This window comes from Eubacterium segne (assembly GCF_014287775.1).
Classification (GTDB): Bacteria; Bacillota; Clostridia; order Lachnospirales; family Lachnospiraceae; genus Eubacterium_G; species Eubacterium_G segne.
In genome coordinates, this window is record NZ_JACOOZ010000002.1 from 230,686 (window position 1) to 288,356 (window position 57,671).

Here is a 57,671-nt window from a genome sequence, read left to right on the forward strand (position 1 = left end):
AAGTTTTAAATCTGTGTTTTGGCATAGATTCATCTCCTTCCTTCCCGTTTTTATTATATTATGTAAGTTTCAAAAGTATAAATTACAATTGCGTATAAATCGGGCTTTGTTTATAAGTAAAATTATAAACGAAAGAAGTTTTTCTGCCATCGTACGTTTTTAAGGAAAAATGGACATTTCCCCGGGATTCTACCTTTGTGCATCGGCTCTTAAGTGATGTGCAAAGGTGATATATACGTTTTTTGGGGTTCTATCTTTGTGCACCAACTTTTAAGTGATATGCAAAGGTGGTATATACGTTTTTCCGGGGAGATTATCTGGGAATGAAGTCATTTTGTTGTTGGACTTTATCTAAGTATGAAGTCTTTTGGCTGTTGTTCGGGCTGTTATGGTAGTATAGAGTTATTTGGCTATAAGCTGTTATTCGGGCTATTATGCAGTATAGAGTTATTCGGCTTGTTATTGTAGCATGGAGTCCTTTAGCTATAAGCTATTATCGCAGCATAAAATCCTTTAGTTGTTTTCTGTTGGTTATATTTAGTTTATTAAATACGCAGGTTAAATGTTGTTTTACCGTTCTTTGGGTAATATCCATATATTCTGCTATTTCCTTATTTGTCCATCCTCTGTTGGCAAGCATGGCAATGGTAAATTCCGTGGTGGTTAGGTTATCCGCCACATCCTCGTTAGTATCAGGATTGTGGATTCGTCTCCAACCGGCGCTGAATCTATATGTAATATCAATTATTCTGGCATAATCCTTTGGATATTCTTTTCTCATACAGGTTTCTATCAACCCCTGCAAAAGCCCATGATGCTCTCCTATTCCTTCTATTAAATCGTCAGGCTTTGCAATTCTCCATGCCTCCATAAAGTATTTTTTTGCCTCGTCCTTTTTCATCATATTCATGGCATCCATTGCTGCCACAAGATTTAAATATATCATAGCTATTGGGTATGTTTTGTCACAGGTCATAATGCATGCCTGAACAATTCCTAATGAACGCTCATATTCCTTATTAAGATACGCCTTGTGAGCCAAAACATATACTCCCCACAACTGCATTCCTTTGGTAAATTCCGTAAGGTATTCAGACAATGGTGGTATATGACCTACCGGAAGATGAAGCAGCGTGTGAGCCGCCGAAGCAACAAATACGCAACATGCCCTTGTTTTTTTGTCGGTGTTTTCAGCCATGGCTTTTTCAAGATATTCTTTTAGCCTCTCAAGACCAAGTCTTGCCGAATTGATTCTGTCTAATGACAGATTTGCAAAGGTATATATAAGACTTGCCGACAATTTAAGCATTATATCCTCATGATTTAAGTACATTTCAGCGTATGTAACTGCCTTTTCATGGTGACCGCTAAAGTAATAATACTCAGCGTATGCCATTTCCTTTTGTGGAATATCTTCTATGTTCTCAATAAATTCAAGACATTTTCCAAGAGGAAATGCCGAGCTCATAAGTAACATGGCAGTTCTGGTGATGTTAGGCGTTGTGGTTCTGGCAGGCGTTGTGATAACGGATGTTTTTTTGGTGTCCACACTGTTGTTATTTTCCGTAAAATCATCTGTACTAATGTTTTTCATTGTGCCATGGAATATCACCGGGTTATCCACACTATTGTTACCTGCTTTTTTGTCTGTCAATCCTAAAATATAGTCTGCCGACACTCCAAATTCCTTTGTCATTGCAATTAATATCTCACTGCTTATAGTTTTAGTTTCTTCATTTACTATTCGGCTGATTTGAGACGGAGTAACTCCTAATCTTCTGGCAAGCTCACTTCTGGATATGCCCGCCTCCTGACATAATGACATAATTATCTGACCTGATGTTTTGTCCAAATTCATTTTATTCCTGCTCCCTTCATATTTAAACTATAGCACACATTAAAAGCCATTGCAAATTTGCAAAAGTGGGTGATGGAGGAATTGTGGTAAGTGTGGGGCTTGTAAATACTTGCGGGAGATTCTTGTGGGAATTGTTGTGATTCCGGGATGTGGTGATATTCCCGGATGGATGCTGCGTGGGGTGGATGGTGAATGTTACGTGGGGTGGATGGTGAATGCTACGTGGGGTGGGATTCTGTGAGGTCCCGAGGGGGTGGGACGTTGTGATGTTTCTGTGGGGACGTTACATTAATATGAGTATTTTTGTAGATTTTTAATGTAGATAATTCAAATTTTTATAGCTTGGTGGAAGATAATTAGGCTTGTTTTTAGGAAATTACATTAATATATCAATTCTTGTATTTTTTTATTGTAAATATATGCATTTTGATTTCTAAATGAATTTTAAATTACAATAAAATATTTGTTTCACTTGATTTTTATTGTAATTTTTTTATCTGATGTTGACTTAGCTAACAATATGGGCGAGTTGTAATTAAAATTTACAATAAAATATGATTATTTTCCAATTATTAATGTAAAAACCCGAGATTAAGTTTCCTTGGGTATTAAAATTTACAACAGAATTTCAGATATTGTGTTTTTTTATGTAATTAATAAGGTGCCGGGGATTTTTCACAACATTTTCTCATAACATTCACTATTGCTTTTATGTATTATTTCTGATATTATCTGTAAGGATTATATAAGTTCATAATACGGATGAACGTTTCTACTAACTGCCGCAAATAGTTATCTATAACCGCTTTTATAGATATACTTTATTTAGCGGTATTTTTTTGCGTTTTTGGCAATTTCACACCGACTAAATAAGTTGGCATTACATATTAAATTAGGAGGATTTTTATGAAGCATTACGACGTTATTATTATTGGAGCCGGTCCTGGAGGTATTTTTGCAGCTTACGAGCTAACCAGAAAAAAGCCTGAACTTTCAATTGCCGTTTTTGAGGAGGGTCACAAGCTTTCCATGAGAAAATGTCCTATTGACGGCAATAAAGTTCCTAATTGCATCAACTGTAAAAGCTGTTCTATTATGAGTGGCTTTGGTGGCGCCGGAGCTTTTTCTGATGGAAAATACAATATTACAAATGATTTTGGTGGAACATTATACGAACACATTGGAAAAACAAAGGCTCTTGATTTAATGAGATATGTGGACGATATTAATATGTCCCACGGTGGAGAAGGGACCCATTTGTACTCTACCGCCGGAACTAAATTTAAGAAAATATGTATGCAAAACAAGTTAAAACTTTTAGATGCATCGGTTCGACATTTAGGAACGGATATTAACTACGTTGTTTTGGAAAATTTATATAATGAATTAAAAGAAACTATTGATTTTTACTTTGATACACCTGTGGTTTCAATCGAGAAAACAGACGACGGCTATGTTATTCATACGGCGGATGGCTCCTTTGAAAGCCCTAAATGTATTGTTTCTGTTGGTCGAAGCGGAAGCAAATGGATGGAAAAAGTTTGTCACGAAATGGATATCCCAACCAAATCAAATCGTGTGGATATTGGTGTCCGTGTGGAACTCCCTGCTGTTATTTTTTCCCATCTTACAGACGAACTCTATGAAAGCAAAATTGTTTACCGTACACAACAATTCGAGGATAACGTCCGTACTTTCTGTATGAATCCTCACGGTATTGTGGTAAACGAAAATACAAACGGCATTGTAACGGTCAATGGACACAGTTACGAAAGCGAAGAAATGCAGACTAAAAATACTAACTTTGCCCTTCTTGTGGCTAAGCATTTTTCAGAACCTTTCAAAGATAGTAACGGCTACGGCGAAAGCATTGCCAGACTTTCAAATATGTTAGGGGGTGGCGTTATTGTTCAGCGTTTTGGCGATTTGGTAAGAGGTCGACGCAGCACTGAGAACCGTATCGAGGAAGGACTTGTTACTCCTACTCTCTCAGCAACTCCGGGAGATTTAAGTCTTGTGCTTCCTAAACGTATTTTAGACGGCATTATTGAAATGATTTATGCATTAGATAAAATCGCTCCGGGAACAGCTAATGACGATACTTTGCTCTACGGAGTAGAGGTTAAATTCTACAATATGGAAGTGGAACTTAATGACAATCTTGAATGTAAATACAATGGATTATATATTATCGGGGACGGCAGTGGCGTAACCCACTCACTGTCTCATGCATCCGCAAGCGGTGTATATGTTGCAAGGGATATCTGTGAGAAGATGTAGCGATGTGTTGGGAGTAAAAGTTGGAATCTTTGGAGGTTGTCTTGCAGATTCAGATTGATGATTAGCTGAGAAATTGTTATGATAGTTGGAAACGGCAAAATTACATTAATAAATTTGTTTTAATATAATTTTGCCGTATTTTTCCTTATTGAAACTAATGTAGAGTATAAAAAGTACATTTTTTTCCTGATTTTTTCAATATTTACTGTAAATAATTGAATTTAATGGCTGGTATGACTAATTTTTTCATGATATTTACATTAAATAAAGTATTAAATAAGAATATTATTGTACCGGACTTAAATTGACTAATTTTCACTTTCTAAAAATACAATAATATTCTTGTATTTTTAGCTTTTTCCTGTAATTAACGTTTATAGCAAATGATATGAGAACTATGTGCCTGAAAATAAATGCGCTATATACTAAAATTAATTTTTCAATACAAAACTACTTAGCATATGTTGTAAGCAAGCAGAAATTTTTACTTTATAAACTTGTTAAGACTTCTGTTGTAAATATTCCAGAAAGCCTCTGCATCCCCGCACCACATCAGAATATGTGATATCAAAATTTCCTGTGTACCACGGATCCGCTATGTCTGCCGAATCGTTGGCGAAAGTCAACAGTTTGTACACCTTGTTGTCCTTATCTCTTCCAATAATTCTCATAATATTTTTTTTATTTGCAGTGTCCATTCCTATGATGTAGTCAAAATATTCGTAATCCTGTTTTGTCATCCTTCTTGCACGATGATTTCCGCAGTAAATTCCTTCAAGATTTAGCTTGTTTCTAGTTCCTGGATGGACGGGATTTCCAATTTCTTCGTAGCTTGTAGCTGCTGAGTCGATGTAAAACTGCCAGGCTATGCCTTCCTGTTCAACCATATGTTGAAGGACGTATTGTGCCATGGTGGAACGGCAGATATTGCCGTGGCAGATAAATAAAATCTTGATTTTTCTCATATTTCCAGTATTTTCGGGCTTTTCAAGCCTTTTTACCTTTCTTCATTTTTCACTTATTCTAGCATATTTTGGCATATCTTTGCATATTTTTTGTCATCAATTTTGGTAAAAACTTTGGTAAATTTCAAGTCTGCACCAAAGGCAAATCTGCCATTGGGAATCGACAGGTAAGAAATTGGGGATTAATATATATACTGGCATTCAGCCATTTTTCTCTCATTTTCATCAGGTCATTATGAATTAATTGCTTTTTAAAAATCTTCCTGTGCATCCTGAAATTTAACATGAGTATAGGTATTCATCGTAACACTGATATCCGAGTGTCCCATAATATACTGAAGTATCTTCGGATTCATTCCCGACTTAGCCATATTAGAACAAAACGTATGACGACACATATGCGGTGTGATTGGCGGCATCTGAACCTTATATATGCTATTGTACTTTTCCCGAATATGCTGAAAATACTTTTCCCAATGTAATGCCACCATAGGCATATCATTCTTATCAAGGAATAAAAATCCTGTCATTCCATCAACCATCGGTTCAACTTTGGGATTGACCCTGCCCTTAAGTATTCTCTTGAAACAAGCCGCCACCTCACCAGACATTGGAACATATCTCTCGCCACTTTCTGTCTTAGGCTTTTCAATGATATATTGCATCTGACTTGTTCTCTGTAATTGGAGAACTAAGTATTATGTACGAAGGACGCCTTCCAGAATAGGCAATATTCCATCGCAAAGCAGGCGGCAGAAACGCCTGCTCTTGACATGCGTTTTAGTAACTGTTATATATAAACAAAGGGCGAAAAGCTGATTTTTCAAGCCTTTCGCCTATCATTATCATAAAAGAATCTAATTTACAGACTTTTCTTCATAGTCTCCGATTTTTAAGTTCTCACCTTACATCATTCCTCTCTTTCCTATGTAATTTCATCAGTTCCACATCTCACCCCCTTATCCGCTGTCTCACTCTTCCCTCCTAATTTTCCCAAGCATTCATAATCAATCCAATTAATATACAAATAACAAAGGTAATCACAGCACTTGCACCAACTATTAAAACTTTCTGATATGGACGCTTACCTATCTCCCGTTGCTTTTGTATATCATCCAGCAATTTTCCTTCGGAAAATGCAACAATTTCCTTATATGTTTTGACGTCATTGTTTTTCTTCACTTTTTCCACCTTTATCCCCCAATATAAAGCAACCGCATAAATAATTCCCCATGGAATAAATGCCCATATGCCAAGCCATATAAATAATGGTACCGCTGATACAACAGTAATGCCCAGGGCCACCGTATAGATGACTCCATACCGATTCATTTTTTCAACTTCTTCTTTTTTGATTACTTCTTTCATAATATCAACATCTCCTTTAATTAATTTATCAAGAGATACATGGAAAATTTCCCCCAATAAGATTAAACTCTTAACATCCGGGTAGCATTTATCATTTTCCCAGTTTGAAATTGTCTGTCTGGAAACATAAACACGATAAGCTAATTCTTCCTGAGACATATTTGCTTCCTGACGATATGTTTTTATTTGCTTTCCCAATTCCATTTCTTTACCTCCCTTGCGTACTTAATATTAACCCCCAAGCCTGTTTTTGGCTATCAAAAATACTTTACATACGATAGATTTACCATGTCAAATGTATTTTACATAGCAAAAAAATGATGCATCCTCTCCCTCCGGCAATCCATAATAACGTATTCCGAACTCACTGGCCTGCTTAAAGCCGCTTTTGCCGTAAAAATCAATATTCCCTTCAAAACATAATGCCCCGCAGCCAAAATTTGCTGCTTTTTCCAAGGAATAATCAAGCAACATTTTTCCATATCCTTTACCTTTAAATTCATTTTTTATGCAAATTGGTCCCATAGTCATAATTGGGATTTTTCTTCCATCATCTGCTGCTATAGTTGCCTTCATAAACATATTCTGTCCTATTAACTCCCCATCCTTATACATAACAAAGTCAAGTTCCGGCACAAATGCCGAATTTATTGCTTAATTTCAATTTCCTTCGCCATACTGCATATAGCTGATTCAAATTCTTTTTTTATCTTTTTCTTATCTTTTGCGCCATCATAAGCACTGTAATAAAAATACATGGTTCCATAGAATCTAACTGCCTTTTCATTAGCATTCTCAATATTCATGACAGCAAACAAATCCTTTACATATGAGACAGGCCCTGACGCAAGGTACTGTTGATACAATTTCTGCATTTCTTCGCTTCTAAACTGCTCTATTGTCAGCATCTTTCTAAAAGATGAAGGGAAATCATCCTCCGTCCAATACTCAAACATAGATTTACTATATTGAATAAAATCCTCCAAAGAAATAGTCTCGTATTTCTCCGGCATACTTTCTTTATTATCTTCAGGCATATTGTTGTCTGCCGCCTGCTCACTATCTTCCTGTTCCATACGCTGTACAATGCAATCAAAAATATCTCTTTTACTTTTAAAATGGCGATACAACGCTCCCTTTGTTATGCCCAATGCTCCGGCTATCTGACTTACAGAAACTGCCTCATAACCATCTCTCGCAAACAAATGAAGTGCCACAATTAATATTTCTTCTTTTCTGTTCCTCATTTTCAGTTACCTCCATATGTAAATAAACGACCGTTCACTTTTATTCTAGTAAACGGTCGTTTATTTGTCAAGTTTATGTATTTATTAGTTTAATATTATTTTATCTTTAATTTGTCATCCTTAATAATTTTTCTATATGAAAGTCATTTACTTTCCCGGCAGCTCCTTAATCAAAGGTTGTACCACTTTATAGATATGGGAAACCACTTCTCCGTCCGTATATAACTTAGACAAACCATTGTTCACCTGTTGCTTTGATTCCGCATTCAGGATAGTTTGTATAATTTCCTCTTTACAATCTGTATATACTTTTTTCTTAAAATGCTGCCCGAAAAAAGAACGAACCCGCGACTCCCTTTTTGTATCTTTGTTTTTGGATTGCACAAAATCTTCAAGAATTGACTTTATATCTCCATACACATCTGAATAGTTTTCAAAATCTTTCTTTATATCATTGTGTATTCCACTTAACATTCTTTCATCATTGCAATGAGTTACTACATACTTGCAAATCCGATTTGCTGAGCTGTGATCGTATCCCCTATTAACAAGATTGTGTTGTATAAAAATATTTAACTCACATCTATCCTTTCCATCAAGCCTATATGCCATACCGGCACTAATTCTGCCATTGGCAGTTTGGGAATTACTTTTAGGCTGTGAACCTGCCTGTTTTGTTTTCTTCTGAACAGGTTCATTTCCAGGCAACTTCTCCTTACGGGAAATATTCTGATAACCTTCCTCTTTCCAGAATTTCACTATATTATCATAATCCTTATCTTTACTAATAATCACATAACAACAATCTTTCCCATGAATACCTAACAAATATCCCAAATAAGATACCAAATGCATATCTAATGATTGCTTTTTAGCAGGTACTAAATGAGATTTAATATCTCCATTAATCCAAAATACATCTTTATTTATATTTGTAGCATTTTGTGTTGAAAAAATATGCATGTGATCCGTTTTAGTCATACTTTTAATATTGGCAATGCCCTCATTATGAACATTTTCAAAATCAATTAAATAATATGTTTCCATTTATTCACTTCCTCCAATGGCAAAATAAACCATAATATACTGTATTTTAATATAGTCTGCAAATTATGTCTACAAAATATCTTATTCATCATTAATATTCAGACCTGTATTTCAGATGCACTCTTATCCCCTACCTTGTTGTCCATCTGATGAGTATTATAATTTTTAATAATACTATATGTATCTCTAACAACATCACTGCCCAAATCCAAATATAATCTTTTGTCACCAATAATATAAAATTCTTCTTTTGAACGGGTTACTGCAACATTCATCATATTAGGTTCTTCCACTGCCCATCTTGCAGCTCCTCTACTGTTTTTATCAGCACCTAATACTAGGAATACGATAGGTGCTTCTTTTCCCTGAAAAGTGTGAATCGTTCCAACATTTGTAGGCTTATTCTTCTCATCATACCTGGTAAACTCTATATTCTTTAATAGTTTTGCCAGTTGATATGCAACATTTGCAAACGGAGTAATTACATATATCGTATCTTTTTCATTCCTGTCTATTATTTTTTTGTCATTTTGAATCATTGCCTCTATTTTTCGCAACAGAAATCTTCCCTGTTCTTCAACATATTTGTCACTTGCCGTTCCACCAATGTCAAACCAATCCACCTTTCCCTTTCCTTCAACACCTTGAACCATATAGCCATTATAGGAAATTTTATTGGAGATTTTAAACATCGGACTTTTACATCTTCTATGAACCCACAACGGTATTCCAACCCATGACTCCCATGCTTCATCCTGCTCTTTATAAAATCCATATTTACTTATTTCGTCTGCAAGGGTTTGTGTCGATGCTGTGCCTGATAAATATTTTTCACTCACATTAAAATGTTCACCAAGCATTGCTAATACATTAGAATCTAATGTTAATACCGGCTTTATTTGTTCTGGATCTCCTAACACCATAATGTGCTTGCTGCGATTTATGGCTCCTACACTTGCCTGTGGCAATGCCTGTCCTCCCTCATCTATAAATAAATGTCCCAATGTTGATGTTCCAAGATTTTCACACATCCGTGAAAAACTGGCAAATGTTGAGCTTATTACAGGTATCGCCATATTTATCCAGTTCCATGCTGACAAAACCAAGGTCTTTTCATATATTCCCTCTTTCTGCCTATTCCATACCATTATGGCTTTTTTTATACTCTTCAAATTATCATACAAAAATTGCTTTCTTACTTTTAGCGCCGCAATAAATAATTTGGATTGAGCAATTCTGTATATTTCCTCAAACCATGGATTAGACAATTGTAATTCTTCATATTCTAAGCCCATATCAAGCTTCTTGAAATTTTTATCACTTATTCTATTTTTATAATTTTTGCATTTTTCTTCAACCTTTGTTATTTCACCCTCTCGCTTTATTATCCACTCATCAAATATACATTTTTCTTGTTTTTCCTTTGAAAGCAATTCATCTAATTCATTTTGACGTTCCTGAATTTTTGAATTTATCTTTCTTCTCTCACATTCAATCTCTTCGCTTTGACTTATGCACTCTTCAAGTCGCTGACCGACCTCTCCTGTTTTTTTCTTATATTCCTTTTTAGTTTTCGGTAATGAAAAAAATCGTGGTTTCCGGTTTAATAATAATTGTATGCACCATTCTATACTTTGTCTGTTTTTATCAACCATCTCCTTGCTCTGTTCTATATCTTCGTACTGTTTTTTTAAATCATCAATGTCCAGACTTTTTTCCTTGTTCATCTCCCTATATTGAGCCAATTTACATTCTAATTCAACTCTCTTTGTTTCTTTAGTCTTTTTATAATTCTCCTGTAATTTTTTTAATAAAATACAGCATTTTTCATATTCTTGTATATTTTTATAATATCTTTGTGCTTTTCGCCTAATATTTTCTACCTGATTATAGTAAGTTAAAAATTTCTCATATACTCCTTTGTCTGAAATATATTCTTTTTCCAAATGATTAAGCATGTGCTTAATATTCATGATAATATTTGCCATATTACTCTTCTTTCCCCCTTCAAGAGAAAAAGTCCCCCAACACATATCTTCACCCGGATTTCTTTTCATTATAAGTTTCTCTTGCTTTTTTCCGCTTTCCTTATCCTCTATCCATTCTGACGACAATTCTGAATTTGCAATCTCCCAAAAATAATCGGCTTCTTTTAATTCCTCTACAAATTTATCGTCTATTCCTTGTATAAGTGGAAGCTCATTAACAATATTTTGGACGGCACTATTATTAGAACTTGCAACAATAATATTATTTTCAGCAATATTTTCAGGCATTTTCCCAATACATATATTTTCATAATATCCCTTTGTTGGATTTGCCTTTATAACTTTATCAGATAAATTAGCTATTTCGTATGCCTGTCTTACCAGCAATTCCGCAAAGATATCCTTTAACAGGGTTGTTTTTCCAGTTCCCGGTGGTCCATTAACGCTTCTTATTTGACTGTTGTCATAGCCAATTGCAAGATTAACAGCAACCTGTTGCATAAAACTAAGAGAATATTTTGTTTTACTCGGGAATCTGGCAATGGGATAATTTTTAGGTTGTAGAATTTTTTCAAAAATATCAGGATTAAAGTTAACTGACGTATTTTTACTATCCAAATTGATTCTTTTATTTACTTTTCCCAGAAGATACCTATCCAAATTGGAAGAACAATCTTTCTTTGCCCTTTCCAAATCTTCCACAAAAAATGAATGCATATTTGCTGCATCGGTGTCTAAATTATTTACTAACTGGAATCTACAATTTTTCAAATTGACTTCATACTTATTTATAATGTAGTTCATTGCATCATTGAATTTTACTTTCTTGTTAATAAAATCTATATTTTCTTCATTCTCATCTTCCATAAATAATTGTGAAATCTGTGTTTTAAACTCACGCTCATATTCATTAAATGTATTTTTTATTGGAATTTCTTTAAAATTACGAATATAGGTGCTTATGGTAACAAATGTAAGGTCCTCCCGTAATGCTAAATTCTTATCGAATCCTAATGCAAAACTAAATTTTTCTCCAACTCTAATTTCCTCATCCGTAGGTTCTAAATTATATTTTTTGCGAATTATCTCTACCACTTCGTTAAACCCAAAGATTTCAAAGTAAACAACTATTCCTGCATCTTTTTGATTTTTATCGAATTTTCTTTCCTGTATTTTTTGAGCAAACATACTATAAAAATCTGTTTTTCCGTCAAATGATTTAATTGATTTATCTCTTATATTTATATTTCCTTCAGTTAAATGTTCCACCATAATCCATGCATTTAGAATATTTTCTTTTCTGCTCATTTTCATTTTCCTCTCTTGTCATGTCAAGCTAATTATTCATACTTTTTTCAAGACTCATTTTTTAATACTTTCAAATTATACCATATATTACCATATTTCGTCTTCTACTTTTTATGTAGGATGGGGCTCAATTTATACCTTTTAATTGAAAATCTTTTGTAAAAAAATAGACAGTCACCCCCAACTGTCTATCCATAAATGAAACCTGCAATACAAATAATTGTTCTATTCACCAGCTTCATTAATAATTCTATCCACTAAGCGTTTTAAATCATCAATTGTAATTAGTTCACATATATGCGACCATCCTAATTTGTCAGATATTGTCTGACAAATTAGTGCTTATATCCCAAAACAATTCTTTCATAATCTATTTTCCCTCAAAAAACCTCCATATTCCTTACGCACAGCTTTGGTGGTCTATAAGATGTTTCCCTTTCCCACTCATCGGTTTCAACAATATAGTTACCTATCTTTCTTCTAAAATTAGGAACCTTTCCGTCAATATTAAATATCGCCTTGTATGTGGCCTCTAGCTGTCCCACAGTAAATGTTTCCGGAACAAACTCAAACAATAATCTTATATCACTAAGAATACCATTCTTTAGTTTCTGAAACAGCTCCGTAATAATTAATGCATGGTCAAATCCAAGATTCTCTGATTTGCAAATACTCCATTTATGCTTTACCCTGCCCATTTCCATGGTTTTATCACACTTTACCACTATGTTTATGCTACAGGAATCATCCTCAGCAGTTAAATTCAAATTGTACACTGTACAGTTTTCTCCTGCCTCTTTTTCTTCAGATAAATTAAACCACTTTGCCTCCCATGCATCAGAATCTGCCCTTAAATTGCAGTCACTTTTATTTATTGCCCCAATAAAAGCATTTGACACAATCCATCCACGGGGATCTCTCCCTGTTTCACTAAAGGTTTTAGTATTTTCAAGATACGCATTTCTTACATTAGTTTCTTCGTAAAGTTCACGTGCTGCCGCCTCCTCCAATGTTTCACCCTTCTCATAAAATCCACCGGGCAATGCCCACTGACCTTTAAAGGGATTAGAAGCTCTTTTTATCAATAATATCTGTAACGGTCCGACATTGACTTTTTTGGCATTTTTAATTGAATTATCCAGTGTAAACAATACAATATCCGTGGCAATTGATGGTCTGTCGTACTTTGTTATGTCATATTCCTTCAAAAAATCTTTCTCAGTCATTTTGCATTCTCCAATCTATGCATCTTGTTAAATAATGTTCGTATTTTGGATTTCTGCACATACCTTTTCCCGGAGTATCACTTATTTTTGCCACATCCATTCCATTGCACTTTGTGGTTTTCATTACAATATTAAGTGCCGGTACATCAGTATCATTACTTATATATGTGCCAATGCCAAATGCAACATTAATCTTTTTACTAAAATATTTGTATAATTTATCAGCTCTTTCAAAATCAAGAGAATCACTAAACAACAAAGTTTTGTTTTGCGGATTAATTCCAAGGTTCTTGTAATGTTTAATCATTTTTTCTCCCCATTCAAAAGGGTCTCCGCTGTCGTGTCTTACACCACTAAATAAAGTTGCATAAGTCAGCTGGAAGTCCTTTAAGAAGCAATCCGTTGTAATTGTATCCGTTAAAGCAGTACCGTTTAATATACCGTACTCCTTAACCCATGCATCCAAAGCATACCAGTTTGAATATGCCGGATTGTGTTTATGATTTCCCTGTCCTACACACATAATCCATTCATGAGCCATAGTTCCTACAGGAGTAAGATTGTACTTCTTTGCCAGATATACATTACTTGTTCCAATAAACTTAGTAGTTCCGTGCATTTTACCACTTAAATCAGCCAGTTTCTCAATTGCTATTTCCTGAGCTTTAGCAGACAATCTTCTTCTCAGACCGAATTCTGAGAAATTGCCTAATTCCAACTTTCCGTCTTTCAGTTTTTCACATTTTTCATCAAGTCTTTTCTTAAAGCTTTCAAATAATTCATCATAATCATAAGCCATTCTAAAATAAACTTCATTTACAATAGCCAATGCAGGAATTTCATACATTGATGTATTAAGCCATGTTCCCTTTGTTTCAATGGTCAATCCGCAATCTGCATCTGTTGTTATCTCAAAATCTTCATATCTTGGCTGCCACAATCTGAGAAAATCAACGTATGAACCCTTTAACCATTTAATGCTGTGAAGATATTCCAGCTCATTTTCCGTAAATCTAAGATTGCAATATAACTTAATCTGCTCCTTTATTTCCTCCACCATTTCAGATGTAAAATACACATCCTTATTTCTGCATTTAAAATCCCATGTTGTTTTGTAATCACTAAACTGGTGGTAAATTACCTGACCCATTGAAAATTTATATAAATCATTTTCCAATAAACTATTAATAATCTGTTCCATAATACTAACCTCTTTCTTTTAATTCATTTAAATATTTCTTATTTGTTCCCATTAAATTATGTTAATCTGACACATTTTCATTGCCTCAATTGCATTTTTATGGGAAGCTAACGTTACACAGGCGCATGCCTTTTCAATAACATTTATTTTAGTTTCAGGCAACGTGGCTTTAATAAGCATTGCATTACTAATAACACATATTCCCGTGCATACCCCCACAAGAGTAACTTCAACCTTTTCCATTTCATTAAAATATTTATTTTTAAGCTCCTCTGCAAGGAGAAGAGAACCAAAAGACGGCTTGTTGACAATTTCAACTTTTTCATCTTTAACAGCTTCCATAATTTCCTGACGAATTTCCCATCCATCTGAAAATTCAATACAATGCTCCACCGGCAGATTTTTACCCTCCTGAGTTTCCAGATAATCTTTATGATGAGTATCTCTTGTAAGATATATTTCGTCGTATTGGTTTGAATTAATTACCTTTACCACTTCCTGCACAGCAGCCTCACATTCAGCATTTCCCAGCACTCCCGATGTGAAGTCCTTTTGCATATCCACCACAATTAATATTTTTTTCTTATTTTTTTCCATAATACTCATATCTCCTTTTCTTTGTATCAAATCGATATTATGTTCATGTACAACTTATCATCTTTTTGATACTAAGTCAAGTGTTTTTTTATATAAAGAAAAAAGTTGCGAATATATAAGATTCACAACTTTTCTGACTGCCAATAAATTTACCACTCTTTACTTTCAATCCAATTAATAATCTGCTTTGTTAATGATTTATCCCCCAAAGATGAAATCCGGGAATATAATTCATTTATTTCAGAAATCAGTTCATTTATTAATGGTGCTGATGATTTTTCAGAAATATAAACAACATTTGTAACTATCTTTTCGCTAGAGTGTTTTTCCTTATAATAAGTATAATTTACTATTTTGTTCTCGTTATCAAACCTAAAACATCTTAATGTAATTTCCATAACAGGCACTTTTTCTAACCGATCACAGTTTTCACCCACACTCTGATACGCATCCCTAATCATTGTTTCTAACTTTTTAAGTGTTTCCTTATTATGTTTTAATGATCTTCTAATTAACAACTCTACTTCTTTTCTGTTAGTTTTAAGCATTATATCAATCAGTTCCCCCATATACGGGTAAATAAATGTATTCTCATTGTTATATATATCTTTAATTTCAAATTCTCTTGAGAAATAATCCAAAACCTTTTGGTCGGATTCAGAAACCGCTTTCATTAAATCCGCATTATAGTACCGCTCCAAACCATAGGCAAACCCCAAAGTACCAGCAACATGTAAAAATGGATTATCCCTTGCCAAAAGGGTATCGAGTATGTCCAAATCATTATTTTCTATTGCCAGTGCAATTGTCTGAGTCCGTATTCTATCCTGAGTATAAATCAAAAATGGTACACTTGTGTCATAATCTCTAAAGTCACGCTTCTTCACACTTGTACCTGCACCATATGAATATCCAAAATTTTTCCATTCACTGTTATCCACAAGCCATATATATCCCTCGTCCATAAGATATTTCATAAACTTATAATTTTTAAATTCTAAAGCGTATTCAATAACTGTTTTTCCATATTCATCACTATTTAAAAATATCTTATCTTCCCGCTCCATATATTTTTTCCAAACACGAGGATTATCTGTAAAGGCAATTTCATAGTTTGTCATATGACTAGCCACCGGTACAAAGTAATTGCCCCCGGTAATAATCTCTTCACAAGATACCCCCAGCAAATCTGTAAATACCATAAGGTCTTCAAGCTGTATACCCTTTTTCCCATTAATTATTTGTGAAAGTTTATTACTTATTTTCCTTAATTCTTCATCATTTACCTGAACATCTATTGCCTCAAGATATGCCTTCCCAAATTTCCTATGTGATGGATATCGTTCCTCTATAAGTTTCTTTAAATAAGCCCCCATCTTTTCTTTATCAGCACTCTTCATAACTTTTCTCCTTTTTCCTTTGTTATGTTAAGTATAACTGATTTTGTTTCACCTTAATATCCTTTATTTGTGTACAGAAAAAAGCTAAAAAAATTTTTGTCGAATTAATGTATGCTTTTAGTGTACATTCAAGATACGCCCTTCCCTATTACCACTGAATCATTTCCAAAAATAAATCATTAAGTGGTTTCCACTCCACTGATTCATTCTCCATATTTCCTGCAATTTTCTCGGTTTCTAATACGGATTTTTCAATATATTCATCAATAATTTTATTCTTTTTTACCATCCCCATTTCCGTCAAATCCCTTTTTATTTTCAATAATTTTTCTACCTCTGGTTTTAAAATTTCCTCTAACTCTGCCTCCATTAGCTCTTCAAACAACATTGGTGGCGCACATTTTTTATCTAATATCCATTTTGCAGCAAGTAACGGTCTCATGGAATAGAAATATTTCTTTGCCTTTACCTCTTCTCCCTGCAAATGCTCAATATATGTACGCTCCGCCATGCTCCGGTAGTGATAAAGGCTTTTCTTCATTGAAAAATACCGGGGAAGTAATTTTTTTAATTTCTTAAAATCCTCTGTTTCCCAATATACAATAGGCGATGCACTCCACTCGAATATTGTGGGATTTGATTTATATAGCAACCGTAACGCTTTTCTTAAATCCCATCCATTAATATCTAATACCTCATCTAATTTCCACTCTATTACATCCCTGTTTCCCTCTAACTTTAAGTAGTCCTCCAGTTTTCGTACATATATAAACCTAACGTCGTAATCGCTATCCGGTGAGGCAAATCCCCACGCCCTGCTACCGGATTCCACCGCCATTATAATTTTCACTTTTTCTACTTCTTCTATTTTCCGTAATTCCTCTAATATAATTTCCCTCATATTCTTCTCCTACGCCTTAAAATTATACACCGGTTTCATTACCTCCATAATTTCCACCGACTCCTTTATTACATCTATAATATCATCTAATGATTTGTACGCCATTGGTGCTTCGTCTAATGTTGCCTCTGACACTGATGTTGTATATACATCCGTCATAGATGCAGCATATTCCTCCATAGACAATTTTTCCTTTGCCACTGTTCTTGACATAATTCTTCCTGCTCCGTGAGGTGCTGAATAATTCCATTCCGGATTTCCCTTTCCCACAGCTAAAACCGAGCCATCTCTCATGTTAATAGGTATCAATACCTTTTCCCCTTTGTGGGCAGCTATTGAACCTTTTCGTAAAATCATTTCTTCAGTATTTATATAATTATGAACTGTATGAAAAGCATCATTTCCCGCCATACCTGTTCTCTCTAATATAATTTCAGCCATTTTTTCCCTGTTTCTTTTGGCAAAATTCTGACATATTTCCACATCAAAAAGATAATCCTCCATATGCTTTCCATATAGATAACATAAATCTTCAGGATTTTGTGGCTCATTTTCATAACGTGTTTTCTCCAGCTCCTTTAAAGCCTGCTGAATTTCTTTTCTCCTTCCCTGCTCTTTATATGTTTTAATCAATTCCTCTCTTGCCACAAAATAAGTTTCTAATCCCTTGTCTAAATCTATCGCCAGATTCTGATAATAGTCAGCCACCTGTTTTCCCAGATTTCTACTTCCTGAATGTATTATCAGATATTTATTTCCATCTGATGCCTCATCAATTTCAATAAAATGATTTCCCCCTCCTAATGTGCCTAATGACCTTTCAAGTCTTCTTGTATCCTTTAATTTTCTGTAACATTTTAATTTGGTAAGGTCAAATCTCTCTATTCTTCCCTCCCACACATTACCTCCTGACGGAATAAAATGTGCTGCTTCGTCAACTTTTGCAAAGTCAATTTCACCCTTTCCTAAGCACACTGTATACATTCCACAGCCGATATCAACACCAACCACATTAGGAACTACCCTGTCTTTTATGGTCATGGTAGTTCCTATGGTACATCCTTTTCCGGAATGAACATCAGGCATAATTCTTATTTTTGCCCCTTCCGTCATTGGGTAATCACACATTCTTCTTATCTGCTCAATTGCTTCATTCTCAACTACCTTTGCGTAACAAATTGCTGTATTGACTTTTCCCTTGATTTCAATTCTATCCATATTTATCTCTTCCTTTCCTTTGATAAATACATAATACATTTCATTTATCAGGTTATCATTGAAAAAAAGTTGCGAACTCAAAAGAATTCACAACTTTCTCTGTCTTAAAAGTCTTTCTTTTATTTTGTCTCTAAAATCATCAGGCCCCATTACCTCAATCAATGGGCCAAATGCCAGTATTCTTATAAGTATTTCCGTTTCATCATCCACACAATACTTCAGTTTAATTTGATATGTATTATTATCTAACTTAATTGTTTCTTTTTCCAAATCCGAAAAACTTAGCATAGCCCTTTCAAGAGCCTTCCTATAATCCTTCAACCGCAAAATAACTTCACCAAACGCCAGTTTCCTTTTTCTTACACTATCTTTTCCAAAACCCTCCATCACCTGACATTTCGTAATTTTTTGCATATTAATGATATACTGAGTGCCTTTTAAGCTTTCTGCAACAAGCCTGAATTTGTCATCCTTAGACGAATACTCCAGCCCTTTCGGAATTAAGGTATGGATGTGCTTTCCTTTCCTGCCTTTATAAACAATTCTTACAATCCTTCTTTCCTTTATTGCCACAAGTATAAGTCTGAAATGCTCCCTGTACTCAATATCATCATAAGGATCTCCATCTGAATATCTGTCAAAATACACAAAGGTATCCTTGTCATAAAGCGGCTCCACATCCTCAAGTCCGTCAAAAGAAGGTTCAAACAAACTAATTCTTTTGTCAGATAAAATAGCCTTAAGCCACATTTTCTCTATTGTTGTAAGAGGCATATCCGGATTATTCTTTAAAGGCGTCTCAAAATTATCATCCATTAAAGGCCACTGCTTTTTTAATAATTTATCAGGAATCACCGTTATACTTTCGCCAAATGCCTCTTTTCCCGTTATTTCCTTAATTTTATCAAGGCTAATTTCACCTTTCACAGCTTCCTTCAATATTTTTCCCACTACATTGTAGTAAATTCCATATACTTCGTTAAATATCATTCTTTTCTCCCTGGTACATGGAATACATTGCCTCTAAATCATCATAGAAAACCTTTTCCACGGCATGATTGCTGCATTCCAACTTCTCTATTCTCCCAATAAATGTTCTTATCCATGGCATCATTTCCTGTGCACTATAAACATCCGCCTCAAATTCAACCGTACTTTCGTTTGCTCTTGTTACTGTGCCACATCTTTTTTCACGCATAAGTCTGTTAATAATAAATTCTTCACCTTCCTCTATGTTTATTGTCATTTTCAAATGTTCTAAAATTCTGCTGTCTCTTTTTCCTGAAGAAACTCCCCACATATGTGCCCCAAACTTATATCCATAGGAATCATACAGCTGATGATTTTTCTCAAAACCTATGGTTCTTATTTTTTCAATATTATCTATTCGGTACATGGCAGGTCTGCGTTCCCGGTAATAATATCCCATTAAATATTGTCGTCCGTTTTGTGTACTTATATATATTTTAAGAGGAAATACCCTAATCTTACTGCTTTTCATTGTTAGCTCTATTGATTCATTTCTTTTTTTACATAATAAAATATCAACTATTATCTGCTGCTCTAAAGCCTCCATCATGTATCTGTGTTTAAAGGAAAAATAATCCCTGTTTCCGTTGTATTTGTCTAAAATAAAAGAACCAACAACTCCCACCAGTGTTTCTTCCGCAGCAAAGGCTACAGCATCCATCCCATCTTCACCTATATAAACACTTTTTCCTCTTTCATAGCTGATTCCGTTTCCCTGCCTAATCTCATTAATAAGACCTAAATCAACATATTCTTTTACTTTATTTCTTATTGTCGACTCATCAGGTAACATATCAGTATCAAAAAAAGAAAGATATTCAGAATAAACCCTTTCTGCAATTTCCTTAAAGCTATGGCATTTTTCATCAGCTAAAATATCCATTATATAAAAATGAAGCACAATATCTTTATCTGTAAAACTTTTTGCCTTATAAGCCCTATACAGTGGATTGTGAAGAATTTTTCTGCTGTCAACGGAGAAAAATATCTGTTTGCCACCGGACTGTTGTCTGAAATTCATATAATCTGAAAGCCAGCTTTCTATTCGTCTCCGCTCATTATCATAACTTCTGGCGCTTTTTTTATCAAAATCATTTCGGGTGTGAAATCCATAAGCATAAAAATCCCGCATATAATTACGGACTTTATCAAATTTTTTAATTAACTCACTATACGCCATTAACATCACCTGCACTGTATTAACATTACTGCTGCTGAATTTTCTTTGCCAAATCTTCCAGATACTCCCATCTGTCCATTTTTTCCATTAACAAAGCTTCCGTTTCTTCCTTCTCATCCATCAATTCCTTTAATTTCACGGAATTAGTGGCATTTTTGTTCATATCAATATCTAACTTTTCAAGTTTTTTCTCTAATTTTCCAATATCATCTTCTATTGTGTCATATTCCCTTTGTTCATTATAAGAAAATTTAAGTTTCTTATTTTTACTTTTATAAGCTGTTTTCTCCTGCCTGCCTTTTGAAGCCGGCTTCTCCTGTTCTTTGGTGTGTTCCACTTCTTCCTGTTTCTTATTGTAATAATCCGTATAACCGCCTTCATACTGTTTTATTACTCCATTTCCTTCAAAAGAAAATATTCTCCTAACTACCCGGTCTAAGAAATATCTGTCATGGGATACCGTAATAACAATTCCATCAAAACTATCTAAGTAGTCCTCTAAAATTGTCATGGTTTCAATGTCCAAATCATTTGTAGGCTCATCTAATATTAAAACATTCGGTGCCTCCATTAAAACCCGAAGCAGGTTAAGTCTTCTTTTCTCTCCTCCGGAAAGCTTCTCAATTTTGCTATATTGCTGAGAGGACGGGAACAAAAACCTCTCTAACATAACAGAAGCTGAAACCAGCCCCTCCTGAGTTCTCACAAATTCCGCAGTGTTTTTTATATAATCAATTACCTTGTCATCAGGGTTCATATAGGCAATGCCTGCATCTTTGTCATTTTCAATTTCCTGGGTGTAATATCCGATTTTAATCGTTTGTCCAATATTAACTATTCCACTATCAGGTTTTATTCTGCCATCAACTATTTTCATTAAAGTTGTTTTTCCGCAACCGTTTTTTCCTACAAAACCTACCCTGTCACCTTTTAAAAAGTTGTAGGAAAAATCCTTTATTAACACATTTTCACCGTAAGCTTTGCATATGTTTTCCATTTCAATGGTTGTTTTCCCCATTCTTGATTTAATGCTGCTTAACTCTATTTTGTCTTCTGTTTCAATTCCCTTTTGATTTTTCAAATCCTCATATCTTTTAATATGTGCTTTCTGCTTAGTAGACCTTGCTCTAGCTCCCCTTTGCATCCACTCAATTTCTTTTCTTAATATACTTTGTCTCTTTCGCTCACTTGCCTTGACGCTGTCTTCCCTTTCTGCCTTTCTCTGCAAAAAGCCTGAATACTTTTCATCATAGCTGTATATTTTTCCTTTGTCTAACTCAATTATGAGGTTGGTCACACTGTCAAGAAAATATCTGTCGTGAGTAACCATGACCAGTGCCCCTTTAAATGCTTTTAACTGATTTTCCAACCATTGTGCCATTTCACTGTCTAAATGGTTGGTAGGCTCGTCCAATATTAATATATCACATGGGGTAATAAGCACTGAAACCAACGCCAGCCTTTTTCTCTGTCCCCCTGACAATTCCCCTGTTTTTTGTTCAAAATCCGTTATGCCCAGTCTTGTCATCATAGACTTAGCCTTTACCAATTCGTTTTCATTGGCATGATGATGTATCATGTTTTGAACACTTTCTAACACTGTATCCCCGTCATTAAACTTAGGATTTTGTGGCAGATAGTGAATCATCATATTTGATGCCTTTATTACCTCTCCCTCATCCGGCACTTCCAATCCTGCCATAATTTTCAGTAAGGTAGACTTACCTGTTCCATTTATTCCAATAACTCCTACTTTTTCCCCTTCATGAAGATAAAAGCTTGTGTTGTCAAATAATTTTCTTTCAGTATATGAATGTGTTATGTTTTCTAATGATAAAATATTCAATTTAGTTCCTCGCTTATATTATCCCTATTTTAGTGAATGTTGTTTCTTCTTTTTCCTGTCATGTCCTCAACCTCTAACTTGAAAACAGTTGTTACAGGTATCGGCTTTGTGTTAAAAGCAAAATCCTCTGCATGATAATGTCTCATAAGTATTTTCAATGCTTCAAACTTATCTTCTTCAGCCACGAATTCAATTGTACCATGGCCTATAACACTTTCATATCCCATGGTACAGCTCATTCTCTCTTCATAAAGTATGAAATTATGGTCACAATCCATTTCAAATGTTACCTTATTGTTTTTTCTAATTAAATCCAGCTTCTTTCCTTCATTTGCACAGTGGAAATAAAGAGTCAGTTTCCCATCCTTTACCTCATGTCCAAAATTAAGTGGCACAATATACGGATACTCTCCATCATTTAATGCCAGCCTGCATGTATCACATTTTTTTACTATTTCCATCATTTCATCAAAATCTGTTATTTCTCTGTCTTTTCTTCTCATATCTGATTCTCCTTCTATTTTCCCTGAATGTTAATTATGACGTACTCTGATTTACATCCTGTCTTAAATTTTATTGCCCAATCGGAAATTCCCGATGTGACAACAAAATTGGTATTTTCCCTTTTTTCATAACCATAAACTCTGTCATCTAATCCCTGAACTAACTGTGTCATATCTTTTCTTCCGTTTTCCTTTTCCACCTCTTCAGAACGATTCTGTCGTCCAATTATATAAAGCTTCCCTTGAAAATTTTTTCTATAAATCCAAATTTTCTGATTCTACTTGTTAAATATACCACTCCTGCTATAGATGCAACTAATAAAAAGTTTAGCAATAATAACCACAGTATCATATCAATCGCCTTCTATTTCTTAATTTTAAACTATATTCAATTTTAGCCGAAATTTTTCTTATTGTAAACTCATTCTAACCCTGTTATTTGCCTTAATTTATGACGTAAAAAAGGAAGTGCCAAAGGCTTTTAAACCTTTGACACTCCCTTTTATTTTATGAAATGGATTATCCTTCAATTGCAATGTATTTGTTCTTTTCCTCAATTGGTTTATTTTCCGCTTTTGGAACACTAAATGATAAAATACCATTTTCATATTTAGGATGTATATCCTCTACTGTAACGTGGTCACCTACATAAAAGCTTCTGCTCATGCTGCCTGCATAACGTTCACGTCTTAAGTAGTTGCCCTTCTTATCCTTTTCGTCTTTGTCTAATCCCTTAGCTGCACTAATTGTTAAGACTCCGTCTTCTAATTTAACTTTGATTTCATCTTTCTTAAATCCCGGAAGATCTATATCCACTTCATATCCATTTTCTGTATCCTTAACATCTGTCTTCATTAAGTTCTTTGCATGTTTACCATACAATTCCTTATCTACATCCTCAAATGCAGGGAATGCAAAATCATTCATAAAATCATCAAATAAGTTTTCTCCAAAAATACTAGGCATCATCATAAGTCATGTCTCCTTTCAAAATATAATTAAAAAATTTTATTTCGACACTATCGGAGAAATCCGAGGTGTTGTTGACTTGAACTTAAGGCTCTGCGACCAGGAATCTTGAACTCATATTCTTGACTTCTTATGTCTCTTCCTTTGTTCTGACTATGTTATAGCTCTTTTTGTTAGCACTGTCAAGAGGTGAGTGCTAATTTTTTTGTGAAAATTTTGTGAACGCTTACAACCATGCAAAATGGTAAAATAACGTCCTGCAAGTGAACTTGCGAGGACGTTTATTTTTCTATTATTCTTTTTGCAAATTATTCATCCACTTCTTTACCAATTCTACTTCAGATTTTTACTAATATTATTTTGCCCTACTCTAATTTTTATGGCAACAAAATTTACTTATATCTTGTACTTGACACAAGTCCGATTTCGTACTATGCTGTTAAGTACGAAATCAGACTTGTAGGAGTGATTTATAATTTATGAATAAAAAAAATATTAAAAAACCTGAAATGAGCCCCGCTCTTTTGGAATCAAATAAATTATTTAAGGAATTTAATAACATCTATCACGATGCCGCCCTAAAACTTGGAATATCCAACAGTTCACTGGACATACTATATTCAATCTGCGAGTTAGGAGACGGTTGTCTTCAACGCGATATAAGTAAGAGTACATTTATTCCCAAACAGACAATTCATTCTTCTATCCGTTCACTGGAAAAATTAGGATACATTTATTTAAGCAACGGTAAAGGACGAAACATGCACATAAACCTTACTGATGCCGGAAGGGATTATATTAAGGAGACGATTTACCCTATTATTACTTTAGAAAATGAAGCCATTTCAAGTCTTACGGAAGATGAGCGACGTCAAATGCTTATTTTGCAAAGCAAACATATAACAGCCCTTAGAGAAGCATTTAACAAAATTAAGAACCACGAGGAGGCGAAATAGAGATTAAAATGAGTACTCAATTATCAGAACATTTCACATATTCAAAACTGCTTAGATTTGTTATTCCACCTATTATTATGATGATATTTACGTCTATTTACAGTGTGGTTGACGGCTTATTTGTATCTAATTATGTGGGAAAGACTGCCCTTGCCGCCATAAATCTTATCCTTCCATTTATCATGGCAATATCAGCCCTTGGATTTATGATTGGAACAGGAGGAAGTGCCATTGTGGCTAAAACTCTGGGAGAAGGTAATAAAAAGAAAGCCAATGAGTATTTCTCGCTTTTAGTTTATGTAACAATTATATTTGGTATTTTACTTGCCATTATAAGTTTTTTCCTTATTCCACCTATTGCCAAAGCTCTAGGTGCAACAGGAGAACTTTTAAATAACTGCATACTATACGGCCGGCTGTCCCTTATTTCCATAACAGCCTTTATGCTTCAAAATGTTTTTCAAAGTTTCTTTGTTACTGCGGAAAAGCAAAAGCTGGGATTGGGTGTCATAATAGCTGCCGGAGTTACCAATATTGTTCTTGATTATATTTTTGTTGCCCTGTTGGGTTTTGGGCTTACAGGTGCTGCCATTGCAACAATTTGTGGTGAATTTATAGGTGGATTATTTCCCATACTATATTTTGCAAGACCTAATTCCAGTCAGCTTCGTCTTGGAAAAACCCACTTTGAAGGGAGGATACTTTTAAAAACCTGTGCCAATGGTTCATCTGAACTTATGACTAACCTTTCCAGTTCAATTGTAAACTCTCTCTACAATATTCAGTTAATGAATTTTGCCGGGGAAAACGGAGTAGCTGCCTATGGTGCAATTATGTATGTAAACTTTATTTTTATGTCAATATTCTTTGGTTATTCAATAGGAAGTGCCCCTATAACAAGCTTTCATTATGGTGCTAAAAATCATCGTGAACTAAAAAGTCTGTTTAAGAAAAGTCTTACATTTATTGGTGTCTCCGGTATCGTTCTTGTTGTTCTGGCACAGTTATCGGCTTCTACCCTTGCCTGGTTATTTGTAGGATATGATAGTGATTTATTTGAAATGGCTTTAGCAGGCTTTAGAATATACTGTCTTGTTTATTTAATAAACGGGTTCAATATATTTGGTTCCTCATTCTTCACTGCCTTAAACAACGGGCTGGTTTCTGCTGCCATTTCCTTTCTCCGCACACTGTTATTTCAAATTGTGTCGGTGCTTATTTTGCCGGTTATTTTCGGTATTGCAGGAATTTGGTCTGCAGTAAATGTAGCAGAAGTTTTAACATTATGTGTTACTATTTTCTTCTTTGTAGAACAAAGAAAAAAATATAATTATGCGTAGGTTTTATGACATATCATTTGTTGACTTTATATGTAATGAACGTTAAAATTTTTATAACAATTAGTGTGTTTAGAAATTATATCAGGAGTTATTATGAAATCTAAATTAAAGAATTTTAGCCTTCTTACCATAAGCACTTTAATAATGGCTGTAGGCATTTACTTTTTTAAATTTGCTAACAATTTTACTTTTGGTGGCATAACGGGTATGGCAGTTTTAGTTGCCAGGTTTACTCCACTGTCAGCCGGTGATTTTTCATTTATTGCCAATATTTTATTACTTATTATTGGCTTTATAATACTTGGACGTGATTTTGCAGCTAAAACTGCTTACAGCACTATTTTACTTTCAATTTCATTGTCTTTACTTGAAAGGATATTTCCTATGAGTAAGCCCCTTACAGACGAGCCATTGCTGGAACTGGTTTTTGCCATACTTCTTCCTGCTCTAGGCTCTGCCGTTTTATTTAATATCGGGGCTTCAAGTGGTGGAACAGATGTTATTGCCATGATTTTAAAGAAGTATACCAGCGTAAATATCGGAAGAGGACTCCTTTTCTCTGATATGTTATTTACAGCAGCCGGTTTCTTTGTTTTTGATGTAAAAACAGGTCTCTATTCAATGCTTGGACTAATTGTCCGTTCAGCCCTTATTGACAACTTTATTGAAAGTCTTAACCGTTCAAAATACTTTCACGTTGTCTGCACTGACCCCAAACCTATCTGTCAATACATAGAAACCACACTAAAACGTGATTCCACACTGGTATCTGCCACCGGTTCATTTACGGGAGATAACAAATATATTATTCTTACGGTTTTAAGTCCAAGTGAAGCGGTTAAGCTTCGTAATTTCATAAGGGGGAACTCCCCGGGAGCTTTCCTGCTTATTTCAAATACCAGCGAAATTATTGGAAAAGGGTTCCACTCAGTTTAGAGTGAAACCCTTTTATGTATTCTATATTTTTCTTTTATCTACTATATGGCAGCCATAATCTTTATATGGAAGATTATAATATTTTTCATAGTCCTTAGCCTTTGCAAACAAAGCATCATAAACCCTGCCCTTTAGTTCCATCCATGCATGTCCTGTGTCGTGAACTACATAAACATTTTTGTACCCACATTCATGTACCATAAATGCCAGTGCTGATGACTGGGAAACGCAACAGCCTTCACCCTTTATAAAAATATCATTGGCAAATGTAGATTCCCATCCTTTCTCTTTATATATCTTATTTAGAAAACGATATCTTTTATAAGGTATGTCAGAAATCCAGTCAAAGCATTTTCTTAATTTCACTTCTTTTGAATCTGTTGACTTGCATATTTTATCCACCATTTTTCTTGCTCTAATCATAGTTTTAATTTTTTGAGCATTAAGTTTTGTTATTTTTGCTCTGCCGTTTTTGCAAATTCTTATTCCGTCAATAGTTCTGTTTTTAAGTTGTTTACCATTTGAACGTCCAAAGAAATAAAAATGTTTATTATATTTTGCCCATCCTTTAACCATTACACCATTTTCATCAAATAAATATCTGCTTTTTTTAATGGTAATAACCTTATTTTTGACCTTTTTACCTTTTACCACATAATATGTTTTTCCCTTTTTGGTAACCAGTTTCCCCGACAACTCATCTGACTTTTTTGTGGCAGTTGTCACCGCTTCCCTGTTATCATTTTTAGTGGCAGCCACAACCGGTGTTGACATTACAACACATAAAGCCCAAATTGTCATTGCTTTAAATATAAACTTTTTATTCATGACTCTCCTCCTTTAAAACTAACTAATACCCTTTAAACTATTTAAAAGTTCCAAATCTTCCGCCTGCACTCTGAAATTAGTCTTTATAGGTTCTCCATCCGGTGCAGTAACCACCATTTCTATTATTGTACCTTCCTTTATTTCAAGACTGGCACGCTTGAAAAATTTTGGAATCATTGGATGTCTTTGTCCAAAGTCCTGTATCATTCCCTTTGCTTTCATTAACTCTAATGGATTCATATTTTTCCTCTCTTTCTTTTCTCCTTTAATTAATCATATTCTATCAGGAGTTTTTTCTTTGCCTATATAGTACCATTAATCAAACTTTGTTGTCCAGTAAGCAGTTTCATTTGCTTCAAAACACATTAGTATCTGTTGACGATTTACTTTTTCTTCTGCTAAGTTATCCGGTATTTCCTCTTTTGCAAAATATCTGCTTTCAACTGTTTCAATGTTATTTACAAACTCTCCTCCCAGATTCTCACATAAAACAAATACCTTTACCACTCCTTAAATCATATTGTAAAATCCCTTATTACTAATTAAATAATATGTAACATTTGTCTCTTTATCTGTTATATGAATGGATTTTCTCTGACTGAGCATTTCTCTGTACGGTGCTGCAAGGTTCGTTGTAAAGCAAAAAAGCGTAGAATTTTTCACCAACTCCTGAAACAGTGGAATGGTTTATGAGTATCTTATAAAGTGATACATTACGGCAAAGACTACAAGCAGGGAATAAATCCCGGCTTGTAACTTTTATTTCCCGTCAAAAACAATATCTTTCCCATCTTGATTTTTATATATGTACAATTTATTTTTCCAATCCATTGTAATATAATTTTCTATAAATTTATCTTTTCTAACATCATACCCCGACACTGAAATTGTTTGAGCAGTTTTATTTATTTTTATATTGCTACCTGTATACCGCTTATAAAAATCACACGCCTCATCAAAGGAACAATAGTCGTAAAACTCATTAACCAACACACTAATAACATAGATTTTTACTTATTCCTGATTGTATAAATAATCCCCACTATAACAACCACAAACATTGCTACTATAACAGCCAATACCGGCCAGCCCGGAAGCTGATTATTTGAAGCTGAACTCAGTCCCCCATAAATGCATACACTAACTGCTAAAATTTTTATTGCTCCAATTATTTTAAGCCCACACCCATACAGACGTTCCTTATTTTCTTCAGTAACTTTAACCGGAAAATTCCATGCCTGTGGGAATTTTTCTATAAAAATAAACAGTCCCATAAGTAGTAATGCAATTATAGGTTCAACAATCAGGCTTGCCTTACTGCCATAATTATCAGGTTTCCCGGCAGCATTAAAATGAGTTGGAACCGTTCCCGGTATATTTTTCCATTCAACTATAATATATATTGCGTAAGCTGCAATCATCAGAAAACATATTACATTAATTATTAAATTTATCTTTCTTTCCTTCATTTGTTTCCTCCCTGTCTAATATGTGTTGCCCCCTCCCTTCGGTCAGCGGCACTTCGTCGGAAACATTAACAAGAAATGAACTTCGTTCATTTGTTTCCTCCCATATAATATTTATGCTATATCTTAGCATATGTTATTTAACAATGAAACAAAAACCGGAAGTGACATATGACTCCTTCCGGTTTTACAAACTATTTAGCAAAGTGTTCTTTTGCAAATTCCATATCCTGAACCAATTCCATTGTTCCAAGATATTCATTATCTTTATTTCTTACCGCCATATAAGTTACTAACATGGTTTTTCCGTTTTTCTCCATCCACACAGGTACTTTGTCAAGCTTTCCTGCCCTGAACTCATCAATAATGCCCCTGACACGCTGTTCAATTTTCGGCGGATGGCAGGAAAATACCTCCCTTCCTATTGCCATTTTAGGACGCTTAAATACTTTCGGTCCATCATTAAAATATCTGTTAATATTTTCATCATCAATAAATGTTATTTCAAGAGGTATTGTATTAAGCATAGCCTCTACTTGCTGTAAAGTAAAGCTTCCTCCTGCCATAATTATTTTTTCTTCACTAAATGCAGTTTTCTCTTCTTTGACTGACTTTTCTCCGTCTTTCCATATTTTACCGGTTACTCCAAAGCATTCCGGATAATCCTTTGAATCCACATAAATTCCATGCCATTCTTCCTCAGTAAAATTTAACGCACAATTAGGAAAGAGTATGTTTGCCTCCTTATAAATCATCTCTTCTGCCCTTGTCAAAAGTGCTTCAAATTTCTTTATCCATTTTTCGTCACCTGTATTTGATTGTGCTAATACAGATAATTCATCCCTTATTTCATCATCTACAGTCCACATTACATCTGATGGGCCACTGATTTCATATTTAACTTTCAAATGTGGATAAAGCAAGTCCCCTTTTTTAGCATAGTGAATTGAAAGTTGTCTAAGTTCCTGCAATAAATCGGAATTAATTTTTCCTATTTTTATTTTATCCCTACATTCATCAATAATTTTTTGTAACTTTTCATTTTCCTCAGTAAATGTTTCAAGCGGATGTCCCGGAATTGCAATTAATTCTGCTGCCGCCGCCATTCTCTGATTTTTCATTGATTCCCCTACAGCCTTTTCTGTATTGGCAATTCTTTCCTCTCTTGTTTTTCCATGAAACAATGCTGAATGAACATCGCATAATTTCTGCACTTCCTCTAACGGTGTTCCATCTCTTAATAATCTTTGTTCAGCAAGCATTATTTCAGAAGCATTCACTTCCTTAAATTCCTTTACAAAGTCCGCCCTGACGCTTTCTAAACTTTCCCCTTTATTTAACCTTATTAAATATTCTTTAATTCTCTCTGTGGATTTGCTTATACCTGATTTTTCATTAATTCTGCTCATATATATTAACTTCCTTTCCTGTATTAGTTTGAATTATTTATCTTTAATATATACTATCAGCAGAAAAAAATCCGTTGTTTTAGCAACGGATTTTTAGTATTTTTCAATTATAACTTTCCCCCAATTTTTCTTTACTCTTTAGTTTTAGCAATATACAAGGTATTTGCAAACATGCCGGTAACATAATTCCTTCTGCTATGCAAATAGCATATGTTATATTATCTGTAAGTAAACATACACAATAGAGTCCCCCAAACACTAATGATATGGCAGCTGTAACTTTTTTGTACCTTACAATCTCCCCTTCATCCAGCTTTCTGCTTTCTGAATCAATAGGGCTTAATATAATCAGGCTGGTCACAGCTAACACTACACAAATATTAAGTACAAAAATATATTTAATATTTGTAACCATGTAAACACACATAAATAATACACTGCATGAACAAAGGATGCATACCCAAACATGCTTAGCGTGGAATCCACCACTAAATTTTCTGACACACATAAATGGTATTATGATTATAATGCTTTCCAATACCCTGTCCATCATAATTCCAAATGTCAAAATTATTGCTAATGGCGCTATTAAAAAAATCAAGCTATATACTGCATACTCATATAGTTCCCGATCCATCTCATCTATTGCCCCGCAGCGTATTAACCATGTTGCCACATGCTTTGATAAGTATTTCATTATTTTTCACCTCTAAAGCGTTCTAACTCTTTTGGAGCCTTTGGCTGATAAATCAATGCACATGATGTAGAATTAGCATCAACCTTAAGCATTCTGTTAAGTGTTTTTTCAACAAGCTTTGCTGATGGCTTTACCATATTCTTTCTTTCCATATCTAATTCCCCCTTTCCTGATTTATGGAGTTATAATACATTATTCTTTTCAAAAAATCGATACCCTAAGCACGAAAAGACATTTTTTACCACTTTTTGGTAGTTTTAAACTCTTTACAGGGTTTAGCACCCTACCAAAAAAGGTCGAATTTTGTCTTTTTATGCTTGTTATCTGTCCTTTATCATTTTTTTATAGTATAATGTTTTCAGTTTTATAATTTATGATAAAAGGGGGGTTACCATGCGTATTTTAATATGTGATGATGACTTAGAAATTGCAGAACAATTAAATGATACATTAAATCTTTTTTTCCAAAATAATTTCCTAAAGCTTCCAGAAATTGTTATATATGATAACGGAGAGGACTTGCTGGCAGACTCAATGGATAAAGATATTGTTTTTCTCGATATTGAAATGCCGGGGCTTAATGGAATATACGTTGGAAATGAATTAAAAAACAAAAATCCCAACATAATTATTTTTATTGTAACTTCTTACTCGGAATATTTAGATGATGCCATGCGTTTTCACGTGTTCCGCTATCTTTCAAAACCTGTTGACCCTAACCGGTTATTCAGAAACCTGAAAGATGCCATTGAGTTATACAATACAACTGTCACCAAAATTCCAATTGAAACAAAAAACGGAGTTTATACGGTACCCGCATCAGACATTGTATTTGCAGAAACTCACGGTCACAAAACCATTATTCATACACTAAAACAGGATTACGAGTCAATACATAGCATGAGACATTGGTTAGAAGTATTAAAAATGCCCTGTTTTTTTGCTTCCCATCGAAGCTTCATTATAAATCTGAAGTATGTATCTAATTTTGACCATACTTTAATTCACTTGTGTAATGACCGCTTTAAGGCATATTTAACCCGAAGGAAATATACCGGATTTAAGGATGCATATTTACTATATTTAGAAAGTACGAGGTAACCACATTGGCTGTAACAGTTCTTTACATATTTGTATATATTATAGAAGCAATTATTTTTGGATGGTATTGCAACCACTTATTTAATCCTAAATATTCAAAGAAGGTGGAATGTCTCTTTATTGCTATGGGATATGTCTGTCTTTTCTTTATTTCCCTTGCCATGATTTTCTATATTAATATTGCATTATTCGTACTTATAAACTTTATTTTAATTTTCTTCCTTTATGATGCTAAATGGCACTCTGCATTATTTAATGCCTTAACAATGACCTGTATTATGACTCTTAGTGAGGTAGTTATTTTACAGTTAAAATCCCTTATCAGCATAGACTTTCTCTACTCTGATTCCCATATAGTGTATTTGTGTGTTGTTGCCCTTTTATGTAAAATAACATACTTTATTATGCTCAGACTTATAGTTGTATTTATGCACGGTTCAAAAGAAAGAAATGACTCATTTAGTATCCCCACTGCATTACTTAACGTCATTCCTCTTATTTCGCTTTATATAATATCAACCTTAGTTGCCATTATTCTTAGTAAAAATATGCCTGAGCATTTTAAATATATGCTGTTTTCCTGTACGTTTCTTCTATTAGGAATTAATATTTTAATCTTTTATATTTATCACTATACAATTGACAAAAGCAGTGAATCCACCCAGCTTCAAATTCAGCTGCAAAAAGAATATGATATGACAGAATATTATAAATCATTATTTAATCAAAATGAAAATCAACAAATTCTGATTCACGATATAAAAAATCATTTACAGACAATAAACCGCCTTAACGATGAGAATAATAGAGAAAAAATAAGCCGATACCTTGAAAGTCTGTTAAATTCATCAGACCTGAAAGACTCGGTTCATGTGTCAGATAATGAAGTTCTTAACTCCATATTATGTCATTATATGAAAATCTGCCGCGATAAGCATATTTCTTTTAAAGTTGATATAAGGAAAAAATTATTACAAAATTTAAAATATGAAGAATTAACTTCTCTCTTTTGTAACCTTTTAGATAATGCCGTAGAGGCATGTAGTGACATACCGGATTCGTATATAGAAATGAGCGTAAGTTTTGAGCCAAACTCATCTCTCACTGTAATCAACATTATTAACACATGTAGGGTTGTTCCTACTTTTGATAAAAACGGGCGACCTGTTACCACCAAGAAGGGGTCTAAAAATCACGGTTTTGGTGTCAAAAGCATTAACCGTGTAATAGACCGTTACAATGGAAATATTAAAATGTATTTCGACGAAAGTAAAATGGCTTTCCACACCATTATTACCATAAAAGAATCCTAACCTTTTAATCTCTTGAACATTTTTCTGCGTCGATTGCCAATACAAACATCAAAACATGTAGTGCATCCTGTGGATTTACAATATCAAGTACATATGTATCGGATAATTTAAATAGTTCTTTAGAAACGGTTGCCACAGTGCCTCCGTTTCTATCGGTTATTGTGTAATCCCATTCCATGTAGTTTCCTTCCACATGCCAACCGTTAAAATCAATATCATACTTTGGTTTGAAAAGTGTCATTTCTTTACTTATACTGCCAATCTTGTTTTCCCCTTCATATATATCAAAAATCGGAAGCCACGTTAAAACCCGCTCCTTTAATGTTCCTATTTCATTATTTGCTGCATCATAAATTTTCAGACGGTGTCCAAAAGATATTTGTCCCTTTACGATATAAACTGTATTTCCATTTTCATCATATATGTCATAGGAATCAATCCACGAAAAAATTCTCTGTTTAAACAATAATTTCATTTTTTCTCTCCATTTTCTATATTTTTCAACCTACTGATTATAACATATTTTTACAATATTTTACACTTATCCTATCCTTGATATTTTTTTCACATTGTATTGATGTTTCTTTTGATTTTCTCCGGGCAAATTTATTGTGTTTTTCTCTTCTATATGTTATGCTCATTGAATACGTTGCGAATAATTATGAGAGGTAAAATTATATGAAAGAACATAATGAAAAAAGAAGTTCCTTCTCCGGCAGACTGGGTTTTGTATTGTCGGCAGCCGGGGCTTCCGTAGGACTGGGAAATATTTGGAGATTCCCATATTTAGCGGCAAAATATGGTGGTGGAATCTTCCTTTTAATTTATATTATTCTGGCTCTTACCTTTGGTTACACAATGATTGTTGCTGAAACATCTATTGGACGAATGACTAAAAAAAGTCCTGTTGGTGCTTTTAAATTTTTCAGCAAATCCCCTTTTTCAAAATTTGGAGGATGGATTAATGCTATTATCCCTATATTGATTGTTCCCTACTATTCAGTTATCGGTGGCTGGGTAATTAAATATCTGGCTGAATATATTGTAGGTGACAGCAAACTTTTAGCGGGAGACAGTTATTTTACGGATTTTATTTCCGGTGGATTTTCAGCTGAAATATGCTTTATTATATTTACATTGCTGACACTGATTGTTATATATGCCGGGGTTAGAAATGGCATTGAACGTGTTTCAAAATTTATGATGCCTATATTAATTGTTTTATCAATTATAATTGCCGTTTACTCTGTAACCCGTCCCGGTGCATTAGCAGGAGTGAAGTATTTCCTTGTTCCAAACTTTAAGAACTTTTCATGGATGACCGTTGTTGCTGCAATGGGACAGATGTTTTATTCTTTATCAATTGCCATGGGTATCTTAATTACATTTGGTTCATACATGAAAAGGGATGTTTCAATTGAAAACTCTACCAGAAATGTAGAATTTTTTGACACAGCTATAGCAATTATGGCAGGTCTTATGATTATTCCTGCGGTGTTTGCGTTTTCAGGCGGTGACCCGGATGCCCTACAGTCAGGGCCGTCACTTATGTTTATAACACTTCCAAAAATGTTTGACAGTATGGGGTTAAGCACCGTTGTAGGAATACTGTTTTTTACCTTAGTGCTGTTTGCCGCTCTGACAAGCTCCATTGCTTTAACGGAAAGTGCCGTTTCTACTTTTGAAGATGAATTTGGCTGGCACAGAAAAAAATCAACTGTTATACTTGGCTTCATTATGATTGCTCTTGGAAGCCTTTCATGTTTCGGTTATGGTCCACTATCATGGGTTAAAATTATCGGAATGCAGTTTTTGGATTTCTTTGACTTTTTAACTAACTCTGTGATGATGCCTATTGCTGCATTTGCTACATGTATTCTTGTATCAAAGGTTATTGGATTAAAAACCGTAGAAGCCGAAGTTCTTCGTGGCGAAAGCACTTTCAGACGTAGAAAAATATTTAATTTTATGATTAAATATCTTTGCCCGATATTTGCAGTAATTATACTTTTAAGTTCCATTGCCAACGCATTTGGATGGATAAAAATTTAGAGATACGTAAAAACGATGCTACTTTGATTCCATTTAAGAATCAAAGTAGCATCGTTTTACTTACTTTGCTAATTTTACTTTATTTTCAAAGTTCTTAAATACCCCTTTTGTTCTGGTGTTATTCTATAACTTTCTATTGATTTTTGTATTGCCTTATTGTGTGTCCATACATCTAAACGCTTTTCTTGAATGAAGGGAATTATGCTGTCATATTGCTTTGCCAGAGCCGTGGCAAAATACCAGGCCCTCATCATATTGACGTAATATTCATTAGATGAAACCTCAGCTACTTTTTGTGGATACTCCAACTTAAATTCATCTTCTAAATAATGTTTCATAAGCATGCTTATACCAAATCTTATAGTGTATGTATTATCTGAATCTATAAATTCATATACTTCTTTAATGAATATATCCAAATGCTTCTTAGCTACTTTTGCCCCAAACATATCACAAGTTGCCCAATTATCTATAAATGGTAGAAATTGCTTCACTTTTTCAATATATCCCTCATAGTCCTTCATTTGTTCTAATAAAAGTCCATGAAGATTATTTTCCTCATAATATTTATGTGGCAAAATCTTCAAAAACTCCTTGGATTCTCCTGTTTTTCCAAACTCTTTGGCAAATTTTCTAAGAGCAGGAATCCGAACTCCAATAATCTTTTCCTTATCCATTGTTGGAATCAGTTTGGCATGGAAATCACGATATTTTAAGTCCTGCATTTCAAAAAGTTTGTTTTGCACTTTGTCTATGACTGTTTTTTTATTCATAAATAAAATCCTTTCATTTTCATAAACAGAAATCTACTACCTTTAGGTTGTGAGTAGTTGACATTGTTAAGTCCCTTGTCTAATATTACAAATCCTTTCTGTATTTCTTTATGTATTCAAATAATTGTATATTAGTTTTTGAGTTTTTTTCTTCCGCCTCTATATATTCCGGAAAGGGCAATCCCACCTGACATTCACCACATATGTCAATTCCCAGTATTTTTTTATCCTTAAGGAAAAATTCTAACAGATGATCCAGCATTCCAAGAGGCATATGCCCCTGACTCCAATTAGTTTCGATGTAGCGCCTATCCAAAATATCCTTATCTATGGAAATGTAAAATGGCACATCTGTTATAATATCTTCAAGCTTTTCCTTTCCGGTTCCGTTTCGCAATTCTTCTACAGAAAAAGTCACCAGTTTTTCCTTATTTGTAACATCAATTTGACTAATATCTTCATTAGCGGCACCTACTAAAATCAGCTGAACCAGATTTTTATTTTCCATAATAACCTGCGCTGCCCAGTCGCCACAACTGGTCATGCCTTCTATTAGCGGCTTTTGCATATCCGTATGATGGTCGTACAAAACCAGTGAAAACTTAGAATCTATCCTATCTGTCAGTATTTTTGTCACATAATGATAATTACCTGAATCAATAAAATGGATTCCATAAATTCCATATTTTTCGGTTCTTTTTTTAATCTCCTCCCGTGCCAAACCAGAGCAATATAAATCACAGCCTTCTATGTCTGAGCAGTCAATCCAGTTAATATCATCAATTTTTTCTATATCTTCATCTTTATAAACATGTGTAAAATCCAAAATGTAATTTTGACTTTTTATCATCCTTACATCTCCTCTTGTAATACAATATTGCCCCTCGTTTCAATGATTGGCTAATTGTCGCTGTATTTAAAACAAATCCAACATATTATCTAAATATATTTTTTCTCTTACATGAATCTGATATTCAGGTTTTGTCATGTAATATAGTAAAAATTCAAGAATTAGTGCACTTCCAAGACTTCGCCCTTCAATTTTAAAATTTGAAAATCCCATTGGCATGTAGACATTTTTTATATCATCAATTCCAATAAATCCCGGATTCTCCATTGCTTTAGAAAAGCGATATCCATATTTTGCTTCAGGAGATTTGCAGTAATGCTCATAACCGGATTCTCCTAAATTCTTCCTGCTAACAGCTTCGTAACAACTTTTCCTGTCTTTGCAATCAAACCAACAACATTCATTGCAAAGAAATTCCACCTTATCCTTCTGTTTTCTGACAGTAAATCAAATCTGTCAATTGCCTTATTTAAGCGGAAATCAGGCACAACATAAAGAAAATCCTCTCTATTTACTTCCCTTAAAAATTCGTCAAAATCCGTCAACACCTTGGTGGTGGACGAAACAAAATAGAAATTGGGGTATTTTTCCTGTATGTAATGTAGTAATAAATCTGAATGAACTATAACACCATTTGGCACTTGTTCCCCCTTCTCAAATTGAGCACAAAGTTTATTGCTCCTGTAATCCGAAAGATGTTTTTCCTGAAGTAATGAATTGCTAAAAGTCAAACGTGCCGATATTCCATATTCCTGCATTAACCTCAATACTTCTCCCGGATTTGCATCTCCGAATCCTGCCCGTCCTCCACCCCAAAGGCAATCTGCCGGTGCACCGTATATTGAGCCTATGTCACACCAATCATAAAAATATTCTCTATGTTCCTGAAATAGCGGTAAAAATACCCGATATAGTTCATAAAATTCAAACAATCCCGGCAGGTGATAATATGCTATGTCCTTTTTTGTACCCACATTTCTACCTCTTTTACTTTTTTAAACTTACCCAAACTATAAAATCACCAATTGTACTTCTCTTATTTAATCATCAAAATTTATTAGTTCCATTTCATTGTCCATTTTTACAAAACCGTACTTTTTATATAATAGCCTCCCCATGTCTGTTGCTTCAAGCAAAATGTCCTGTATTCCCCTAGACTTTGCTTCCTTAACAAGTAGATCAAGTGTTTTTTTTGCAATACCCTTTCTTCTATATTCAGGTTTCGTGTACATATTCATTATATATGCCTTTCTCCCATCTTGATTATGATAGGTTGGCATTACTCTATAATAACTAACTCCTCCCGTTCCAACTAAAATTTCGCCATCAAACACCAGATATGCTGTATGTGAACCATCTTTTAATGCTTCCCTATAGTATTCGTATGACTTTTCTTTAACATTTTCCATGTTAGTATTTTCAGGCAATTTATTAGCTGCTATTAATACCTGAACACGTGATTTAGTTAAAATTTCAATATCCTTTATTGTAGCCTTTTTATATACTAATTCCATATTTTCATTTCCTATCTCATAAATTACCAAGTAACCGTGACATTATCATCAATAAAACTACTATAATAACAATGAATATTCCCACCGCCAGCCTTGTATATCCTCTATTTTTATTAGTGGTTTTCCTGTTATTTATGTATGGATTTGGTTTTATTTCACTTTGCTTAACTGTACGTTTTTTTATTTCATTTTGTCTTTGGTATATTATTGAAAATGGGTCTTTTTGTTGCATAATTCTTTGATAAAAATCTTTTACATACTTAATATCATTTTCACTGCATTCTGAACCACCATTATTATGTGCAATATTATTTCTAACCCATCTGACGTGTTTAAGCATTTTGTAATCATAATCCCATGAGTGAACATAGTATCTTCCCCTGCCAGATGTCTTTTCCATCTCACATATGTACTGTGTCACACCTTGATTGCTGTTTAACACATCCTTGCATAAACTGTCCAATTCCTTGTATTTTTCAAAAAATTTATTTTCTATATCATTCATATCGTAAGCTCCTAAACTAAATTGAAAAATAGTCCCACAATATAATTAACTATCTGTTTTTAATTTAACCTTGAAGTCCATTTGATTGTCTAATCATATCTTCAACAACAATATCGTAGATTTCTCCTACCTGATTACAATACTCCAAAATTTTCCATGGTTCATTTGTATGAAAATGTATTTTCACCAAATCTTCATCCCCGGCAGCAATCAGACTATTTCCTTCAAAATGCTCTGTTATGTAATCCGCAATTTCATCCTCGTCTAAATCCTCATCACGTCTGTCAATTAATAATTGTGTGTCATAACGATATGCAAACTGATCATCCTCTGCATCTATTGAATTAATTCCCATCTTTTTAACCTCCATAAGCTTTATATAATTTTAAATAATGAAACTGTTGTTTTGCCAACACCATCTGCCTTTTAATATACCATAACATTAGGTTAATCGCCATTTTTTTATAGTATTATAATTTTTTCCGTACAAAAATGCCACCAGGATTTTAATCTTAGTGGCATTATGCATTTTATTTAATTTACTTAATTCCCCACTCTGCCGAAGCTTTCTGCAAGTTTACAAGTTTTGCGTAAAGTCCGTTATTTTTCATTATTTTCTAATGTAGTTTTCAATATATTTTAATTGAATACTTGTCCATATTTCTTCTCTTTGCTCAGACGGATAATGCTTTTCAATTTTCTCCTGAATCTGCTCCTAATTCTCTTTTGACCTTTGCTCTAATTCAGACACAAAAAACTGTTTCATCCAATTTGCCAATCCCTGTTTTTCGTCTTTTAATACGGTAGGTCTGTCGTATGCATATACCCTATCAATTCTAAAATCATTATCTTTTAAAGCCCTATGTATATTTTTTAGCAACAAATCATGATTTTCAATCCAATGAAACACGGCATCTGAAAAAACAATATCAAATTCATTTTCAAAGGGTAAATTAAGAGCATCACCCACAATAAATTCAATATTATTAAATTGGCTTCTCGCCTTTTCTATCATATCATAAGAGCTGTCAACACCTATAACTGTCCCTGCGAAATTAGTTAATTGCGTAGTAAGTGTACCTGTGCCACATCCTAAATCTAATATTTTTGATTCGGATTTTCAGGTACAACATCCAGCAATCCCTTCCCATATTCAGCTACGAAATCGTGCTTTTTGTCATATAAATTTGAATTCCATTTCATGCTTATTCTCCTAGATGATAATTAGTATTCTTATATATCAAAAAATTTTTATAATTTACCAACTGTTAAAGAGCTTACTTGCAACTCTCTTAAAGACAGATATTTAACGGTTAAATATTTTATTATAAATTTCTTTTCAACTTTTCAATAAGTGTAATATCCGCAGGCAGCCACTGAACATCATCTAACTTTTCTCTTGTTAGCCACCTTGCATCCTCATGTTCTTTAAGCACAAGTTTTCCTGATATAATCTCACTCCAAAAGCAATCCATTGAAAGATGAAATGTTCCATTTATATATGCCACTTCCAACCCCTGCTCAATGTTCTTAATTAATTCTTCTCTCACCAATTTTTCTCCTTGTCTTAGTCTGTTATCATAATCTCCATCTTAATCAAGACCTACATTCCCTTCGACCTCTAAAGGCCACTCATCGCCTTCATCTAAATTATTATCCCTCAACCACTGGTCTTCCACCGATAGAATAACTTTTTCATCATTATTGTTAGTTATGGTAACTGATACCTTCGGCTTTTGATTCCCGATTCTTTCCTCACATCCGTATTCACCATCAAATATATGCTTTATCTTCCACATAATTTTCTAACTCTCCATTTAATCATTATTTAAATTTAAACCGGTCCCTGTTACATTTGAAATAATAATATCACGTTTTCCCCAAATATACTACATGACAATCTTTAACCCTTTATCCTATTTTTCCGGCTTTAACGGACCATAGAAGCAAGATGTTGTTGCCAATGCCGCATCTTCCTCCTGTGTAAGCTGATGCATTCTCAAGCCTGACTGACTTGAAATAGTCACCCCACAACCACCTTTGGTACTTACCTTCCCATCTAGTATGTGCTAAACTGTTTTTGTCCATTTGGATACCTCCTTTGATTTTTTATATAGTTGGCGAACCTATACTTATTATATCAAAGGAGGTTTTTACTTGAAGCTAAAGCTCACTGGGAACACCCCTGCATAGCAGGGGGGGTATTGGTTTTAAACCAAAAATACCACCTGTCAACTAATTGTGTTGAAAGGTGGCATCCTTTAAATTACTATTTAACTTTTATTATTATTGTAACTTTCTTCTGCTTGTAGTTCTTAGTTGCCTTTAAAGTTACTGTTAATTTAACTTTTCCCTTTTTAAGGGCTACTAACTTACCTTTCTTGATTTTTGCAATCTTCTTGTTAGATACTTTGTATGTAACTTTTCCATGACCTTTGTTAGCTGTTATTTTAATTTTAGCCTTTGCACCAACCTTCATTTTCTTCTTAGGTAATTTAATTTTTAAACTCTGGTTAGCCTTTGCTATTGTAAACTTAGTTGTTAAGCTTCCTGTGTAGTTGCCCTTAAAAGTAACTTTCACATCATATGTTCCTGCATCTTTTCTGCCATTAGCATATGAAATATCATAATTAGCAGAATCAACTGTTTTGCCATCTGCACTTGTAATAGTAACTGTTGGTGTCTTAACCTTGCCATCATAAACAAAATTGCTTTTATTTAAAACTACCTTTGTTGGATGTGAAATAACCTGTGCAACTTTTACATTTCCACAACGGCTACATTTATCAATTATCTTTCCATCCTTAGATGTACTAGCTTTTTCAATTGTGCTGTCATACTTATGGTCCCCGGCTTTTTTTACAACAATATGACAAACTGCTTTTTTGCCATTTTTAGCTGTTACTGTAATATCACATTCGCCTTCTTTTAAAGCTTCAATATTCATAACATTACCTACATATCCAAGTGATACAATGCTAGTGTCTGAAACTTTCCAATCAACACTTGTAAATGTAGCATTATCAGGATTTATAGTGTACTTAACAGCTTTCTTTACACCTTCTTCAATTTCAATGTAATTAGAATCTAAATTAATGCTGTCTATATCAACGAGTTCCTCATTTTCTACTTTAATATTATATTCTGTTTCTTTATCAGAAGTGTTATTAAGATTAATGTAATATGTTCCTTTTTTAAGATAAATCTTGTAAGTAACATAATCTACTTTAGGTTCATTATTTTCATTGTATGTTACTTTTGATTTTTTAATACTATCAGTAGATATATTATTTAAATCATTATCATATATTGAAAACTCTTTTACATCTTCTGATACTTTTGTATCTGTGAAGTTATATACCTTATCTTCTGTGGCAACAAATTTGTATGTTGTGTCACTTGAAGCACTTAACTTTCCTTCTGCGCTTTCACCTAAATTTTTTGCGTTCTCAATATTAAGAGTATTAGTAACTATTTTGTAATTAACTCCACTATCTAGCGTGTAATTTGAAAATCGCAAATAGTATGTCTTTCCTGCTTCTAATTTTACTGTTGTATAAATTGAACCGGTAAGCTCGATGTCATTTATTTCTCTTTGTCCTTCAACTTCTGAAAGGTCTTCATTTAAAAATCTTAGTAAAGTACTATATTCTTTTTCTTTATTGAAACCAGTTACCTTATATACATAATTTGTAGTTGTTGGAACTGTTACTTTGTAAAGTCTGTTACTTGGATACCAAGCTTTTCCATCAAATCTTTTCGTTCCTTTTCCTATTGTACCTGAACAAGGTGTTTCAAGAGTATTTACACCAGTCCATAAATTATCATAGAAACCAACCCGTACGCTATTTTCACCTGCTGCAATAGGCACATAAAGTGTATATTCCTTTCCTGCTTCTAATACTGGTGTTACCAATCTAATTTTGCCATCTACATCATACATCATATTTTTCCATGTTTCATCAGTTCTTCCAATTTGTGGAACTCTATCACCATTGTCAGAAACTGTAAAAAGATATGACTGTGTTTTTTCCGGTATAAAATGATAATAGAAATAATCTCCTATTTCATTCCAATTTAACGTTTTTTCACTATTTAATTCTATGCTTAAATTTGTTCTCGATAATGTATACTCATATGCATTGTTAACTGAAAAGTTTGCCAAAACAAGATAATAAGTTTTTCCTGCTTCTAAGTTGGCAAATGCACATGCATCACTACTGCCACCCCAGTTAGGTACACTGTCCTGATTACTATGCCAATATCCATCTTCATCATAAATATCCACATCAAAATCATAGTCGTCATCTGCAATACCTGTAGGGTTTAATCCTGATACTCTGTATTCGTATGCTCCATCTTCCGGAACTGTTATTTTATAAATTTTAGCGCGTGAATAATCTGTTCCATCCTCAGTATATCCTTTTTTCATTATGCCTGTTGCAGCATTGTCAATTTCTTCTGCTCCATGCCAGATATCATCGTAGAAGCCAAACTGAATTTCTGTTTCACCTTCACGTGATGTAAAATAAATATCATATTTTGTTCCTGCTTCTAACACAGGTGTCTGAAGATACATCTTTCCATCTACTGTTGAATAATAACTAAACCAACTTAACTTGTCATCTCCCTGATATAAACCTGGTAATCTGTCGTCATTATCTGTTAACACAAATAAATATCTCTTGTTTTCTGTTGGTGTGAAATAGTAATCAACTTCACCACCATTCTTTTCCCAATTAATTGTAACTTCTTTGTTAAGTTCAATGTCTTCCTGTGTGCCAGTTAATTCCGCCTGTGTTGCTATGTCTGCCCAAACAGGTGCATTCCATACAACTGCCATTGCGGCAATAACAAAACACACAGTTAAAATCTGTTTGATTTTGTTTCTCATATTCTCCATCCTTTCTTCTTTTGTTTTTTAATAACACCGTTGCTTATTTTACCACTTTTTTTCTAAATATTCATTGAAAAAATTTATTTTCTAATGAATATTTATTTTCTAAAAAACAACTTTTACTCTTTTTTACCAGTATTTATCGCATGAATATCTATTCTTGTTTAGTGCTAGCATATAAATAGTACAAAACAAAATGAGATATTCCCCTGAAAATATTATATAATACCAAAAGGATGTACTCATTATGCCAAGAAAACAACATACCAAGCAATTCAAACTGGATGCCATTAATTATCGCAAGGAGCATCCTGATCTCACACAACTTCAATGTGCCAGGAACCTGGGCATCGGCATTAGCACCCTTGCCAGATGGGAGTCACAATACCGTAACAATGACGGCTTTGTGTACCTTAACTGTGTAATGGATCTGTTTGCTGGAAAGATAATTGCATGGACTCTTGCCGACACAATGGAAGTTTCCACTGTAATAAAAACAATTGAAAAAGCCAAGGCAATGCGTAACACTGATTTACCATTAATAATACATACTGACCACGGAAGCCAGTATGTGTCACAGGCATGGCGTGAAGCCACCAAAAACATGCAACGCAGTTATTCACATAAAGGTTATCCTTATGACAATGCCTGTATTGAATCCTTCCATTCACTCATAAAAAGGGAATGGCTTAACCGTTTTAACATTAAGAATTACAGACACGCATACAACCTAATTTTTGAATGCATTGAAACCTTTTATAACACTGTCAGAATTCATAGTCATTGTGATTATATGTCTCCTGACGAATTTGAAAAATTGTACGAGAGTGCTAAATCTCTTCCGGCTGCTTAGCTGACAGAACTTCTCATTTTATTTTGTGCTAAATCTTGACATAGCACCAGATATTCAACATTTAATTTTCCATTAGCCCCTAAATATTCTTCAATTAAGATGTTTCATCTTCTAAGTGCTAATAACCTACGCAACAATAGAACGATTTGAAAAGTTATTCCGCTTTTGCTTACCATATTATTTCCTTAAATTAACATTCATGTAACGCCCAATATTACGCAAATTCATCGAGTCCTCTACAAACTGAAGTTCATCCAAATATGCAGACCTTTGATTATACACGCTTATAAATTATTGGTTCATCATATCCAAAAGTTCTCTTTCCATCAACTTCCATGCTTTCCGATACTTTCAGAAAATTGTTGAAAAACTTTTCCCAAAGTTTGAATGTCATTACCGGAGAGAACTGGCTTGTGCTGCCTCCCTCCCCGATTCCGTCCTTTTCATGATAACATCTCTTTCACACAAATACTCCGATAATCACTCGGTGATATTTTATATCTTTCTTTAAATACTCGGTTAAATGTTCTCTGACTTTCAAATCCACTATCCAGACAAATGTTTGTAATAGAATCACTCGTATTTTCCAAACGATGGCATGCATAGTTCAGCCTTGCATCGTTAAGATATTGATTAAAGTTTCTATGGAATGTCTTGGAAAAGAGTCTGGATAAAACATATTTGCTCACCCCCAGATCTTTTGCCATCTCTTCCAGCGAAAATTTCTTCTTAAAATTTGCTGATATATAGGAAACTGTCTGGTAAATAAGATCGTTGCTCCCCACATTTCTCTTTTCTACCAAATTTAATTTTCCTATGCAGCGTGCCAACACAATTTGAAGATATGCCTGTGCAACAATAATATCCGACTGTTCTGTCTCTAAAATTGCATTTATAACCCTATATACCTCCGGTTCAACCTTTTTCGCTTTGATGATTGGGTATTCAGGAGCCATGGATTGCATGATATCTGCAAATTTGGCTATCGTAAATGGCGATGCAATCAGATAAGTCGCTTTATTTACACCGGGTGTCAGTACCTGATAGTGATGAATAACATCTGGAAATACAAAGCCTATATCTCCTTTTTCCATATGGTATAGTTCCTGTCCGACACCAAGTTCTAATGATCCACTTGTTACACAAACGATCTCCAGTGCATTATGAAGATGTGGTTCAATATGTTTTGACTTCCTATTTATTGCTATAATCTCCTCTTTTGTGTCAACATATTTTAACTGCATGAAATACTCCCCTTTGCAACATTTGTCTATATCTTCTTTCGATTTGGCAAGCAATCCTTTTACACCTATCTTATAATCAACTTGTAAATAAGGAAAGGAGGACTTGCAAATGAGCAACCTAAAAAAATATCTGAATGACCTTTTAGTATTCTACACTGAATATTTTGAGCATCCTTACCATGTATAAATACTAAAAGGACTATTTTGTGAAAACTGAATATTTTCTTAAGGCCATTTCACAAAAATGAAGTGGTCCTTTTTTATTTTCAAAATACAGTTCTATCACTTTATATATAGAAAAAAGCACTGTCTCATCGAGCAACGACCAGACAACGCTTTCTCCTGTCAATTCTAATTTATGTCTGATGCATCTGTTACTTCATCTGCAGCAATTTCTTTTTCTGCTTTCAGTTTTTTATTTGCATCTTCTACATTCATTCTTGAAAGTGCAAACATAATCAATACATCAATGATTAACGGAAGCCAAAGATACATAAACTGCATCATATCAAGTGCAGACTGTGGCTGAGTTGCATTTTTTCCGACATATCCACTGAGCTCAAGCATCCATCCAACAACAGCGGTTCCAATACCTCCACCAATTTTTACACCAAGAGAAGTACAAGAGTACATCGTTCCATCAATTCTCTTTCCCTGTGTAAGATAAGTGTATTCACAGCAGGATGCAATAACAGCATTCATATCTCCCTGCCATGGTCCCTGACCTAAGGCTGCAAGAGCTGTAAACGCCATCATCAGCGGAACACTACCCATATATCCGGCAACAACAACAAGTGCTCTACCGATGACTGCTAAGACATAACCTCTTAAGTTCAGTTTATACATGCCTTTCCACTTACCAACTAATGTCGGTGTAAAAATCAGGGCAATAATCAGTGGAATATTTACTGCCCATGCAAATTGTCCAAACAAATTCTTATTTTTCAGTACCCATGTCATGTAATAAATGCCAGCTCCAATCATGGCACCATATAACTGCTGTAAAATATATGTTCCACAAATCATCATATAATATTTGTTTTTAACAAGAAGCTTGAATGCCTGTACCATTCCGTACTTTTCATTATCATCCTTTACTTCTCCTTCGTTAAGTTCTTCCTCAGGAAGTTCCTTAACAGAAAGTGCTGAAATCGTATTTACGACCAGACCAATGATTGCATAGATAATAGCAACCGTTCTCCATGCTGCAGCATCCCCACCACATTTATCTACAAATCCAACTGTAATTGCCTGAATCAGAAGACTTGTTGAAAACGCAAAAATAAAACGATAAGATCCCATCTGCACACGCTCTTTGCTGTTCTTTGTAATCAGTGACGTAAGTGCCGAGTAAGCAATATTGTTTGCTGTATAAAACACGCCATTTAACAGTGTATATGAAATAAAGAACCATGCATATTTAGCCGTTGTTCCCAAACTGACCGGTACTGTAAAGCAGCAGATCAGCGTAATGGCGCAACCAATATATCCGTATAGCATCCATGGCTTCGCTTTTCCCATTTTACTGTGTGTTTTGTCAATCATTGATCCAAAAAATATATCCGTGAAACCATCAAATAGTTTTGATACGGCAATCAGGGTACCTACGACACCTGAAGCCAGTCCTACCGAGTCCGTCAGATAGACCATCATAAAAGATGTCAGGAACGCATAGACTACATTACCTGCAATATCACCTGATCCGTATCCAATTTTGTTATACCATTTCAAATACTTTTTTTCTTCCATAGAATTTCTTTGCTCCTCATCTTCATCGCACTTAGAATCTCAATATGGCTAACCATATGATATCTAATTCTGTTTTTTTCTCTGATTTTGTCTGATTGCTCTGTATATCCGGACTTTACATTACAATCAGACTCTCTTTCCTTGTTTACGGGTTACATGAAACTTTATTATCCTTTTACATACGGTATCAGTGTAAACTGAAACCGAAATAATACATCATCAAATCGGTACTGCTCCAATACAACCGGTCCACAACTATTAGAACCAATGCCATTTAATGCGTAGTCAACACAGAATACTACACTATCTGATTCTATTAATTCATAATTATGCGTTTTCTTCTCAAGTTCTTCCTGTGTATAATAAGAAGCATTGAATGAAAATGCCTTTTCTGCGGATGCCGCAATTCCATATCGGCTGTTGTTAAACTCTACATATTCACAATCATAATGGCTTCCATTTTCCTGTGGACGGATATAGTCCTCATGTAAATCCCCTACATCTGCCCGGTACAAACCGTGGCTCGCAGCCTGATGTTTATCACAATAACTTTCCTGTGGTCCCATTCCAAAGTATCTTACAGCTGAAAGTTTTTTATCCAGGAACATCCTCACACCAAATCTCGGAAGATCCGGAAATTCATCGTCTTTTGTTACTGCAATATCTGCATCAATCTTTCCAGCAGCTTCTATTTTCCATGTAATCGTCACATCTAGAATCTTCTGTACTGTCTCTGCCACAACGGAAGCATGGCTTGTAATCTTCACACCATGTTTTCCCTGCACAACCTCTGTCGTATAGGCTCTTGTGTAAGCCTTATCATAGTGGGCTTTCTTCCATTCAGACTTGATGTACATATCGTTATCTGTTGGAGCTCTCCAAATATTTAATTCCATCGGATGGTTCAAGTATTCCCGCCCTGCGAATTTCATCTCTGTAAAGAGCGCGGTACGTTTGTCTATGGTATAAGCAAATTCACGTCCCTTGATATGAATCTGTGTATCATTTTCACTTACCTGTAATTCAGAGTCCACTGCTGTTTTTTGCAGCCATTTCTCTGCAAGTTTGCATTTTGTATCCTCTTTACTTACCTCAATTTCATCGAATCCAAGAATATGGTCTCCATCCAACAATGGCAATTTCTTTTTCAGATGGTAAATAATTTTTAAATAACATTTCCCATCTTCTGGTACGTTGACCTTCAGGTTTGTTTTTCCTTCACTGTGTGGTGCTGCTGAAACTTCTGGAAGTTTACCTTTGCTGATTACAAGACCATCCTGTGTCAGTTCATAACAAATTTTTACATAATCTTTTAAATCATCAAAATCCATGTAGTTATGAAGCACCAAATCTCCGCTTTCTTTGTCATAAGAAATAACTCTTGCCGGACGATATACATTCTTGTATTCCAAAAGTCCTGTATGTACAGTTCTGTCCGGATATACTAATCCATCCATACAGAAGTTGCCATCATGAATTTCTTCGCCATGGTCGCCCCCATAAGCATATATAGTCTTTCCATTCTCAGCAGTTCCATGAGCAATCGCATGGTCACACCATTCCCAGACAAAGCCACCGCACATTTTATCGTTATCCTGAATCATCTGGAAATAATCTTCAAAATCCCCAGGTCCATTTCCCATGCTATGGCAGTACTCTACCAAAAGAAATGGTTTGCTTCCGTCCTTGTCCAAATATTCCTGAATCTCAGAAAGTGCCGGATACATCCGGCTATACACATCCAAATTGCTGTAATCATATGTCTCATCATAATTACGGTATCTTGCACTCTCATATTGTGTGATGCGGTCTGGATCAAAATTCTTTGTCCATTCCAGTGCTTTTTCAAAGTTGCAGCCATAAGCACTCTCATTTCCCATTGACCACATGACAATACAAAAACGGTTTTTGTCACGTTCCACCATGAGTTTTACGCGATCAACGATTGCCTCTTCCCATACCGGATCATCTGCAATCTTCTCATTCCATCGTTTGAACCGATTGTAATCAGTGTCTTCTTTTCTGTAGATCATAAATGGACCATGAGCTTCAATATCTGCTTCATCTATTACCATGAATCCATACTTGTCACACATTTCATAGAAAAATGGTGCGTTCGGATAGTGGCTGGAACGGATTGCATTAAAATTATGCTGCTTCATTAACGTAAGATCGGTTGTAATCTGTTCCAGATTGATTGTAAATCCAGTAACCGGATCAGAATCATGTCGATTGACACCACGGAATTTAATCTTCTGTCCATTTAAATAAATAACCTGGTCTTTAATCTCTATCTTTCTTAATGCAATGTGATCTACAATTACTTCATTCTCTGTTTCAAGAATCAGTTTATATAGATATGGATTTTCTGTATTCCAAAGTTCCGGACTTGCGATTTCTAATACAGCTGTTCCTTCTTCAGCAATACTTCCTAGTGCTACAACTGCCCCGTTTCTATCTTCAATCGAAATTTTTACATTTAACGGAGAGTAGAATTTCATTCCAATTTCTACTTTCGCAAGCATATCCTCAATTCTTGTTTTAATATGATAATCACTGATTGCCTGTCTTGGGCGTTTCAAAATGTACACATCCCGGAAAATACCACTCATACGGAATTTGTCCTGATCTTCCAAATAGGAACCATCACACCACTTCATTACCAACACTGCCACCATATTCGTTCCATCCTGAAGTACATCGGTAACATCAAACTCACTGGTCATATGCGAAACCTGGCTGTATCCTATGTAAGAGCCATTGATCCATAGGTAAAAGCAACTGTCTACTCCTTCAAAGTTCAAAAAAGATTTTGGTGCTTTCTCATCTCTACTGTACTCAAAAGTATGTACATAGACTCCACACGGAATGTCCTGTGGCACATATGGTGGATCAAACGGAAATGGATACCTGATGTTTGTATACTGGTGTGTATCATATCCAGCCATCTGCCATACACTTGGAACCTGAATCTCATCAAAATTTTCTGTATCATAATTCTTCTCAAAGAAAGAATCCTGAATGTCATAGATGCTGTTAAAATACTGGAATTTCCAAGTTCCATTCAATAACTGCATACGATCTGACTCTTCTCTGTGTTCCACCAAGTTATCCATTCTTCTGGATGCTGGAATATAATAGGCTCTGGCTGGCATTGTGTTTTCGTGCAGTACGCTTAGATTTTCATAATAACGTGGTACGATCATAAATAGCTCTCCTCCAATACATATACTTTTTTGTTCTTTGTTTTACTAAAGCAAACCTTATACTTTACTTTTTGTTTACGTTCCTTAATTATGCTATATATAGCATAGCCTAATTTGCAAAATATGTCTATGAATTGGATTAGACAAAATATGCACTAAATGATACAATGATAAAAAATACGAAAAGAGGTGCTGTCCTATGTATTTGAACACCGGTTATTTGAACCACTCACATATGGATTTCAAAGACAAAAGTCGTCCGCTGATTGTCGGTAGCTGTGGTACTTACCGTCTTTCCAGACATCCCAAACTTCCGACCTACCGTCCAAGGGGTCGTCTGGATTATCAGATTATATATATCACTGCTGGTTGTGGGCATTTTCATTTTGATAATGTAAATAATGAAACGATTGTTCCAGCCGGCAACATTGTACTGTACAGACCGAAAGAACTCCAAAAATATGAATATTACGGAGAAGATAAGACAGAAGTATACTGGATTCACTTCACAGGAAGCAATGTGAAAAATATCTTACGTCAATATGGGTTTCCGGATAAAGAACGTGTCTTTCAAGTGGGTACATCTAATGAATATGAACAAATTTTCAAACGTATCATTATCGAGCTCCAACGCTGTCAAGATAATTATGAGGAAATGCTTGTCCTTTTGCTACGTCATCTTCTGATTGGTTTCCACCGGGAACTGACAAGAGAGCACATATTAAAAAATGAATATCTTGATCATGAGATGGATAATGCTGTTACCTTTTTCAGTGAAAACTACAGTCAAAATATCAATATTGATGATTATGCTGCCTCACGAGGCATGAGTGTCAGCTGGTTTATCCGAAATTTCAAAAAATATACCGGTTCTACACCAATGCAATTCATTGTGGGAATCCGCATCAACACTGCTCAGATGTTACTTGAAACAACAACTTATTCCATCAATGAGATTTCTAAGATTGTCGGATATGATAACCAGCTTTATTTCAGCCGGCTTTTTCACAAGCTGAAAGGATATTCGCCAAGAGAATACCGAAAGCTGAGAAGCAAATTCTGAAATCCACAAAGAGGATACCAACGAATTATCAAAACAATGATTTGTAATATCCTCTTCTCACTTTTGCTATTCTTATTTTACAAACTCAGCCGTTTTCATTTCTACACTATCCGGATCTACTGCTTCTATATAATTTTGTGGTTGCCGCAATTTATTACATACCATGATTTCAAGAGTAATAGCAAATACTCCCACAGTAATAAGAAGTACAGCAATAATCTTCTTTAAATAACGCTGTTCATGACTACTATCTTTTGATATCTGTATCAGTGTATCTTCCGATTTTTTTTCTACATTAGTTACCTCAATATCTTCACCTGCCAAAGTATCTGTTGCAAGTCTTAGTGTCCTTAAATCTTTGTCGTAGCAATATACCTGATTTGAAAGACGGTCATTAATGTCTACCTGGTCCATATTGATTTCATAAACCATTTCCGCCCATTCATCAGGTGAACCAAAATCAGCTGATACGGCAATAACTTCATGGATACTTGATGGCAAGATATACAGGTCACTCCCAATTTTTTCTGCCAATTCATGTAGTGGCTCCTCATACAACATTGAAGCTGCTCCGAACAATTTACTTTCATTTGTTATAACGTACATTGAGCGTTCATCCTGAGTTTCCATCATTACTTCTTTGAATTTTTCTTTTTTAAAACATCTAAATAATTACATTTTCCCTCCTCGTTAAACTCTATTTTTTCTAATTCATATTCATCTTCTTTAGTCGTTACAATATAACACTGTTCTGGAACCATTTTCTTTCTATTTCTTCCAAAACTAATTTCACAACTATATTCATAATTGTATCCATGCAGAATATATTTTGATTCCTGCTGATTTTTTAAAATAAAAACTTACTAAATTTCTGATTATCTTTTCATAAGTTGGTAAATGCCGATATATCCCGTATTTTAGGGCTTTATCGGTATTTTCTTTTCGGAAGATACCTTGCATAAGCTGGCATTTACCAGCATGAAAATGCAACCAAAAGTAGTAAATGAGTAGTAAATATAAGCTCCGATATTAACAAGCCAGCCTTTCCAGTTCTGCTTTTGCAGATTGAAATGTGCCGTGTGCATAATAGCCAAGTGTCATGGTTATGTTAGCGTGTCCCATGAGATATTGCAGAGTGTTTGGGTTCATTCCTCTGTTTGCCATATTCGTACAATAAGTATGTCTGAATGAATGTGGCGTGATGTTCGGTAACTTGTCCGTGTGATACTTGTTATACTTCTTAATCAGTCCTCGCACCATGCCCTCATAGTTTCCTGCAACTTTAGGCAAGCCCTCACGATTTAGGAATAGGAAATTGCTGTAACCACCTACAATCAGCGGTTGTGCCTTTCCTCTGTTCTTTAGTATTCTTTGGATTGCTTGATAAGCCCGTTCTGTCAATGGAAGTTCCCGTTTTCCGTTTTTGGTCTTTGGTGTTTCAATATAGTAGCCCATTTCGCTATCTTTCAATAACTGGTGGTCTATATTGAGTATTCTGTTCTGCATATCAATATGCGTCGTCAGTCCGCAAAATTCAGAAATACGAAGTCCCGTTTCCAGCAGAAGCACAACCTCATCATAATACTTACTGTAAATCTTGTCCTTTTCCATAAAGGCAAGCAGGTGTTCTTCCTGCTCTGGTGTAAGGATAACTTTCTGTTCGGTATCATCTTCCAGAACATCACTTAACTTAAATTCAAATGGGTTCTTTCTGATACAGTCGTCTTGTATTGCCATGTAAAATGACGCTTTCAAGGAACGTTTATAGTTATCAATCGTTTTATAGGCATATCCTTTTTCGCTCATTCTGATAGCCCATTCTTTAGCGTCCGACTGCTTAACCGTATCAATCGCCCTCATACCTAATGGGTCATTTTTCAAAGCGTTCATAAGATACTGTCGTCCTTTTTCAGTAGCCCTTTTGATGTTCTTTCTTTGACTGTTCTTCTTGTCGTAGAGCTGGCAGACTGTCATTTTACCGCCGACTGTGTCGATACCGTCGTTAAGGTCTTTTTTTATCTGTGCTTCTTTTTCCCTCAACGATATATCATCACGCTTTCCAGCAGGTGTCTTGTCTGTCGGTACAAGTTTCCAAGAATAGATAAATTGTGGCTTTCCGTATATATCGGTATATTTATAAACGTATCTTCCGTCTTTTCGCTGGCTCTCTCCATTACGCAAATTGCGATTTTTACTGTCTTTTCGTTTCACATTAGACATAGTGTAAAGCTCCTTTCCGTCATGGAATGAGCCGTGATACGCTACTAATATTATACCATATCTACGGCTCAATGACATTAGATTTCGTCCAATGTATCTATGATTTTTTCAAATTGTTTTCGCTTAATCTGAATACGATTACCGTTCACGATAACCCAGCCAGCGTCAAGATTTTCTTCGGCTAATTTACGCAATTTCTTTTCGCCAATACGGAAGTATTTAGACGCTTCTTCAATCGTCAGCGTATATTTTTCCCAGATAGGCACATCAGTATTGTTCATAATCTATGCACCCCCTTTACTGTGTGTCATTTTTTTACAAGCAGACAAACGGCTTTGGAAAGCTCCGTTAGTATCTCAACTATTCCCATTCTTGTGGGCAGAACCGCACCATGCGGACGTATCATTATTCTGTGAGGATAGGTCGTGGCAAAACGACTATTCCAACAGTCGCTCTCGGATCACTGCGTGGGTCGCTCGCTTTCTTTTGGAAAGGTCATGGCGTACAGTCCCCGTGGCTTGCTATCTCACAAACGTATCTGTCTGCTTTATTCAGTTGTCAAAGACCAGACGGGCATAATCAATCCCAATATGAATTAGAAGCGTTTAATATCAAAGTTTAAGATTTTACGAATAATCGCTTCTTTGATAAAACCTTTCATTTCCAAATCTACCGCAAGACGTAAGTTGTTGTTATCGTCGTAAAACGGACGCATACAGCACTGATTGATATATGGGTCATAAAATTCCAAGATTTTTGAAATTGCTGTTTCGTCGCCGTCGCAGGCTTTGGAAATAACCGTGAAAGTCGGTGTCAGCTCTTTTGGCATTTTTCTTTTTCCTCCTCAATCAGTTGCTTTAACTTGTCTAGTGCTTGTATTCTGCACTTCGTTACATTCGCTCTGGAACAGTCAAGCATTTTCCCAATGTAAGTGTCCGTGTCGCCAATGAAAAAATACTGTAAAACGATATTACGCTTTCGTTCTTCAATAGCTTTCAATGCACGAGCCAGTTGTTCATCTTCGATTGATACTTTTTCTCCACAGACTTCAAATACCGCAACATAATCCGTAGAATATGTATCTTCTGTACCTATGGAATTTAAGAGGTCGTCCATAATTTCGGCGAATGGCATTTCTTTTTTCTCTGAACGACGTATCGCTCGATAGAAGTCAATCGCTCTATGACGTATAACTGTTTTAATAGCACAATCGAATTGATGACAGGTTTTTTCTTGTAGTTCTGACGGTTTCATTTTCCTCACCTCCTTTCGCTAGTCGAAAAGAGGTGTCTGCCCCTTTTCATATATACCGCGTTGAAAGTGGGGGACAGCGTAACCAAAATCGAAAAAACTTTAAAAAATTTTTTTCTGGCATGAAAAAAGCCCGCACAAAACATATAGTCTGTACGAGCTTTTAAAACTGTGCTATATTCAGTTGTTATAAAAATGCCGTTAGGTTCAAACTGATTGCGTCGAGGTATATCTAAAATATTCCATAATGACAACTCCTTTACGGCACTATTCTAATTTAATCAGACAGAAAAGAAATTGCACCGTTTTTAATTTCTAAGATTTCGTCGGCTTCTTCTGCCAAATGCTTACTGTGTGTAACCACAACAACACATTTTCCTAATTCATGTGCAGTCTTTTTCAGCAAAGCAATGATTTCATCAGCGGTAGTTTCGTCAAGATTTCCCGTCGGTTCGTCTGCCAAAAGTACATGAGCGTCGCTGGCTAATGCTCTTGCAATCGCTACACGCTGTTGCTGTCCGCCAGATAGTTGCAATACATTTCTCTGCCAGTATTCTTTTCCAATGCCGACTTCTTCCAATAATTTTTCAGCATTTCCACTACCACCTAATTTGACATTTTCAACCGTTGTCAAATAATCAATCAGATTATAATTTTGAAATACCAATGAGATATTATGCTTTCTGTGGTAATTCAGCCCTTTTTTTGTAATGTCCTCGCCATTGCAAAGGACAGTCCCTTTTACCGCTGTGTCTAAGCCTGCTAACAACGATAAGAGTGTTGTTTTTCCTGCACCACTCGGACCGACAATAGTATAAAAAATACCCTCCTCGAAAGTAGCAGATACATTATTCAAAATGGTTTTATCTTTTTTTGTTTTGTAAGCATAGCTTACATTCTTTACTTCTAACATTTTCGTCGTCCTCCTAACTCATTTCCGATAAAATATCTTTCGGGTTTCTCTTTAGTATTACAATTCCAGATACCAGAACAGAAGCCGTTATCAACACAAGAACACTTGCTCCGTCCAACAGATACATTTCTGGCGTAACCTCTACGCTGATATTCTGCACGTCCTGCTTTGGTGCAACATATTCTGTGGATACTTTTCCCTCGTTATTTTTTTCTTCTTCCTGCATTTGCTGAACCTGCTGTGATACCAGATAATTTGCAGTTACTTTGGAAACGGCAGGAGCGACAGCAAAGGATAGCATAAGGGAAAGAACAGCAATCATAATCGCTTCACTCCAAATCTGCCCGATAATTCTGAATTTCGGAACACCGAGAGATAAGAAAATGCCGACTTCCTGCACTCGA

The 57,671-nt window shown here is 34.8% G+C and carries 59 protein-coding genes, 1 pseudogene and 1 riboswitch (2 of these 61 only partly in view); of the genes and pseudogenes, 9 read left to right on the forward strand and 51 right to left on the reverse strand.

Going from position 1 to position 57,671, the window contains the following annotated elements:
- Positions 1-25 carry the 5' end (the start) of a hypothetical protein gene (locus H8S00_RS03355; RefSeq protein WP_118588923.1) on the reverse strand. The gene continues 7,865 nt to the left of window position 1, outside the view, so the window shows 25 of its 7,890 coding nt (coding positions 1-25); its start codon is at positions 23-25; its stop codon lies beyond the left edge, outside the window.
- 468 nt (positions 26-493) lie between these two features.
- Positions 494-1,858, reverse strand: a complete 1,365-nt coding sequence (locus tag H8S00_RS03360; RefSeq protein WP_021952637.1) for a helix-turn-helix domain-containing protein — start codon at positions 1,856-1,858, stop codon at positions 494-496.
- 721 nt (positions 1,859-2,579) lie between these two features.
- Positions 2,580-2,677: riboswitch (purine riboswitch) on the forward strand.
- An 87-nt stretch (positions 2,678-2,764) separates the two neighbouring features.
- Between H8S00_RS03360 and H8S00_RS03365 the strand changes: the two genes are divergently transcribed.
- Positions 2,765-4,138 carry an NAD(P)/FAD-dependent oxidoreductase gene (locus tag H8S00_RS03365; RefSeq protein WP_021952636.1) on the forward strand — a complete coding sequence of 458 codons (1,374 nt, stop codon included), beginning with the start codon at positions 2,765-2,767 and terminating at the stop codon, positions 4,136-4,138.
- A gap of 500 nt (positions 4,139-4,638) precedes the next feature.
- Here the strand turns inward: H8S00_RS03365 and H8S00_RS03370 are convergent, their stop codons facing one another.
- From H8S00_RS03370 to H8S00_RS03460, 19 genes are all read right to left on the reverse strand, one after another.
- Positions 4,639-5,103, reverse strand: coding sequence for a low molecular weight protein-tyrosine-phosphatase (locus H8S00_RS03370; protein WP_186839986.1), 465 nt, complete (start codon positions 5,101-5,103; stop codon positions 4,639-4,641).
- A gap of 251 nt (positions 5,104-5,354) precedes the next feature.
- A complete protein-coding gene (locus H8S00_RS03375) occupies positions 5,355-5,768 on the reverse strand; it encodes a site-specific integrase (protein ID WP_347497876.1) in 414 nt (137 codons plus the stop codon).
- Between the two features lie 319 nt (positions 5,769-6,087).
- A complete protein-coding gene (locus H8S00_RS03380; RefSeq protein ID WP_118588860.1) occupies positions 6,088-6,675 on the reverse strand; it encodes a helix-turn-helix transcriptional regulator in 588 nt (195 codons plus the stop codon).
- Positions 6,676-6,762: 87 nt separating this feature from the next.
- Positions 6,763-7,107 (reverse strand): GNAT family N-acetyltransferase, encoded by a 345-nt coding sequence (locus H8S00_RS03385; RefSeq protein WP_366459309.1) that lies wholly within the window; start codon positions 7,105-7,107, stop codon positions 6,763-6,765.
- An 11-nt stretch (positions 7,108-7,118) separates the two neighbouring features.
- Complete coding sequence (locus H8S00_RS03390) at positions 7,119-7,718, reverse strand: TetR/AcrR family transcriptional regulator (protein ID WP_118588859.1); 600 nt, start codon at positions 7,716-7,718, stop codon at positions 7,119-7,121.
- A 147-nt stretch (positions 7,719-7,865) separates the two neighbouring features.
- Complete coding sequence (locus tag H8S00_RS03395) at positions 7,866-8,765, reverse strand: PIN domain-containing protein (protein WP_118588858.1); 900 nt, start codon at positions 8,763-8,765, stop codon at positions 7,866-7,868.
- 98 nt (positions 8,766-8,863) lie between these two features.
- A complete protein-coding gene (locus H8S00_RS03400) occupies positions 8,864-12,061 on the reverse strand; it encodes an AAA domain-containing protein (protein WP_186839987.1) in 3,198 nt (1,065 codons plus the stop codon).
- A gap of 380 nt (positions 12,062-12,441) precedes the next feature.
- Complete coding sequence (locus H8S00_RS03405; protein ID WP_021952627.1) at positions 12,442-13,287, reverse strand: NUDIX domain-containing protein; 846 nt, start codon at positions 13,285-13,287, stop codon at positions 12,442-12,444.
- Positions 13,280-14,488: a nicotinate phosphoribosyltransferase gene (pncB, locus tag H8S00_RS03410; protein WP_118588856.1), complete on the reverse strand. Its 1,209-nt coding sequence runs from the start codon at positions 14,486-14,488 to the stop codon at positions 13,280-13,282. Before pncB ends, H8S00_RS03405 begins: the two co-directional genes overlap by 8 nt.
- Positions 14,489-14,539: 51 nt before the next feature.
- Complete coding sequence (locus H8S00_RS03415) at positions 14,540-15,085, reverse strand: cysteine hydrolase family protein (protein ID WP_186839988.1); 546 nt, start codon at positions 15,083-15,085, stop codon at positions 14,540-14,542.
- Positions 15,086-15,234: 149 nt separating this feature from the next.
- Positions 15,235-16,485 carry a hypothetical protein gene (locus H8S00_RS03420; protein ID WP_186839989.1) on the reverse strand — a complete coding sequence of 417 codons (1,251 nt, stop codon included), beginning with the start codon at positions 16,483-16,485 and terminating at the stop codon, positions 15,235-15,237.
- A gap of 148 nt (positions 16,486-16,633) precedes the next feature.
- Positions 16,634-17,386: a nucleotidyltransferase domain-containing protein gene (locus H8S00_RS03425; RefSeq protein WP_186839990.1), complete on the reverse strand. Its 753-nt coding sequence runs from the start codon at positions 17,384-17,386 to the stop codon at positions 16,634-16,636.
- Between the two features lie 9 nt (positions 17,387-17,395).
- Positions 17,396-18,604 (reverse strand): RtcB family protein, encoded by a 1,209-nt coding sequence (locus tag H8S00_RS03430; RefSeq protein WP_186839991.1) that lies wholly within the window; start codon positions 18,602-18,604, stop codon positions 17,396-17,398.
- 87 nt (positions 18,605-18,691) lie between these two features.
- Entirely contained in the window at positions 18,692-19,594 is a 903-nt protein-coding gene (locus tag H8S00_RS03435) for a WYL domain-containing protein (RefSeq protein WP_118588851.1), read from the reverse strand.
- On the reverse strand, positions 19,584-20,813 hold the full coding sequence (locus tag H8S00_RS03440; RefSeq protein WP_186839992.1) for a WYL domain-containing protein: 1,230 nt from the start codon (positions 20,811-20,813) through the stop codon (positions 19,584-19,586). Before H8S00_RS03440 ends, H8S00_RS03435 begins: the two co-directional genes overlap by 11 nt.
- A gap of 25 nt (positions 20,814-20,838) precedes the next feature.
- A complete protein-coding gene (locus H8S00_RS03445; RefSeq protein ID WP_186839993.1) occupies positions 20,839-22,659 on the reverse strand; it encodes an ABC-F family ATP-binding cassette domain-containing protein in 1,821 nt (606 codons plus the stop codon).
- A gap of 29 nt (positions 22,660-22,688) precedes the next feature.
- On the reverse strand, positions 22,689-23,162 hold the full coding sequence (locus tag H8S00_RS03450; RefSeq protein ID WP_186839994.1) for a pyridoxamine 5'-phosphate oxidase family protein: 474 nt from the start codon (positions 23,160-23,162) through the stop codon (positions 22,689-22,691).
- A gap of 14 nt (positions 23,163-23,176) precedes the next feature.
- Entirely contained in the window at positions 23,177-23,362 is a 186-nt protein-coding gene (locus H8S00_RS03455; protein ID WP_186839995.1) for a hypothetical protein, read from the reverse strand.
- Positions 23,363-23,681: 319 nt separating this feature from the next.
- Positions 23,682-24,134, reverse strand: coding sequence for an Hsp20/alpha crystallin family protein (locus H8S00_RS03460; RefSeq protein ID WP_186839996.1), 453 nt, complete (start codon positions 24,132-24,134; stop codon positions 23,682-23,684).
- Between the two features lie 476 nt (positions 24,135-24,610).
- On the opposite strand from H8S00_RS03460, the gene H8S00_RS03465 reads away from it, so the two are divergent.
- The 3 genes from H8S00_RS03465 (at position 24,611) to H8S00_RS03475 (ending at position 27,363) form a co-directional block, all read left to right on the forward strand.
- On the forward strand, positions 24,611-25,087 hold the full coding sequence (locus tag H8S00_RS03465) for a MarR family winged helix-turn-helix transcriptional regulator (protein WP_186839997.1): 477 nt from the start codon (positions 24,611-24,613) through the stop codon (positions 25,085-25,087).
- A gap of 8 nt (positions 25,088-25,095) precedes the next feature.
- Positions 25,096-26,427 (forward strand): MATE family efflux transporter, encoded by a 1,332-nt coding sequence (locus H8S00_RS03470; RefSeq protein ID WP_186839998.1) that lies wholly within the window; start codon positions 25,096-25,098, stop codon positions 26,425-26,427.
- A gap of 93 nt (positions 26,428-26,520) precedes the next feature.
- Positions 26,521-27,363, forward strand: coding sequence for a YitT family protein (locus tag H8S00_RS03475; RefSeq protein WP_186839999.1), 843 nt, complete (start codon positions 26,521-26,523; stop codon positions 27,361-27,363).
- Positions 27,364-27,384: 21 nt separating this feature from the next.
- On the opposite strand, the gene H8S00_RS03480 is transcribed toward H8S00_RS03475, so the two are convergent.
- From H8S00_RS03480 to H8S00_RS03515, 8 genes are all read right to left on the reverse strand, one after another.
- Positions 27,385-28,191, reverse strand: coding sequence for a hypothetical protein (locus H8S00_RS03480; RefSeq protein WP_118588835.1), 807 nt, complete (start codon positions 28,189-28,191; stop codon positions 27,385-27,387).
- Positions 28,192-28,209: 18 nt separating this feature from the next.
- Positions 28,210-28,431 carry a hypothetical protein gene (locus H8S00_RS03485; RefSeq protein WP_021952610.1) on the reverse strand — a complete coding sequence of 74 codons (222 nt, stop codon included), beginning with the start codon at positions 28,429-28,431 and terminating at the stop codon, positions 28,210-28,212.
- 75 nt (positions 28,432-28,506) lie between these two features.
- Positions 28,507-28,698, reverse strand: coding sequence for an NUDIX hydrolase (locus tag H8S00_RS03490; RefSeq protein ID WP_118588834.1), 192 nt, complete (start codon positions 28,696-28,698; stop codon positions 28,507-28,509).
- A gap of 252 nt (positions 28,699-28,950) precedes the next feature.
- A complete protein-coding gene (locus tag H8S00_RS03495) occupies positions 28,951-29,181 on the reverse strand; it encodes a hypothetical protein (protein WP_186840000.1) in 231 nt (76 codons plus the stop codon).
- Between the two features lie 20 nt (positions 29,182-29,201).
- Positions 29,202-29,660, reverse strand: coding sequence for a DUF1648 domain-containing protein (locus H8S00_RS03500; RefSeq protein WP_118588832.1), 459 nt, complete (start codon positions 29,658-29,660; stop codon positions 29,202-29,204).
- Between the two features lie 191 nt (positions 29,661-29,851).
- The gene (locus tag H8S00_RS03505) at positions 29,852-31,066 is read right to left on the reverse strand and encodes a DUF438 domain-containing protein (RefSeq protein WP_186840001.1); all 1,215 of its coding nucleotides are present in this window, start codon (positions 31,064-31,066) and stop codon (positions 29,852-29,854) included.
- Between the two features lie 103 nt (positions 31,067-31,169).
- Positions 31,170-31,763 carry an accessory gene regulator B family protein gene (locus tag H8S00_RS03510; protein WP_186840002.1) on the reverse strand — a complete coding sequence of 198 codons (594 nt, stop codon included), beginning with the start codon at positions 31,761-31,763 and terminating at the stop codon, positions 31,170-31,172.
- Complete coding sequence (locus H8S00_RS03515; protein ID WP_021952596.1) at positions 31,763-31,915, reverse strand: cyclic lactone autoinducer peptide; 153 nt, start codon at positions 31,913-31,915, stop codon at positions 31,763-31,765. Before H8S00_RS03515 ends, H8S00_RS03510 begins: the two co-directional genes overlap by 1 nt.
- Before the next feature lie 241 nt (positions 31,916-32,156).
- Between H8S00_RS03515 and H8S00_RS03520 the strand changes: the two genes are divergently transcribed.
- Positions 32,157-32,864, forward strand: coding sequence for a LytR/AlgR family response regulator transcription factor (locus tag H8S00_RS03520; RefSeq protein ID WP_186840003.1), 708 nt, complete (start codon positions 32,157-32,159; stop codon positions 32,862-32,864).
- A gap of 5 nt (positions 32,865-32,869) precedes the next feature.
- A complete protein-coding gene (locus H8S00_RS03525) occupies positions 32,870-34,177 on the forward strand; it encodes a sensor histidine kinase (RefSeq protein ID WP_186840004.1) in 1,308 nt (435 codons plus the stop codon).
- A gap of 4 nt (positions 34,178-34,181) precedes the next feature.
- On the opposite strand, the gene H8S00_RS03530 is transcribed toward H8S00_RS03525, so the two are convergent.
- Entirely contained in the window at positions 34,182-34,652 is a 471-nt protein-coding gene (locus H8S00_RS03530) for an LURP-one-related/scramblase family protein (protein ID WP_186840005.1), read from the reverse strand.
- A gap of 203 nt (positions 34,653-34,855) precedes the next feature.
- Here H8S00_RS03530 and H8S00_RS03535 point away from each other — a divergent pair, with 203 nt between their 5' ends.
- Positions 34,856-36,229, forward strand: coding sequence for a sodium-dependent transporter (locus H8S00_RS03535; RefSeq protein ID WP_186840006.1), 1,374 nt, complete (start codon positions 34,856-34,858; stop codon positions 36,227-36,229).
- A 74-nt stretch (positions 36,230-36,303) separates the two neighbouring features.
- Here H8S00_RS03535 and H8S00_RS03540 read toward each other — a convergent pair whose 3' ends face one another.
- From H8S00_RS03540 to H8S00_RS03590, 10 genes and pseudogenes are all read right to left on the reverse strand, one after another.
- Positions 36,304-37,002: a DNA alkylation repair protein gene (locus tag H8S00_RS03540; protein WP_186840007.1), complete on the reverse strand. Its 699-nt coding sequence runs from the start codon at positions 37,000-37,002 to the stop codon at positions 36,304-36,306.
- Positions 37,003-37,087: 85 nt separating this feature from the next.
- Complete coding sequence (locus H8S00_RS03545; protein ID WP_186840008.1) at positions 37,088-37,852, reverse strand: arginase family protein; 765 nt, start codon at positions 37,850-37,852, stop codon at positions 37,088-37,090.
- Between the two features lie 66 nt (positions 37,853-37,918).
- A pseudogene (locus tag H8S00_RS03550) lies at positions 37,919-38,826 on the reverse strand (hypothetical protein).
- Positions 38,827-38,892: 66 nt separating this feature from the next.
- Entirely contained in the window at positions 38,893-39,366 is a 474-nt protein-coding gene (locus H8S00_RS03555; protein WP_021952588.1) for a GNAT family N-acetyltransferase, read from the reverse strand.
- A gap of 16 nt (positions 39,367-39,382) precedes the next feature.
- On the reverse strand, positions 39,383-39,871 hold the full coding sequence (locus H8S00_RS03560) for a DUF6548 family protein (protein WP_021952587.1): 489 nt from the start codon (positions 39,869-39,871) through the stop codon (positions 39,383-39,385).
- A gap of 64 nt (positions 39,872-39,935) precedes the next feature.
- Entirely contained in the window at positions 39,936-40,226 is a 291-nt protein-coding gene (locus tag H8S00_RS03565) for a hypothetical protein (protein ID WP_021952586.1), read from the reverse strand.
- Positions 40,227-40,586: 360 nt separating this feature from the next.
- Positions 40,587-40,976 carry a class I SAM-dependent methyltransferase gene (locus tag H8S00_RS13775; protein WP_366459394.1) on the reverse strand — a complete coding sequence of 130 codons (390 nt, stop codon included), beginning with the start codon at positions 40,974-40,976 and terminating at the stop codon, positions 40,587-40,589.
- 220 nt (positions 40,977-41,196) lie between these two features.
- Positions 41,197-41,421: an NUDIX hydrolase gene (locus tag H8S00_RS03575; RefSeq protein WP_366459323.1), complete on the reverse strand. Its 225-nt coding sequence runs from the start codon at positions 41,419-41,421 to the stop codon at positions 41,197-41,199.
- Between the two features lie 42 nt (positions 41,422-41,463).
- Positions 41,464-41,670: a hypothetical protein gene (locus H8S00_RS03580; RefSeq protein ID WP_118588822.1), complete on the reverse strand. Its 207-nt coding sequence runs from the start codon at positions 41,668-41,670 to the stop codon at positions 41,464-41,466.
- Between the two features lie 470 nt (positions 41,671-42,140).
- Complete coding sequence (locus H8S00_RS03590; RefSeq protein ID WP_186840009.1) at positions 42,141-44,765, reverse strand: Ig-like domain-containing protein; 2,625 nt, start codon at positions 44,763-44,765, stop codon at positions 42,141-42,143.
- A gap of 250 nt (positions 44,766-45,015) precedes the next feature.
- Here H8S00_RS03590 and H8S00_RS03600 point away from each other — a divergent pair, with 250 nt between their 5' ends.
- Entirely contained in the window at positions 45,016-45,621 is a 606-nt protein-coding gene (locus H8S00_RS03600; protein WP_243169545.1) for a DDE-type integrase/transposase/recombinase, read from the forward strand.
- Positions 45,622-46,064: 443 nt separating this feature from the next.
- On the opposite strand, the gene H8S00_RS03605 is transcribed toward H8S00_RS03600, so the two are convergent.
- The 3 genes from H8S00_RS03605 to H8S00_RS03615 form a co-directional block, all read right to left on the reverse strand.
- Positions 46,065-46,865, reverse strand: a complete 801-nt coding sequence (locus H8S00_RS03605; RefSeq protein ID WP_118588819.1) for a helix-turn-helix domain-containing protein — start codon at positions 46,863-46,865, stop codon at positions 46,065-46,067.
- 351 nt (positions 46,866-47,216) lie between these two features.
- Entirely contained in the window at positions 47,217-48,614 is a 1,398-nt protein-coding gene (locus H8S00_RS03610) for an MFS transporter (protein WP_118588818.1), read from the reverse strand.
- A gap of 167 nt (positions 48,615-48,781) precedes the next feature.
- Positions 48,782-51,820 carry a glycoside hydrolase family 2 TIM barrel-domain containing protein gene (locus tag H8S00_RS03615; RefSeq protein ID WP_186840010.1) on the reverse strand — a complete coding sequence of 1,013 codons (3,039 nt, stop codon included), beginning with the start codon at positions 51,818-51,820 and terminating at the stop codon, positions 48,782-48,784.
- Positions 51,821-52,055: 235 nt separating this feature from the next.
- On the opposite strand from H8S00_RS03615, the gene H8S00_RS03620 reads away from it, so the two are divergent.
- Entirely contained in the window at positions 52,056-52,883 is an 828-nt protein-coding gene (locus tag H8S00_RS03620; RefSeq protein WP_436233076.1) for an AraC family transcriptional regulator, read from the forward strand.
- Between the two features lie 72 nt (positions 52,884-52,955).
- On the opposite strand, the gene H8S00_RS13780 is transcribed toward H8S00_RS03620, so the two are convergent.
- The 8 genes from H8S00_RS13780 to H8S00_RS03655 form a co-directional block, all read right to left on the reverse strand.
- Positions 52,956-53,489 (reverse strand): DUF5688 family protein, encoded by a 534-nt coding sequence (locus H8S00_RS13780; protein WP_243169546.1) that lies wholly within the window; start codon positions 53,487-53,489, stop codon positions 52,956-52,958.
- Between the two features lie 26 nt (positions 53,490-53,515).
- Positions 53,516-53,644, reverse strand: coding sequence for a hypothetical protein (locus tag H8S00_RS13940; RefSeq protein WP_279287344.1), 129 nt, complete (start codon positions 53,642-53,644; stop codon positions 53,516-53,518).
- 268 nt (positions 53,645-53,912) lie between these two features.
- Positions 53,913-55,103 (reverse strand): site-specific integrase, encoded by a 1,191-nt coding sequence (locus H8S00_RS03630; protein ID WP_025489609.1) that lies wholly within the window; start codon positions 55,101-55,103, stop codon positions 53,913-53,915.
- A 77-nt stretch (positions 55,104-55,180) separates the two neighbouring features.
- Positions 55,181-55,384 (reverse strand): excisionase, encoded by a 204-nt coding sequence (locus H8S00_RS03635; RefSeq protein ID WP_002347229.1) that lies wholly within the window; start codon positions 55,382-55,384, stop codon positions 55,181-55,183.
- 314 nt (positions 55,385-55,698) lie between these two features.
- Positions 55,699-55,932 carry a helix-turn-helix domain-containing protein gene (locus H8S00_RS03640; protein ID WP_003431885.1) on the reverse strand — a complete coding sequence of 78 codons (234 nt, stop codon included), beginning with the start codon at positions 55,930-55,932 and terminating at the stop codon, positions 55,699-55,701.
- The gene (locus tag H8S00_RS03645; protein WP_003431889.1) at positions 55,917-56,357 is read right to left on the reverse strand and encodes an RNA polymerase sigma factor; all 441 of its coding nucleotides are present in this window, start codon (positions 56,355-56,357) and stop codon (positions 55,917-55,919) included. Before H8S00_RS03645 ends, H8S00_RS03640 begins: the two co-directional genes overlap by 16 nt.
- Positions 56,358-56,631: 274 nt before the next feature.
- Positions 56,632-57,267 (reverse strand): ABC transporter ATP-binding protein, encoded by a 636-nt coding sequence (locus H8S00_RS03650; protein ID WP_003431891.1) that lies wholly within the window; start codon positions 57,265-57,267, stop codon positions 56,632-56,634.
- A 13-nt stretch (positions 57,268-57,280) separates the two neighbouring features.
- Positions 57,281-57,671: the final stretch of an ABC transporter permease gene (locus H8S00_RS03655; protein WP_077710200.1), read on the reverse strand. The gene runs 1,055 nt beyond the window's last position; 391 of the gene's 1,446 nt are visible here — the last part of the coding sequence; its start codon lies beyond the right edge, outside the window; it ends in the stop codon at positions 57,281-57,283.

What these genes read in the sequence shown, in the direction of transcription:
- H8S00_RS03500 (WP_118588832.1), bottom strand. Translation starts at nt 29,660, where the DNA reads ATGAAGGAAAGAAAGATAAATTTAATAATTAATGTAATATGTTTTCTG.
- H8S00_RS03545 (WP_186840008.1), bottom strand. Translation starts at nt 37,852, where the DNA reads ATGATAAAAAGTCAAAATTACATTTTGGATTTTACACATGTTTATAAA.
- H8S00_RS03635 (WP_002347229.1), bottom strand. Translation starts at nt 55,384, where the DNA reads ATGAACAATACTGATGTGCCTATCTGGGAAAAATATACGCTGACGATT.
- H8S00_RS03400 (WP_186839987.1), bottom strand. Translation starts at nt 12,061, where the DNA reads ATGAGCAGAAAAGAAAATATTCTAAATGCATGGATTATGGTGGAACAT.
- H8S00_RS03450 (WP_186839994.1), bottom strand. Translation starts at nt 23,162, where the DNA reads ATGAGAAGAAAAGACAGAGAAATAACAGATTTTGATGAAATGATGGAA.
- H8S00_RS03460 (WP_186839996.1), bottom strand. Translation starts at nt 24,134, where the DNA reads ATGATGATGCCTAGTATTTTTGGAGAAAACTTATTTGATGATTTTATG.
- H8S00_RS03420 (WP_186839989.1), bottom strand. Translation starts at nt 16,485, where the DNA reads ATGAAGAGTGCTGATAAAGAAAAGATGGGGGCTTATTTAAAGAAACTT.
- H8S00_RS03580 (WP_118588822.1), bottom strand. Translation starts at nt 41,670, where the DNA reads ATGTGGAAGATAAAGCATATATTTGATGGTGAATACGGATGTGAGGAA.
- H8S00_RS03605 (WP_118588819.1), bottom strand. Translation starts at nt 46,865, where the DNA reads ATGCAGTTAAAATATGTTGACACAAAAGAGGAGATTATAGCAATAAAT.
- H8S00_RS03555 (WP_021952588.1), bottom strand. Translation starts at nt 39,366, where the DNA reads ATGGAATTAGTATATAAAAAGGCTACAATAAAGGATATTGAAATTTTA.
- H8S00_RS03650 (WP_003431891.1), bottom strand. Translation starts at nt 57,267, where the DNA reads ATGTTAGAAGTAAAGAATGTAAGCTATGCTTACAAAACAAAAAAAGAT.
- H8S00_RS03370 (WP_186839986.1), bottom strand. Translation starts at nt 5,103, where the DNA reads ATGAGAAAAATCAAGATTTTATTTATCTGCCACGGCAATATCTGCCGT.
- H8S00_RS03590 (WP_186840009.1), bottom strand. Translation starts at nt 44,765, where the DNA reads ATGAGAAACAAAATCAAACAGATTTTAACTGTGTGTTTTGTTATTGCC.
- H8S00_RS03470 (WP_186839998.1), top strand. Translation starts at nt 25,096, where the DNA reads ATGAGTACTCAATTATCAGAACATTTCACATATTCAAAACTGCTTAGA.
- H8S00_RS03520 (WP_186840003.1), top strand. Translation starts at nt 32,157, where the DNA reads ATGCGTATTTTAATATGTGATGATGACTTAGAAATTGCAGAACAATTA.
- pncB (WP_118588856.1), bottom strand. Translation starts at nt 14,488, where the DNA reads ATGGAACAGATTATTAATAGTTTATTGGAAAATGATTTATATAAATTT.
- H8S00_RS03610 (WP_118588818.1), bottom strand. Translation starts at nt 48,614, where the DNA reads ATGGAAGAAAAAAAGTATTTGAAATGGTATAACAAAATTGGATACGGA.
- H8S00_RS03365 (WP_021952636.1), top strand. Translation starts at nt 2,765, where the DNA reads ATGAAGCATTACGACGTTATTATTATTGGAGCCGGTCCTGGAGGTATT.
- H8S00_RS03435 (WP_118588851.1), bottom strand. Translation starts at nt 19,594, where the DNA reads ATGATATTTAACGAAGTATATGGAATTTACTACAATGTAGTGGGAAAA.
- H8S00_RS03465 (WP_186839997.1), top strand. Translation starts at nt 24,611, where the DNA reads ATGAATAAAAAAAATATTAAAAAACCTGAAATGAGCCCCGCTCTTTTG.
- H8S00_RS03540 (WP_186840007.1), bottom strand. Translation starts at nt 37,002, where the DNA reads ATGAATAAAAAAACAGTCATAGACAAAGTGCAAAACAAACTTTTTGAA.
- H8S00_RS03485 (WP_021952610.1), bottom strand. Translation starts at nt 28,431, where the DNA reads ATGAATCCATTAGAGTTAATGAAAGCAAAGGGAATGATACAGGACTTT.
- H8S00_RS03375 (WP_347497876.1), bottom strand. Translation starts at nt 5,768, where the DNA reads ATGCAATATATCATTGAAAAGCCTAAGACAGAAAGTGGCGAGAGATAT.
- H8S00_RS03630 (WP_025489609.1), bottom strand. Translation starts at nt 55,103, where the DNA reads ATGTCTAATGTGAAACGAAAAGACAGTAAAAATCGCAATTTGCGTAAT.
- H8S00_RS03505 (WP_186840001.1), bottom strand. Translation starts at nt 31,066, where the DNA reads ATGAGCAGAATTAATGAAAAATCAGGTATAAGCAAATCCACAGAGAGA.
- H8S00_RS03515 (WP_021952596.1), bottom strand. Translation starts at nt 31,915, where the DNA reads ATGGAAAGAAAGAATATGGTAAAGCCATCAGCAAAGCTTGTTGAAAAA.
- H8S00_RS03415 (WP_186839988.1), bottom strand. Translation starts at nt 15,085, where the DNA reads ATGGAAAAAAATAAGAAAAAAATATTAATTGTGGTGGATATGCAAAAG.
- H8S00_RS03380 (WP_118588860.1), bottom strand. Translation starts at nt 6,675, where the DNA reads ATGGAATTGGGAAAGCAAATAAAAACATATCGTCAGGAAGCAAATATG.
- H8S00_RS03600 (WP_243169545.1), top strand. Translation starts at nt 45,016, where the DNA reads ATGCCAAGAAAACAACATACCAAGCAATTCAAACTGGATGCCATTAAT.
- H8S00_RS03430 (WP_186839991.1), bottom strand. Translation starts at nt 18,604, where the DNA reads ATGGATAGAATTGAAATCAAGGGAAAAGTCAATACAGCAATTTGTTAC.
- H8S00_RS03615 (WP_186840010.1), bottom strand. Translation starts at nt 51,820, where the DNA reads ATGATCGTACCACGTTATTATGAAAATCTAAGCGTACTGCACGAAAAC.
- H8S00_RS03475 (WP_186839999.1), top strand. Translation starts at nt 26,521, where the DNA reads ATGAAATCTAAATTAAAGAATTTTAGCCTTCTTACCATAAGCACTTTA.
- H8S00_RS03405 (WP_021952627.1), bottom strand. Translation starts at nt 13,287, where the DNA reads ATGACTGAGAAAGATTTTTTGAAGGAATATGACATAACAAAGTACGAC.
- H8S00_RS03560 (WP_021952587.1), bottom strand. Translation starts at nt 39,871, where the DNA reads ATGAATGATATAGAAAATAAATTTTTTGAAAAATACAAGGAATTGGAC.
- H8S00_RS03640 (WP_003431885.1), bottom strand. Translation starts at nt 55,932, where the DNA reads ATGCCAAAAGAGCTGACACCGACTTTCACGGTTATTTCCAAAGCCTGC.
- H8S00_RS03440 (WP_186839992.1), bottom strand. Translation starts at nt 20,813, where the DNA reads ATGGCGTATAGTGAGTTAATTAAAAAATTTGATAAAGTCCGTAATTAT.
- H8S00_RS03530 (WP_186840005.1), bottom strand. Translation starts at nt 34,652, where the DNA reads ATGAAATTATTGTTTAAACAGAGAATTTTTTCGTGGATTGATTCCTAT.
- H8S00_RS03360 (WP_021952637.1), bottom strand. Translation starts at nt 1,858, where the DNA reads ATGAATTTGGACAAAACATCAGGTCAGATAATTATGTCATTATGTCAG.
- H8S00_RS03620 (WP_436233076.1), top strand. Translation starts at nt 52,056, where the DNA reads ATGGATTTCAAAGACAAAAGTCGTCCGCTGATTGTCGGTAGCTGTGGT.
- H8S00_RS03535 (WP_186840006.1), top strand. Translation starts at nt 34,856, where the DNA reads ATGAAAGAACATAATGAAAAAAGAAGTTCCTTCTCCGGCAGACTGGGT.
- H8S00_RS13780 (WP_243169546.1), bottom strand. Translation starts at nt 53,489, where the DNA reads ATGTACGTTATAACAAATGAAAGTAAATTGTTCGGAGCAGCTTCAATG.
- H8S00_RS03425 (WP_186839990.1), bottom strand. Translation starts at nt 17,386, where the DNA reads ATGAGGGAAATTATATTAGAGGAATTACGGAAAATAGAAGAAGTAGAA.
- H8S00_RS03390 (WP_118588859.1), bottom strand. Translation starts at nt 7,718, where the DNA reads ATGAGGAACAGAAAAGAAGAAATATTAATTGTGGCACTTCATTTGTTT.
- H8S00_RS03480 (WP_118588835.1), bottom strand. Translation starts at nt 28,191, where the DNA reads ATGAATAAAAAGTTTATATTTAAAGCAATGACAATTTGGGCTTTATGT.
- H8S00_RS03510 (WP_186840002.1), bottom strand. Translation starts at nt 31,763, where the DNA reads ATGAAATACTTATCAAAGCATGTGGCAACATGGTTAATACGCTGCGGG.
- H8S00_RS03395 (WP_118588858.1), bottom strand. Translation starts at nt 8,765, where the DNA reads ATGGAAACATATTATTTAATTGATTTTGAAAATGTTCATAATGAGGGC.
- H8S00_RS03565 (WP_021952586.1), bottom strand. Translation starts at nt 40,226, where the DNA reads ATGGGAATTAATTCAATAGATGCAGAGGATGATCAGTTTGCATATCGT.
- H8S00_RS03645 (WP_003431889.1), bottom strand. Translation starts at nt 56,357, where the DNA reads ATGAAACCGTCAGAACTACAAGAAAAAACCTGTCATCAATTCGATTGT.
- H8S00_RS13940 (WP_279287344.1), bottom strand. Translation starts at nt 53,644, where the DNA reads ATGGTTCCAGAACAGTGTTATATTGTAACGACTAAAGAAGATGAATAT.